Annotated in this window: 31 protein-coding genes (1 of these 31 running past the window's edge); 16 read left to right on the forward strand and 15 right to left on the reverse strand. The window is 40.3% G+C overall.

What is annotated here, in order from left to right:
* The coding region (locus F9K23_08380) for a hypothetical protein (protein ID KAB2916116.1) at nt 1-3,994 on the reverse strand (3,994 nt) is incomplete at its 3' end.
* 676 nt (nt 3,995-4,670) lie between these two features.
* Between F9K23_08380 and F9K23_08385 the strand changes: the two genes are divergently transcribed.
* From F9K23_08385 to F9K23_08405, 5 genes are all read left to right on the forward strand, one after another.
* Complete coding sequence (locus tag F9K23_08385; GenBank protein ID KAB2916117.1) at nt 4,671-11,876, forward strand: PKD domain-containing protein; 7,206 nt, start codon at nt 4,671-4,673, stop codon at nt 11,874-11,876.
* 250 nt (nt 11,877-12,126) lie between these two features.
* A complete protein-coding gene (locus F9K23_08390; protein KAB2916118.1) occupies nt 12,127-12,549 on the forward strand; it encodes a hypothetical protein in 423 nt (140 codons plus the stop codon).
* 172 nt (nt 12,550-12,721) lie between these two features.
* Nucleotides 12,722-13,804, forward strand: a complete 1,083-nt coding sequence (locus tag F9K23_08395) for an efflux RND transporter periplasmic adaptor subunit (protein ID KAB2916119.1) — start codon at nt 12,722-12,724, stop codon at nt 13,802-13,804.
* A 23-nt stretch (nt 13,805-13,827) separates the two neighbouring features.
* Entirely contained in the window at nt 13,828-17,037 is a 3,210-nt protein-coding gene (locus F9K23_08400; GenBank protein ID KAB2916120.1) for an efflux RND transporter permease subunit, read from the forward strand.
* Complete coding sequence (locus F9K23_08405; GenBank protein ID KAB2916121.1) at nt 17,024-18,457, forward strand: TolC family protein; 1,434 nt, start codon at nt 17,024-17,026, stop codon at nt 18,455-18,457. The genes F9K23_08400 and F9K23_08405 overlap by 14 nt, the downstream gene beginning before the upstream one ends.
* 102 nt (nt 18,458-18,559) lie before the next feature.
* On the opposite strand, the gene F9K23_08410 is transcribed toward F9K23_08405, so the two are convergent.
* From F9K23_08410 to F9K23_08435, 6 genes are all read right to left on the reverse strand, one after another.
* Nucleotides 18,560-19,198, reverse strand: coding sequence for a hypothetical protein (locus F9K23_08410; GenBank protein ID KAB2916122.1), 639 nt, complete (start codon nt 19,196-19,198; stop codon nt 18,560-18,562).
* A gap of 213 nt (nt 19,199-19,411) precedes the next feature.
* Complete coding sequence (locus F9K23_08415) at nt 19,412-19,711, reverse strand: hypothetical protein (protein KAB2916123.1); 300 nt, start codon at nt 19,709-19,711, stop codon at nt 19,412-19,414.
* 5 nt (nt 19,712-19,716) lie between these two features.
* Nucleotides 19,717-19,917, reverse strand: a complete 201-nt coding sequence (locus tag F9K23_08420) for a hypothetical protein (protein KAB2916124.1) — start codon at nt 19,915-19,917, stop codon at nt 19,717-19,719.
* A 110-nt stretch (nt 19,918-20,027) separates the two neighbouring features.
* Nucleotides 20,028-20,309, reverse strand: coding sequence for a hypothetical protein (locus F9K23_08425; GenBank protein KAB2916125.1), 282 nt, complete (start codon nt 20,307-20,309; stop codon nt 20,028-20,030).
* A 1,685-nt stretch (nt 20,310-21,994) separates the two neighbouring features.
* Nucleotides 21,995-22,558, reverse strand: a complete 564-nt coding sequence (locus tag F9K23_08430; GenBank protein ID KAB2916126.1) for a GNAT family N-acetyltransferase — start codon at nt 22,556-22,558, stop codon at nt 21,995-21,997.
* A 151-nt stretch (nt 22,559-22,709) separates the two neighbouring features.
* The gene (locus F9K23_08435; protein KAB2916127.1) at nt 22,710-22,904 is read right to left on the reverse strand and encodes a hypothetical protein; all 195 of its coding nucleotides are present in this window, start codon (nt 22,902-22,904) and stop codon (nt 22,710-22,712) included.
* Nucleotides 22,905-23,879: 975 nt separating this feature from the next.
* On the opposite strand from F9K23_08435, the gene F9K23_08440 reads away from it, so the two are divergent.
* Genes F9K23_08440 through F9K23_08465 form a run of 6 tightly spaced genes read left to right on the forward strand, consistent with a single transcriptional unit; the run spans nt 23,880 to nt 46,288 of the window.
* Nucleotides 23,880-26,924 carry a hypothetical protein gene (locus F9K23_08440; protein KAB2916128.1) on the forward strand — a complete coding sequence of 1,015 codons (3,045 nt, stop codon included), beginning with the start codon at nt 23,880-23,882 and terminating at the stop codon, nt 26,922-26,924.
* A 4-nt stretch (nt 26,925-26,928) separates the two neighbouring features.
* On the forward strand, nt 26,929-27,759 hold the full coding sequence (locus F9K23_08445; GenBank protein KAB2916129.1) for a hypothetical protein: 831 nt from the start codon (nt 26,929-26,931) through the stop codon (nt 27,757-27,759).
* A 23-nt stretch (nt 27,760-27,782) separates the two neighbouring features.
* Nucleotides 27,783-31,913, forward strand: a complete 4,131-nt coding sequence (locus tag F9K23_08450; protein KAB2916130.1) for a hypothetical protein — start codon at nt 27,783-27,785, stop codon at nt 31,911-31,913.
* 14 nt (nt 31,914-31,927) lie between these two features.
* Entirely contained in the window at nt 31,928-35,737 is a 3,810-nt protein-coding gene (locus tag F9K23_08455; GenBank protein KAB2916131.1) for a hypothetical protein, read from the forward strand.
* A gap of 30 nt (nt 35,738-35,767) precedes the next feature.
* On the forward strand, nt 35,768-43,855 hold the full coding sequence (locus F9K23_08460; GenBank protein ID KAB2916132.1) for a hypothetical protein: 8,088 nt from the start codon (nt 35,768-35,770) through the stop codon (nt 43,853-43,855).
* Between the two features lie 6 nt (nt 43,856-43,861).
* On the forward strand, nt 43,862-46,288 hold the full coding sequence (locus F9K23_08465) for a hypothetical protein (GenBank protein ID KAB2916133.1): 2,427 nt from the start codon (nt 43,862-43,864) through the stop codon (nt 46,286-46,288).
* A gap of 817 nt (nt 46,289-47,105) precedes the next feature.
* On the opposite strand, the gene F9K23_08470 is transcribed toward F9K23_08465, so the two are convergent.
* The 3 genes from F9K23_08470 to F9K23_08480 all read right to left on the reverse strand — a co-directional run bounded on the left by F9K23_08470 (nt 47,106) and on the right by F9K23_08480 (nt 49,665).
* A complete protein-coding gene (locus F9K23_08470; GenBank protein ID KAB2916134.1) occupies nt 47,106-47,471 on the reverse strand; it encodes a hypothetical protein in 366 nt (121 codons plus the stop codon).
* A gap of 472 nt (nt 47,472-47,943) precedes the next feature.
* Nucleotides 47,944-48,474 (reverse strand): hypothetical protein, encoded by a 531-nt coding sequence (locus F9K23_08475; GenBank protein KAB2916135.1) that lies wholly within the window; start codon nt 48,472-48,474, stop codon nt 47,944-47,946.
* Nucleotides 48,475-48,480: 6 nt separating this feature from the next.
* Nucleotides 48,481-49,665: a hypothetical protein gene (locus F9K23_08480; protein KAB2916136.1), complete on the reverse strand. Its 1,185-nt coding sequence runs from the start codon at nt 49,663-49,665 to the stop codon at nt 48,481-48,483.
* Between F9K23_08480 and F9K23_08485 the strand changes: the two genes are divergently transcribed.
* The 3 genes from F9K23_08485 to F9K23_08495 all read left to right on the forward strand — a co-directional run bounded on the left by F9K23_08485 (nt 49,658) and on the right by F9K23_08495 (nt 51,190).
* The gene (locus F9K23_08485) at nt 49,658-50,554 is read left to right on the forward strand and encodes a hypothetical protein (protein KAB2916137.1); all 897 of its coding nucleotides are present in this window, start codon (nt 49,658-49,660) and stop codon (nt 50,552-50,554) included. The two genes, F9K23_08480 and F9K23_08485, sit on opposite strands and share 8 nt — an antisense overlap.
* 74 nt (nt 50,555-50,628) lie before the next feature.
* Entirely contained in the window at nt 50,629-50,874 is a 246-nt protein-coding gene (locus F9K23_08490) for a hypothetical protein (GenBank protein ID KAB2916138.1), read from the forward strand.
* Nucleotide 50,875: 1 nt separating this feature from the next.
* On the forward strand, nt 50,876-51,190 hold the full coding sequence (locus tag F9K23_08495; GenBank protein KAB2916139.1) for a type II toxin-antitoxin system RelE/ParE family toxin: 315 nt from the start codon (nt 50,876-50,878) through the stop codon (nt 51,188-51,190).
* On the opposite strand, the gene F9K23_08500 is transcribed toward F9K23_08495, so the two are convergent.
* Entirely contained in the window at nt 51,187-51,684 is a 498-nt protein-coding gene (locus tag F9K23_08500; protein KAB2916140.1) for a hypothetical protein, read from the reverse strand. The genes F9K23_08495 and F9K23_08500 overlap by 4 nt on opposite strands.
* Before the next feature lie 89 nt (nt 51,685-51,773).
* On the opposite strand from F9K23_08500, the gene F9K23_08505 reads away from it, so the two are divergent.
* Nucleotides 51,774-52,196 carry a hypothetical protein gene (locus tag F9K23_08505; GenBank protein KAB2916141.1) on the forward strand — a complete coding sequence of 141 codons (423 nt, stop codon included), beginning with the start codon at nt 51,774-51,776 and terminating at the stop codon, nt 52,194-52,196.
* 17 nt (nt 52,197-52,213) lie between these two features.
* On the opposite strand, the gene F9K23_08510 is transcribed toward F9K23_08505, so the two are convergent.
* The 4 genes from F9K23_08510 to F9K23_08525 all read right to left on the reverse strand — a co-directional run bounded on the left by F9K23_08510 (nt 52,214) and on the right by F9K23_08525 (nt 56,836).
* Nucleotides 52,214-53,128 (reverse strand): tyrosine-type recombinase/integrase, encoded by a 915-nt coding sequence (locus F9K23_08510; GenBank protein KAB2916142.1) that lies wholly within the window; start codon nt 53,126-53,128, stop codon nt 52,214-52,216.
* 5 nt (nt 53,129-53,133) lie between these two features.
* Complete coding sequence (locus F9K23_08515) at nt 53,134-54,060, reverse strand: tyrosine-type recombinase/integrase (protein KAB2916143.1); 927 nt, start codon at nt 54,058-54,060, stop codon at nt 53,134-53,136.
* 53 nt (nt 54,061-54,113) lie between these two features.
* A complete protein-coding gene (locus F9K23_08520; GenBank protein KAB2916144.1) occupies nt 54,114-56,351 on the reverse strand; it encodes a hypothetical protein in 2,238 nt (745 codons plus the stop codon).
* 71 nt (nt 56,352-56,422) lie between these two features.
* Nucleotides 56,423-56,836 (reverse strand): hypothetical protein, encoded by a 414-nt coding sequence (locus F9K23_08525; GenBank protein KAB2916145.1) that lies wholly within the window; start codon nt 56,834-56,836, stop codon nt 56,423-56,425.
* Between the two features lie 443 nt (nt 56,837-57,279).
* Between F9K23_08525 and F9K23_08530 the strand changes: the two genes are divergently transcribed.
* A protein-coding gene (locus tag F9K23_08530) for a hypothetical protein (protein KAB2916146.1) crosses the window boundary here: on the forward strand, nt 57,280-57,671 show its start. It continues 796 nt past the right edge of the window; the window shows 392 of its 1,188 coding nt (coding positions 1-392); it begins with the start codon at nt 57,280-57,282; the stop codon falls past the right edge of the window.

Raw genomic sequence — 57,671 nt, forward strand, 5'->3', positions numbered from 1 at the left:
TCACATCGATGCTGTTAGTGCCCTGACCCGCTATGATCGTTCCGTTCGTTACGGACCAGTTGTAAGTATCCCCGCCGATGTTGGCAGTCGTATAGGTGTATATCTTATTGTGACAAGCCGTGTCGGTGCCTGTTATCACAGGTGCAGGGGTGTATAATATCGTAATGGTGCTATTTACAGTGCTGTCACAGCCCAGTGATGAGGTCTGGGTAAGGGTGATTGTTCCCGTTCCTGCTGTACCCCACAACACATCTACACTGTTAGTTCCCTGTCCTGAGATGATGGTTCCGTTGGCGGTGTTCCAACTATAGGTGTCGCCGATGATGTTGGCTGTCGTATACGTGTAAATGTTGTTATGACAAGTCGTGTCGTCGCCCAAGATAATCGGAACCGGAGTATAGATAACGGTTATTGTATCTCTTACTGTGCTGTCACAACCCAAGGGGCTCGTCTGGGTAACCGTTACTACACTATTGCCAACGGTGTCTAACATCACATCGATGCTGTTAGTGCCCTGACCCGCTATGATCGTTCCGTTCGTTACGGACCAGTTGTAAGTATCCCCTCCGATGTTGGCTGTCGTGTAGGTATATATCTTATTGTGACAAGCTGTGTCGGTGCCTGTTATCACAGGTGCAGGGGTGTATAAAATAGTAATGGTGCTATTTACAGTACTATCGCAACCGGCGGGGGATGTTTGAGTTAAAGTTACTGTTCCGGTACCCACCGTATCGAATGCTACGGTAATGCTATTAGTGCCTTGTCCGCTAATAATACTGCCATTACTTGCTGACCATGTATAAGTGTCACCAACTACACTGGGTACACTAAAAGTATAGATATTATTGTGACAAGCGGTATCAGGTCCTGTGATTACAGGTGCAGGGGTGTAAAGTACTACTGTGGTTGCACTTATAGTACTATCACAACCGGCAGGGGATGTTTGAGTTAAAGTAACCGTTCCGGTACCCACCGTATCGAATGCAATGGTAATGCTATTAGTGCCTTGTCCGGTAATAATACTGCCATTACTTGCTGACCATGAATAAGTATCGCCAACTACATTAGGTACATTGAACGTATAAATCTTATTATGACACGCCGTATCGGGACCACTGATAATAGGCGCAGGAGTATAAAGTACTACTGCGGTTGTACTTATAGTACTATCACAGCCGGCCGGTGACATTTGGAGGATAGTAACCGTTCCGGTACCCACCGTATCAAAGGCAACGGTAATGCTATTAGTGCCTTGTCCGCTAATAATACTGCCATTACTTGCTGACCATGTATAAGTATCTCCAACTACACTGGGTACACTAAAAGTATAGATATTATTATGACACGCGGTATCGGTACCACTGATAATAGGTGCAGGGGTATAAAGTACTACTGCGGTTGTACTTATAGTACTATCACAGCCGGCGGGGGATGTTTGAGTTAAAGTTACAGTTCCGGTACCCACCGTATCGAATGCAACGGTAATGCTATTAGTGCCTTGTCCGCTAATAATACTGCCATTACTTGCTGACCATGAATAAGTATCGCCAACTACACTAGGTACACTAAAAGTATAAATCTTATTATGACACGCGGTATCGGGACCACTGATAATAGGTGCAGGAGTATAAAGCACTACTGCGGTTGCACTTATTGTACTATCACAACCAGTCGGTGACATTTGGAGGATAGTAACCGTTCCGGTACCCACCGTATCAAAGGCAACGGTAATGCTATTAGTGCCTTGTCCGCTAATAATGCTTCCATTACTTGCTGACCATGTATAAGTATCACCTACTACACTGGGTACACTAAAAGTATAGATATTATTATGGCAAGCCGTATCAGGTCCTGTAATTACAGGTGCAGGGGTATAAATAATAACTATACTATCGCTCACCGTGCTGTCGCAACCTAAAAGGGATGTTTGGGTGAGCGTTACAACGCCCGTTCCTACAGTACCCCAAAGAACATCTATACGACGGGTGCCTTGCCCTGCAACGATTGTTCCATTACTAACAGACCATAAATAAGTATCGTTATCAACAGCAGGTACGCTGTACCTCATAATACTATTATGGCACGCTGTATCAGGCCCCGTGATTACAGGTGCGGGGGTATATAATATAACTACCGTATCGGCTACTGTGCTATCGCAGCCAAAAGCTGAAGTCTGGGTTAATGTTATTACTCCCGTTCCAACAGTATCCCAAAATACGGTTACTGAATTAGTACCTTGTCCGGTAATTAAAGTTCCGTTTGAGATTGACCAGTTGTAACTATTTCCGGCAATGTTGGTTACAGCATAAGTATATATTTTATTACTACATGATGAATCAAAACCGCTGATAGAAGGTGTTGGTTTTTGAACAATAAGAATACTATCACTCACGGTACTATCGCAACCATTTGGATTGGTAACTGAAACAGTAATAATACCCGTGCCGTAACTGTTCCAAAAAACATTTACCGAGTTAGTTGATTGGCCGCTTGTAATAGCGCCGCCTGAAACCGACCATGAATATGTTTGTCCGGCGCTAAATGGTAAAGAATATACTACTGATTCAAACTCACAGGCTGAATCAGGTCCTGCTATGGATGGTTTTGGAGTCTCGAACACCCAAACCGTGTCTATTACAGTCGTATCACAATACGTTTGGTTTGAACGACGATAAAGGGTAATAGTTCCTATGCCTATTGTATCCCATTTAACAAAAACAGCATTCTGCGAATTCGACCCAACGATACTACCTCCGGTAACACTCCAAGTGAATGAATCGGTTAATGACGCACCAGTTAAATAAGAGTGAGTTTCAAACTGACAAACAGTATCAGGGCCGGTAAAATTACCTAACGGATTTTCTTCAACAGTTATCACTACAATATCTGTATCCGCAGGGCAAGTACCATTACCCGTAGTAATCAAACTTAACGTGGCTTGGCCTAATAATAAATCTGCTGCGCTAAGCGTATAGTTTGCATTTAAGGTGGTGGCGGCGGGAGAAAATGTTCCCGTTCCCGACCAAATACCTCCGGTAGCTTGTTGTACTGAACCATTCAGTTGCAGCACCCCGTCACTTCGGCAAACAAAAGTATCAATACCGGCATGGGCCAAAATACTACTCGAATAGCCTGTAACAACTACGGTATCTCTTGCGAAGGAGCATCCTAACGAGTCGAGCAAAGAAACGATATAGGTTCCCGTGTCTACATATTGAACACTATCGCCTAAGCCACTACCTCCTATATGGCTCCAGTAAAATTTATAGGGTCTTAGCCCCCCCGTACCGTGGGCAGTGATGGTAGTTGCGGTATCCCCAAAACAAATAGTTGGGTTTTGAGGTAATATCTGTACAGCTAAATCGGTAACAAAATATACAGTAACCGTGTCACAAAACGAAGTGCCGGCACAACCTCCTAATATGGGACCACACGCCCTATAATTAATTGAAGACGGGAAAGTTCCTGACGGTGTAACAGTTACACTATCGCAACCGCTTGTGCAATTTAAAAAACTATTATAGGTAGCATTGTAAGGAACCGACTCCCAGGTAATACTATCCTCCACCAATCCACTAACACTAATTCTACCTACACAGGCCATTGAAACGGTGATACCTGGTGAAATTTGCGGTGCCGGTATTGCTGTTATACTATACTCGTTTTGATTATTACCCGGCTTACAAAAAGTAAGAACGTGAGGTCCTACCCCATTCAAACATATATCAGCTCCAACGGCGTATGAAGGACCGCACCCTATTTGATAAAACAACGAACCTGAAGGAACCGCGCCCGAATGAAAATCGAAACGGATACCTTGAGATAAAGAATCTAAATAGACGGTGAACTTGATACAACGGTCAGGGTTGCTCGTACCACAACAGTTATCCTTTCTTGAAACGCTAGGACTTATCCACACGCTATCAGGGTTGCCCCTTAAATCAGCCACAAAAGCAGGAACGGTAGTATCACATTGCCCATAAACACTTGTCATGGAGGCTATTAGCATAACCACCACAATTAAGTACAGTTTTTTTAGGCTCGTTTCCTCTTTCCGTGTCTGGAAGGTTTGTTTTATCACCGCGTGTTCTAAAGGCTTAATTATTAACTACAAGCGCAAACGAAGGTACAAACTAAATACAATGCTTTAAATAAATAGTAAAAAATTTTACGAAAAATAACAGTCGAGTAACACGAAATTACATTTAGATTTTTTGCTCTTGGAGTGAACTAAAGTGCTAAAAAGTAATGCTGGATTACATTTATCCACATTTTCAGCTACCACACTACAGTACCGAAACCAGTGATTTATCTGCACCATTAATCACTAAAAGAACACCAACAATCTGCAAAAAACATACACACCTCCCCTATTGTAATTTTTTTGTCCAAATTTAAAAAAAAACAAACACTATAGTTCATTCGTTCTAATTACCCTTAATCACAAATTGAGAATTCCCGTTGCTATAGCGCGTATTTATTGAAGTTAAAGAAAAAAGTTTCGCTTTTATCAGGCATTATTCATTTCCAAATGCAATCCTCTAACTACGACTTTAGTATTACAAAAACCCGCACTTTCTTTTAAAAAATCATACAATATGCGTATTTCTAGCCGATAGACTCAGGATAAATTTGTTGAGATATATAATGTCTAACCTATAATTCTTGACATGAAACACAAATTTTCTATTTTTAGCTGGCTTATGCTCTTCCTGCTGTTTACCCTGCAACCGCTGCGGGGAAACTCAGGATACTCCGAGAGGCTCGGGGTTGAATCTTACACTTTAATGGAATCGCCGCCCGCGGTGGGTTTCACTTACACTACCAACGGTGGTTGCGCACCGGTAATTGTGCAGTTTTACAGTCAACTCTCAGGCCCTTCCTACTCGTGGACTTTCGGCGATGGAGGGACAAGTCCGGATTGTAATCCCATACACACTTACACCACTCCGGGTACGTATACGGTAACCCTGACAGCAACAGGGGGAACCTATACCACCACTATTACGGTGGGAGCTGTTCCGGTGGTTACATTTGGAGGCGACTCAGTTAGCTGCCAAGGCGATGTAAAATCTTACACCGCTACCAGTACAATTCCGGCAGCGTCATACAGCTGGAACCCTATCGGGGGAATACTGGGGCCTAACACTGCCTCATCGGCAACTATTACATGGACTTCTTACGGTATTAATTACATCGATTACACAATAACCACAGCTCAAGGCTGTACCAAAGTTTTTAGGTATAAGGTAAAAGTAATCCCTCCTCCGATGGTGAATTTGCCTTGTTGCGAAGAACCCAAACGAGATACTATTAAAAACCCTAATTCGGTGGTTGTAAACCCTCCGCATAACGAGTTTGAGCCAGGCGGTAAAGAGCCTTGTTCGGTTTGTGCGGGTAGTTATTCATGCTATCAAGGCAGTGTTGACCCTTTGTTTGGTATTGCCGGCGACTTTACTTGGAACTGGAGTATTACCAATGGAACTATTGTTTCTATCAGTCCTGATTCTACCAAATGTTGTGTGGTTTGGGGATCTAGCGGTATTGGTAAAATAAAGCTAACCATTACCCACAAAATATACGGTTGCCAAACAGTAAGAGATTGTGAGGTGACTATAAACCCCGGTATTGTGCCTATGCTAGCAATAACAGGCGCTTGTATGTATACCCCTGTTGATTTTGATGCTTCAGGCACTACTCCTTTAAGTGATGTTGACCACTTCTTTTGGGAATTTGGCGACGGCTATACCCAAACCACCACTGATGCCTTTACTACCCATGAATATGATTTTGCAGGTACTTACACTGCTACTGTAACTATTACTACCAAAGAAGGTTGCGAGTATAAGGTTAGTAAAACGTTTAAAATTAACTCAGGTTCAAGACCTGTTATTGAATGCCCCGGTACTGTTTGCGAAGGCAGCAGGCAATGCTATACTACAACGCATATTACAGGTGCTACATACATTTGGACGGTTACGGGCGACGTTTCACATACTGCTGTTGGTAATGAAGTATGCGTAACGTGGGGAACCGGCCCGGTAGGTAAAGTTGAGGTAAAAGTTTTAGGCGGCGGATACACTTGTACAAATACTGTGAGTGTTGAAGTTCCTATTGTTAGTTCAACAATACCTGTTTTTGGTCCCGACTATATTTGTTTCAGTTCAAGCTCGTTAGATGTTTCTACAACTAACTATTCAGGTGCTTGCTATATCTGGAAAGTAAACGGCATTATACAACCTGCCGCTACCAACGTACTTACATTTAACCCAATGTTTTATGGCACAGTATTAAACATTGAAGTTGAAGTTGATTTTGGATTAGGTTGCTGCCACGGAAAAGGCACAAAAACGGTAACCCGACTTCCTGAATATACAATGATACCACCCGGAGATGCCTGTATCGGGCAGATGGTAACCTATAACCTTTTCTTCCCCGCAGGTATACCTACCCCGCCTGTTGCATGGAGTGTTAAAGGCGGACATATTGTAGCTTCTTCACCTACCTCAGTTACTATAGTATGGGATGAAGTTGGTACAGGCAAGATAACCGCCGGTAACAACACCCCTACCCAATATTGCAACGATAAAAACAACAACACTTGGGATGTGAAAGTATGGGCAAAAGCTGTAGGTGAGGCCATTTCAGGGCCTAAGCTTGTGTGCGCCGGTACTACCGAAACGTATTACCACGGATTTGAATCGCCAACGGTTTCAGCTGTAATGACTGTTGGGGGCGGACCTATTGTAACACCCGGTTTATACTCTTCGGATGTTTCATTCCCTGCATCAATCACAGTGCCTACTACCTACGTGCTTGCAGTTACTTATAACTTAGGTGCACTGCCAGGATGCGATAGTACTGTATATGATACCGTTGTGGCAATACCTATTGCCATTCCTACTTTTAGTACCATTGCTCACCAATGTGAGGGCGATATTGTTACTTATAATGCAAGTAATATTGACAGTAACTATTATGAATGGGAAGTAATAGGCGGTAGCGTGCTTTCGCACACTTATACGGGTACCAACCTATCAATAACTGTACAGTGGAATAGTACTGTAACCAGCAGTATTACGGTTAAAAACAAAGTGTGCGGCACCAGCAATTCACAGGCTGTAACAGTTAATGGCAAGCCCGTAGTTATTATTACCGCGAGCGATGTTGATTGTTCGGTTCCCTTTAGAACACTGCGTGTAGCTCCTGTTTGGGCTAGTTATTCGTGGAGTACAGGTTCAGTAACAAATACTACAAACATAGGGTTGCCCGGAACCTACTCTGTTACTATCAGCAATGGCGTTTGCTCTAATACAGGCAGTATTTCAATACCTGTAGTAGTGCCTACCCCTCCTGATATTACCTCATTCACAGTTACTTCATCACCGTATATGTTCTGCCCCAAATACAATACTATTTGCGGTAACGTAACACCCGGTACAGGAAGCATCGCTTCTTACTCATGGAGTTTCAGCGGATTCACCACTTCATCATCAAGTTTGCCTTGCCCGGCCGTAGCCTTGTCAGCAATGCCCGGTCCCAGCACAGGAACTTGGTTTTTAACAGTTACGGATATTTACGGTTGTCATGACACTATGAGCGGCAGCTTAATGGATAGCTGCGTAATTGACACCAGTGGTTACGACCCTTGGGATCCGGATACCCCATGTACATCAGTAGCTACTTTTGGAATTTCTTACGACCCTTGTACAGGGCAGTTTACCAGCACCGGAACAAACTACTCTGCCGTGCTTTGGAATTTTGGGGACAATACTTGGGGCAGTGGTTTTAATCCGACCCATTTTTATACCTCTCCTTGTTCAAAAACTGTTCTATGCTACGTTACTGATATATTCAATTGTACAAAAGTATTTACGTTTACAATATCCGTCCCCTATGTCTTCCACAACTTAGGTGTTACAGCCGCTAACTCACCTTGCACGGGGGCAACCTCCGTCTCCGCAACTGGACTTAGCATTTGTCCGGGTAGTGGTTTAACACCTACCTACACTTGGTCGGTAATGCCAACGGGTACAACTTCAGTAATTTATAGTGTTACAACTACTTCGTCAACCCTTGCCGTTGGTTCAATTACTTCCATACCCAATGGTAATTACGATGTAACGGTTGTAATGAATGTTTCAGGATGCACACGCACAGTGAACGGCCATTTCGACAAAGGCGGGCTGAAAGCTGACTTTGTAAGCTGTGGCGGATGTGATGGTTCACCACTTACATTTATTGACCAATCAATACCTTATACTGCACCGCTTATTAAATGGGAATGGACATTCACAGGGCCAACAACTGTAACATCATTCTTACGTAATCCAACAGTAATACTCTCTGCAGGATGGTATACCGTATCATTAAAGGTTACTGATAATGTGCCCTGTACCAATACTCACACCACCTCTGTTTACATTGAACCTCCGTTTGTTCCGGGTGATATATTAGTTAATGGTATATCAACCCCATCAGGTACCAAGTTTACTATTTGCCCCGGTTCAAGTTATACACTTACCGCACCTCCGGGCCTAACTTACACATGGTCAAACGGCAGCATCATAAACACGACCTCTGTAACAGAACAGGGCGACTACTACGTAACCGTCACCGATTCAAACAATTGCGTTGCCAAAGTAGGACCTATTAAATTCCGTTACAAACCCGCACCTGAAGCCATTATACAATACTCGGGCAACCAGTGTGCGCCCCGTTTGTTGCGTGCATTTACAGGTATCGGTTACACTTACAACTGGAGTTATCCCCCCGGACCATCTACATCAACACAGCCATACATTACCCTGAATACCAGCGGACTTGTTACGCTTTCGGTAAGTAATTTACACGGATGTAGTGCCACAACCACTCAAAACTATACGGTGTACCCAACTCCTACTGCGGTTATAAATTATCCGACCCCGTATTGCGGTACTCCGGTTACACTGAACGGAAACCCGTCAGGAGGTACAACTCCTTATACCCATGTATGGAACAACGGCAGCACGGCTTCTACTACAGTTGCCAACCAACCCGGCTTGTACAAATACAAAGTAAAAGATGTAAACGGTTGCGTGGCCGAGGCTTCACTAGACCTTCAGCCTGCATTACCTCCCGGCATGGATTTGTTACCCCACGGTTGCTACGATGTTTGCGGCCCTGTTAATTTCTGTACAGGTACAATGCCTTGGGGCTGGACCGGCCAATGGTTCTTGGGTGCAATGCCTTACGGACCTATGATACCTCAGGGGGGCACTATAGCTACAACGTTTGCATCATCAGGCACTTATGTCTTGCATTACACTCCTGTAAACCCAATGATATCATGTCCTGCTGTATCTAAACCAATTACTATTAATATCACAGCACTTCCTACTTTCTCAATTATTGCTCCTTCTGCACCTGCCTACATTTGCGTTGGCGGTAGCGATAGTGTATTGTTGAAAGTAGACTCGTGCAACTACTTGCAGTTTACTTATACATGGTATAAAGGCACTACAATAGTGGGCACAGGTTGTAATTTTTATGCTACCGACTCTGGCACATACACTGTTAGGATTGCCAAAAACCCTTGTTGCTATGTTGATTTAAGTATCACCATTTATGGTCGCAATTGCTGTATCGAAACACCCAATGTTCCTTTCCACAAAATACTTGCTCCTGTAACTTATACGGGCAACATGTATTGGGAAGGCACTTACTACATCGATTCTGTAGTAACTGTTTTAGGACCCAATGCGATACTTGATATCACCAACGTTGATTGCATATTCGGGCCAAACGGTACCATTGTGGTAACACAAGGAGCTTTCTTACGTACCAATAACTCGGTATTGCGTCCTTGCAAAATTGATGATATATGGAAAGGTATTTCTTTCGTAGGCAGCTCTGCCGGATGGATAAACCAAACTACCATCAAAAATGCAATTATCGGGGTTGATGTAATTGGTAACCCACAAGGTGTTAGGCTAACGGATAACTCGTTTATCAAATGCCAAATCGGGGCTCAACTTACCAACTCGTTCTTGCAGCAATCAATCAGCGGTAACACATTTGAAATTGATGAAACGCAATTGCCCTACCCTGCTACACCAAATGATTATTGGGGTATCAAAATGTATGGCACCGATATGACCGGATTAATTGCCCAAAACGATTTCAGGCATGTGGAACCTCAAAACACATTGAACAGGTATTTTGGTGTCTATGGAGATGCGTCAAGCTTCACCGTTTCTGAAAATCATTTCAATGATATGTTCAGGTCTATTGATATTACCAATAACAGCAATGTGGTAACCATAGAGGATAATACTATCAAGCTTAATAAATTAAAAACCAGCTATGATATTTATCAAATACGCAACACCAACTGCTTAAAACCTGTGCTTATTTATGAAAATGAAATGGATAACGGCCTAGCTGATAATTCATTTGCAGGTGCTATTTATTGTGCAAACACTATACGTACCCACATTAAAGACAATAAAATCAACGGGCACTCGGTGGGTATTATGGCCTCAAATACTGATGATATTCATATTGCTACTAATGAAATAACCAATAGTATGAATTTGGGTATCGGGTTAATGAGCACCCGCGGTTCAATTGTAGGTTGCAATACCATTAACTCAATGGTTACCACCAGCAATGCGCCAATAGGTATCAGAGAGTATTATGGCGACGGAACTTCAAGTATTTATGCTAACTGTATATTTAATATGCACACAGCCATTGACTTGAAGGGTATAGGCGCTGCTCCACAATTACCAGCATTGTACAATAACTATATGTATAATTATTCGACATTTGGTATACACAACAACAACTACGGTGGTGCCATTGGCGGCCCCGGTGGTGCTGTTAATGCCGGTAGAAATACATTTATGAGTAACGATGGTGCTTTAGGTGGTGCTATTGATATCTTCTCTGCACCGGGCATTACTGAGGGTGGAAACTTTGGGGTACTGTTTACTGTGGGCGTTGCAACAACCACAAACCCTGACCAATTCTACTCTACAGCAGCCTGCGGACATCAAATCCAAAACACTTATGCTAATAACCAGCTGGATAAATACAACGTTTGCGATAACTACAACTTGCAACAATGGATATCTCCGTTGGTTGCCGGTGGATATACAGTAGGTACTCCGGCACAACCGTTTACTACAGCCACACTAAATGAAGCCTTGAAAAACGGTGAAAACCAAGTGATAGGCGGTATTACTGCCTTTATGCTAAAAGGCGGTGAGGTTGCCAAACAAACGGCCGATGCGGTATTAGCTTCTGAAATGGAGAAAAACTTAGCCGCTTCGCTAATTGTGTACAATTTCATCACAATTTCGCAACCGGCACTGGCTGCAACTTATCTAAACTCAGCAGAATTAAGCTCAATTGATGCTGACCTAAGGTTTGTGTTGAACACCGAAATAATGTTGGCTACAGATGCCAAACTTGACGGTGGCCAAGTGGGAAGGCTTAAACAAATTGATGATAGTGAAGTACGCTACAGTTCTCTTGCCAGAGAGGTAGTACAAGCCATTAACGGCGATCACGATTATAAGTTTGCAAAAATGCCCGACCCTGAGTTTGCAACCGTTGATAATAAGTTGGACCGTAAAGCAAACAGCATGGTTGTTTATCCTGTTCCGGCTTCGCAACAAATTACGTTGAAACATAATGTAAGAAATGCTAACGTACAGGGCATTAAGATAGTTTCGGCTATCGGCACTGAAGTTACATCGTTTACATACACTACAAATGCAGGCGAAATAAGCATTGATATTTCAACGCTTTCTCCCGGTATTTATACCGTAATACTTGCTACTGATGATACTAATACTCCGTTTATGAACAGCCGCTTCATTAAGCAGTAATACACTCATCATCCTGCTTTGACAGTAAAAGCTGCCCTCAAAAGGGGCAGCTTTTTTTATACCCTATACTATCTTTTAGTATCAGCCGTTTGTTAAATTTGAATGACAATGATTTGAGTGATTAACAAACAGATATTATCAAAATGCTAGCCAATATTTTCAATACCCAACACGCTGTATTACAAACCATTAACAAGTTGGTATCTTTTTTGTATTTCAATGTAAATTGATGTAATCTTGCATACCTAAAATGATAAGGGTACTGGCAAAATATCTCATATCTTTTTTTATCCTATTGTTGTGCGGCAATAGTAATCCTGCTATTCCGTCACACCAAGACAGTGCGCAGTATTCTTCGGTAAATGATTACAGAACAGGCGAGTTTGTAAACCTTAACGAAGCCTTTCACAGCGCAACATTTTCAAAAAAACCTTATACACCAGGTACCAAAAGACTTCATCACGATTTAATCGCTCCGATTTTTGAAAATGAAGAAGAAGACAAACTAACCCACGCAAAAAAGTATTTAAACAGTAATAACTACTTTATTCCTCTTTTCTCTATCAACACTTCTCCCTATCACATCAACTTCACAAGTCAAGTCTCTTATCCCAATAATAATCTATCTGAACACACACACCGTCATATTGCATTCGGTGTATTCAGGATATGATGATGTTAATCCATAAGGCTCAAACTTCAAGCCTTTAACTCCACTATCTACGTTCATTTATAAGAGTACCTATTCGTCGTCGGTGTATCGCACCGAGTGATGACGCGTGTGTTTATGCTTCACACCTCTTAAAAAGCATTCCAACGAAATAACATCTTAAAAAATAAAATTTATGAGAAAAACTCTCATGTTTATGGGCTTGTGCGCATTGTTGTGCTATACAAGCTGCAAAACAAAAGACGAAGTAAAAGAAGAGGAAACTAAGTTTATTGTAACCAGTGTATTGAAAAAAGATACGCTTACTACCAGAGAGTACGTGTGCCAAATCCATGCTATTCAACACATTGAATTAAGAGCCCTTGAAAGAGGTTACCTGCAAAAAATTTATGTTGACGAAGGACAGTTTGTAAAAGAAGGGCAAATGATGTTTCAGATTATGCCCGCTCTTTACCAAGCTGAACAGCAAAAGGCGCAAGCCGAAGCCAACTTTGCTGAAATTGAATACCTGAATACCAAGGCATTGGCCGATAGTAATGTGGTATCTAAAAACGAATTGGCAATGGCAAAAGCCAAGTACGATGAGGCAAAAGCTAAACTATTGCTGGCAAGTGTGCATTTAGGATTTACTGAAATACGTGCTCCCTTTAGCGGTATTATGGACCGATTTCATGTGAGGCAGGGTAGCCTTTTAGAGGAGGGGGATTTGCTTACTATTCTTTCTGATAACAGTAAAATGTGGGTGTATTTTAATGTGCCCGAGGCCGAATATTTGGACTACAAAAGCCATTTGACAAAAGATAGTTTGTTTAAAGTGAACCTGTTGATGGCTAACCAACAAAAGTTTGAATTTACAGGGGTGGTTGAAACGATTGAAGCTGATTTTAATAACGAAACCGGAAATATTGCATTTAGGGCCACATTCCCCAACCCCAAAGCCCTGCTTAGGCATGGACAAACGGGCAATATATTAATGACTGCCCCCATGAGAAATGCCTTATTAATTCCTCAAAAAGCTACGTTCGAAATTCTTGAAAAACGCTACGTGTTTGTAGTAGATAAAGACAATGTGGTGAGGCAACGCGAAATAACCGTTAGTGCTGAAATGCCCGACATTTATGTGGTGAAAAGCGGTTTAAAAGAAAACGAAAGAATACTGCTGGAAGGCATACGGAAGGTAAAGGATAAAGATAAAATTACCTGCGAGTATGAAGAGCCAAACAAGGTGTTCCAACACTTGAAAGTATATGTTGAGTAGTGTAATGATAAAAGAAGAAGCAAATGTTTAATAAATTTATTCATAGGCCCGTACTAGCTATAGTAATATCACTTGTTATTATATTCCTAGGTACGCTGGCCATTGAAACGCTGCCTACATCACAATTTCCCGAAGTTGCACCCCCCGTAGTAATGGTGAGTGCATCCTACCCCGGTGCCAGTGCAAAATCGCTTACTGAATCAGTTATTATTCCCCTTGAGCAAGCCATCAACGGTGCTTGGGGTATGCGCTACATGGCCTCCGATGCCACCAGCGCGGGTGAAGCCAACATACAGGTGATTTTCAATCCCGGTACTGATATCAACCAAGCACTCGTGCAGGTATCCAACCGTGTGGAGCAGGTGAGAAACCGCCTCCCCGATTTAGTGCAGCGCGAAGGCGTGGTGATTACTCCTGTAATTCCCAGTATGCTTATGTATGTAAACCTTTACAGCAAGGATACCAGTGCCAACATGAAATTCCTGTTCAACTATGCAGGGGTAAACATGGTACCTGAACTGCAAAGGATAAACGGTATAGGCCAAGTAAGAATATTGGGTAGCCGCCAGTACGCAATGCGTGTATGGCTGAATCCCGACCGTATGCGTGCTTACAACATCTCTCCCGATGAGGTAATGGAAGCACTGGCCGACCAAAGTATTATCGGTAAGCCCGGTAGGATTGGCCGTGGCGACGGTAGCAGAGCCGAAGCCCTTGAGTATGTATTGGCTTACTCTGACCGTTTTAACGACCCTAAACAATATGAAAACGTTATTGTAAAAGCCAACCCCGAAGGTGAGATTTTAAGGCTAAAAGATATTGCCACGGTTAACTTAGGTAGTGAGTACTACGATATTTACTCCAACATGAACGGCCACCCCTCGGCTGCGATTGTATTAAAGCAAACATACGGTAGTAACGCCAGCGAGGTAATTAAAGAAGTAAAAGCCAAGTTAGAAGAGTTAAAAGGCTCATTTCCTCCGGGTATGGAATACGAGGTGAGTTACGACGTTTCTAACTTCTTGGATGCCTCTATTGAAAACGTAATCCATACCCTGCGCGATGCTTTTATCCTTGTGGCGTTGGTAGTATTTATTTTCTTGGGTGATTGGCGTTCTACCCTTATCCCAACCTTAGCCGTTCCTATATCACTGGTAGGAGCTTTCTTCTTTGTGCAGTTGTTTGGGCTAACCATTAACATGATTACCCTGTTTGCGCTTGTACTGGCCATTGGTATAGTGGTGGATGATGCTATTGTGGTGGTAGAGGCCGTCCATGCCAAAATGGAAGAAGAACCTCACCTCTCCCCTTACAATGCAGTAAAAAAAGTGCTCGGTGAAATTAGCGGTGCTGTTATCGCCATTACACTGCTAATGGTATCTGTGTTTGTTCCTGTATCCTTTATGACAGGCCCCGTGGGAACCTTTTACCGGCAATTTTCAATCACCATGGCCTCTTCTATCGTGCTCTCTGGTATTGTGGCCCTTACGGTAACCCCCGTGCTGTGTGCAATGATTTTGAGGAATACCCACGGAAAACCTAAAAAGAAAACTTGGCTTAACCGCGCACTTGACGGGTTTAACCGCGGCTTTGAAAAACTTACAGGCAAATACGTTTGGTTGCTGCGTTTAATTGCACACCGACGCATAGTTACCTTCGCGTTTTTTGCGCTGTTTGCATTAGGTATCTTCTTTATATCAAACAGCTTACCTACAGGGTTTATCCCAAGCGAAGACCAAGGGATGCTGTATGCCATTATACAAACCCCTCCGGGCTCAACCCTTGAACGAACCAACGACTTATCGAACAAGTTAGAAGAACACATCTTATCGGTTGAGGGAGTAAAATCGGTTTCGTCCATTGCAGGGTATGAAGTACTTACCGAAGGACGGGGCTCAAACGCGGGTACTTGTCTTATCAACCTAAAACCTTGGTCGGAGCGAAAACACACAGTGGTTGAAATTATTGAAGAACTGGAGGAAAAAGCCAAAGACATTCCCGGTGCGACCATTGAATTTTTTGACCCTCCGGCTGTACCCGGCTTTGGTGCTGCGGGCGGATTTGCTTTACAGTTGTTGGACAAAACCAACTCAGGCGACTACAAAGAGTTGGAAAAGGTTACCACTGATTTTATGAGCGAGTTGAAAAAACGTAAAGAGCTTACAGGCTTATTTACCTTTTTTATCGCCAATTATCCGCAATACGAAATTGAAATTGATAACCAACTGGCCATGCAAAAGGGTGTAACCATTGGCAATGCCATGAATACGCTCTCTATTTACGTGGGAAGTACCTACGAGTTGGGTTTCATCAAATACCAACGTTTCTTTAAAGTGTTTGTGCAGGCCGCTCCCGAATACCGTAGGCTGCCAACGGATGTAATGAACCTGTTTGTGAAGAACGATAAAGAAGAGATGGTGCCCTTTTCAGCCTTTATGAAAATAAAGAAAACACAAGGGCCTAACGAGATTAACCGATACAACATGTACAATACCGCCGGTATTAGAGGGGGGCCTGCCAATGGATTTAGTAGCGGTGAAGCCATAAAAGCCGTACAAGAAGTTGCCGCCCAAACCCTACCCCACGGATATGATATTGACTGGGCAGCATTGTCGTACGATGAAACAAGACGCGGAAACGAAGCCATTTACATTTTCATTATCGTGTTGGTGTTTGTGTACTTTGTACTGGCCGCACAATACGAGAGCTTTATTATCCCATTGGCCGTTGTTTTCTCATTACCTGCGGGTGTTTTCGGTTCATTCTTACTGATTAAAGGTTTAGGACTGGCCAATGACATTTACGCTCAAGTAGGGCTGGTAATGCTGGTTGGTTTGTTGGGTAAAAACGCGGTGCTTATTGTTGAGTTTGCCGTACAAAAACACCGGCAAGGAGCCTCCGTGCTCGAAGCTGCCATTGAAGGTGCTAAAGTACGTTTCCGTCCTATCCTTATGACCTCGTTTGCGTTTATCGCCGGCCTTATTCCGCTGGTGATTGCTCACGGTGCAGGTGCTATTGGTAACCGTACCATAGGGTCGTCAGCACTGGGTGGTATGCTTTTCGGTACCATCTTCGGGGTAATTATCGTGCCCGGTTTGTATTTCATTTTCGGCTCTCTTGCCTCAGGACGCAAACTGATAAAAGACGAGGAAGACGATTCGCTCACCGAAAACCTAACCCATTCATTAGACCATTTTCCGCAACCCGATAGTGAAGGCAATGACAATAAATAACATATATAAACCCTTGGGGATTATCTGTATTGCGCTGATATACGCAAGTTGTAATATCCCCACTATAGTTCAGAAAAAAGAGAATAAAACAGTGCCTGCCTCATACAACAGTGAGCAGGACACTGTTAACTCAGCAACGGTGAAATGGAAGGACTTTTTTACCGACCCTTACCTCATCGCCCTCATTGATACTGCAATAAAGAACAACCAAGAACTGAATATCACTTTGCAGGAAATTCAGGTATTGCAAAATGAAATACGGGCTAAACGAGGAGAATACCTACCCTTTGTTGGACTTGGCGGTGGTGCAGGTGCAGAGAAAACAGGCCGATACACCAGATTGGGAGCCATGGAAGCAACCACCGAAATTGAACCCGGAAAGGAAATGCCCGACCCTGTGCCCGATTTCATGGTAACTGCAATGGCCTCGTGGGAACTGGATATTTGGAACAAGCTGCACAATGCAAAAAAATCAGCGGTAACCAAATACCTATCGTCGGTAGAAGGAAGAAACTTCATGGTAACCTCGTTGGTGGCTGAAATTGCAAACTCATACTATGAGCTAATGGCATTGGATAACCAATTATCAATATTGCAAAGCAATATTCAGATACAGCAAGACGCTTTGGAAATTGTGAAACTGCAAAAAGATGCGGCCAAGGTTACCGAATTGGCAGTACGCAAATTTGAAGCCGAGGTATTTAAAAACCAAAGCCATCAGTTTTATATCCTACAAGCCATAAGGGAAACCGAAAACCGTATTAATTTTTTGGTAGGCCGATTCCCCCAGCCGGTGTTAAGGAACTCTCAATCGTTTAACGAATTAACTCCAACAATTGTTAAAGCCGGAATTCCATCACAGTTGTTGCAAAACCGACCTGATATTAAACAAGCTGAACTTGAACTGGTGGCTGCAAAGCTGGATATTAAAGTAGCAAAAGCCAACTTCTACCCTTCAGTAAGGCTTACTGCGGGTGTGGGGTTAAATGCCTTTAATCCGCAATATTTAGTAACCACACCGCAATCCCTTGCCTACTCGTTGGCCGGAGATTTGGTTGCCCCGCTAATTAACCGAAATGCCATCAAAGCCAGCTACAGCTCTGCCAACGCAAGGCAGGTTCAAGCTGCTTACAATTACGAGCAAACCATTTTAAAGGCTTACATCGAGGTAGTGAACCAACTTTCTAACATCAACAACCTTGATACCAGCTATTCTCTAAAAGCATTGCAGGTGCAAGCCCTTACCCAATCCATCAACATCTCTACCAGCCTTTTTAAATCGGCCAGAGCAGATTACATGGAAGTACTGATGACCCAACGCGATGCCTTAGACTCAAGATTTGACCTTGTAGAAACCAAAATGCAACAAATGAAGGCAATGGTAAATATTTACCGCGCCTTAGGCGGCGGCTGGCGATAAAGATTTATTGAATACACCTATAAGGGGCATTTTACGATTTTGTAAAGTGCCTCTTTTATTTATACGCAGGTGATAATTTTGAATACGACCCCACCCGATTATCTATTTTTTTCCTTTACTCCATTTATCAACCATAGCAAGATAATCAATCTTTTTCCCTAGAAGATTATCTTTCCACTTGTTGTAATATTTTATTAATATATCTTCATCTGCTTCATTCCTATATATTTGACCCGTCAACGTCATTAAATTCCAATAGGGAGAAAATCCTTCATTTTTGGTTTGTGTATTTTTAATTATTTTAGGAACTCCATAATTTACTAAGTCAAAATCTCTTTCTATATCCCAGCTTAGATTGGGAACCTCGGACAAGAGCAGTTCACCAATATAAATGCTCAAATCAAAAACCAATGAAAAAGTAGGCTCAACAAATTTGAACTCTTTATCCACATTAGTATTTAAATTCCTTACATGTAAAGGCAAGTTTTCTTTTTTTTGTTTTATTTCAACTTCACTTAATGGTTTCGTAGAAATATTATCCTTTAGAAAATAGTATATTGCTTTAAGCTTATCAATTGAGAAGTCAATTTTTTCTGTATTGAAAACTAATCCGTAAAACAATTGTAGTCGCCCATGCTTAATCGATAAAAACCAATTAAGGTATTCATCTAAATCCAAGCTCATTTCAACATTGCCTTCAACTAAATAAGAAGGTATCTTAATTTCCGAATAATTATTCATATATTATAATTACGCCTATTTTGTTACTACCTATTTTTGCCCCCCGCTCTCGTAAGTCTGTCGCGCAGGCTGTGCGGCAGCGACTTGTGAGAATATGTAAAATAAGTTTGCAACTTATTCATTCTCTTAAAGTAAAACAATATGCTCCCAATTTTTCGGGACTTCCATAACTTTTTTATACAAAGGTGATAATTTGGGACACGACCCTGCCTACTACAGCCTAATTAAATGTTGATTTTGCTTTGCTAATACTAATAACTCAGCTCCAAAAGTACTTATAACATCTTCTAAACTTGTTCCACACCATGGACAGTGTTTTATTACAATTTCACCGATTGTTATTTTTGAATCTGGCTCAATATTATCTTTAATACTTACAGTCCTAAACTGCAAAGTAAAATAAATATCCTTCTGATTATCTTTCAAACAAGGTATTATTGCAAATCCCCTTGTTCCTGCCATCAAGACCGTATAGTATAGTCTCTCACAACAATATTTATTTTCTTTTTCCATAACAACTATGGTTTTTTATATATACTCTTATAGTTATTCAATTCTTGTGTAATTGGTGGAACAAATCTTATTTCTTCATTCATTACTTTTGTATCAAAATCAAGATCAGTTAAACTTTCAACGCCCCCCGCTCTCGCAAGTCTGTCGCGCAGGCTGTGCGGCAGCGACTTGTGAGAATATGTAAAATAAGTTTGCAACTTATTCATTCTTTTAAAGTAAAACAATATGCTCCCGATTTCTCGGAACCTCCATAACTTTTTATACACAGGTGATAATTTGGGACACGACCAATTTAGACAGTTAAAAAAACCACCAACTATTTTTGACCACTGCCTTTTTCATCTTCGCCATCTTTATGTTCTAGTTCCGGTGTCCTTAGTAATCTCCCCATATAAGTTGAACACCCATATTTCTTTCTGACTTTTTCAGCATAAAGTATACCCAAACAAACTCCAATTGAGATGAGTAATAAGCAAAACCAAATTAAGTCCTTATTTTCAGCATATATGAAAATTGAAATTAATGTGAAGATTAAAACAGGGGAGAAAAATATCATTAACCAAAATATGCTTTCTATTATCCACTTAAAAAATTTCATAGTTTAATTTTTGTAATATAAAATTTATTTTTCGTCTTCTACATTTTCGGTTTGGTTACTGGATTTTCTAAATCTGCATTAGTTTTTTCCATTTCAGCAACTTTATCCTCTAGTACTTGAATTTGTCGAGTTTCCCCCCGCTCTCGCAAGTCTGTCGCGCAGGCTGTGTGGCAGCGACTTGTGAGAATATGTAAAATAAGTTTGCAACTTATTCATTCTCTTAAAGTAAAAAAATATGCTCCCGACTTCTCGGGACTTCCATAACTTTTTTATACGCAGGTGATAATTTGGAACACGACCAAACTACCCCTAATACGCAGCCTCAGCACCCCAAACCCAGTTTACAACATAAGGATAACTATTCAATTTGTAAGTATAAGTTGATACATGTTTCAGAATAGATATTTGTAGGTGTTCTCTTATTTTATCAACATCATGCTTGTGTATACTTCTAATTATCTGTCGTTTTTTAATGGGTGTAAAAAAAATTTTCTTATGCTCGTTGCTCATGTATTCCCAGCCTATATTTCTTGTTGCAAGAATCTCAGAACACATGAATCCATTAATTTTAAGCAACCTATTCTTCGTTTTATAAACCACATACGTGAAACTGCTGTCAAGAATATCCATATAATACTCGTTAGGCATCAAAAAAATTGTAAATTTGACTTTAATTACAAAAAAGTTCCTGTAAACCGTATCGACCTCAATAATATCAACATACTTACTATAATTTATGCTATCACTTACGGTTGAATGAGGTGCTTGAAAAAACACCTTATTATATGTATTGTTTAACAACACAAGATCATTGTATATGATTTTTTTAAACAACGAATCTTGAGCTGATAAGACTTGAAATGTTAGCAGTATGAATAATGTTATCGTGCCTCTCATGTTTTATATTAATTAATTATTATGGATTATATAGCTTAAATTATCTACATCCTCTATGGGATAATTCTTTTTTATTTTATTGAAATCGGCTTCAAATTTATATTGATATTTATAATGACTGTTGACCAGCCCCCACTCACACAACTCTGTCGCGTAGGCTGTGTGGCAGCGACTTGTGAGAATAAATCTGTCCAGTCCACAGTAGCAAAGGTTACAAAATACAGATCATCTGTGTTGTAAAATTTGTAGGTACGACTCATACTGCAAATTACTATTTCGAAGTGACAAACTACGCTTATTTGCCTTCAAAAGTCCCTACCGCTGCTAACCAAGCCATAGACTTGCGATAGCGGGGCATTTTTCAATTTTGTATTATACCCCTTGGAGATTGCTAAAATTTAGTTGGGAAATTAGCCGGACTCCAAATCATCATCAGTTGAAATATGGTTACCATCACAGTCATTATTAATGCAGTAAGATAAAACATAGAATTACCCCGCTCCCTTAGCTTTGAGTCAAGTTTTAGCATAGACGGATTTAGATTTATCGCTCGCAAAACTCGAATTCCAATAATTCCACACGAAAACATTATCAAAAAACTATTCTCGCTTTTCAAAAAAAGTTCATTTTCAAACCTTATCGAAAACGAAATCAACATAAATAACAAAGAAAGTATTAACAACACTTTACTTTTAAAACCAAACTGTGTAAAAGCTATCAAGTACAAAGAGAGGTTTACTAAAATAACTGTTACCGAATATAATACTTGTTCAATCATAGCTTAACTGTTATCTGATTGCAGGATTGTGGATATGATAAAGTACACATTCTTGCAAACGTTCGTTACCCAGCATTCTGGAATGCATAAAGTTTTTTACCCTGTGCATACCGGCTTTCTTCATCACATTTTCTGACTTTTCATTAATTACGGGGCAGGTAGCATAAACGCTTAGCAAGTTTAAATCATTAAACGCATACTCAAGGCACCTTAACGCCCCTTCTGTAGCATATCCCCTATTCCAAAATTGCGGCGACAACCGCCATCCAATATCAACACAGGGGGTAAAATCAGCCTTATAGGTTTGTTCACTAAGACCTATAAAACCAATAAAAGCTCCGGTTTCAAGTTCATCAACCGCAAAGTAGCAATGCCTTTTTTGTTCCAACTGATATCGCATCCGTGCAATAAAGTCCGCTGTTTCACTTGCGCCAACCAGCGAAGGGAAAAACTCCATTGCTATTGGGTCGGCATTTATAGCAACCATTTTCGGAATATCCTCCTCCCTCCAATCCCTAAAGCCCAATCGGGTTGAACGAAACAGGTACTTTTGTTCCTTGTTATCTCTTTCCATTGCCCACAAAATATCTATTTTTTGGCAGTGTATGAAAACCGTCGTTATTTTATCGCTTAATATTTAAAGAAATTAGCGAAGGGATAAAAGGTCACATCGCCTTACTAGTCAATGTAAATCTTTAATTAAGCACCTAATAATCTTTACAAAATCAATTCTTAAATCGGTAATCATGCGGTCGATAGGAAGCACTAAGAAATTTTTCAACCATGGTATTGAACAAGTCAGGGTTTTGCCTTGCTAAGTGGTGAGTCTCTACCGGCAACATTGCCAAATGTGCCTTGGGAATATGCTGATAAATAAACAACGAGTGCTCTTCTCTAATCACATCCCTGTCAGTGGTCATTACAAGCACCGTTGCCCTAATTTTAGCTAACTGTTCAGCAGTAATATGCGGCTGAAACTCTATCCACTCTCACAACTCTGTCGCGTAGGCTGTGTGGCAGCGACTTGTGAGAATTATCTGTCCAGCCCACAGTAGCAAAGGTTCCAAAACACAATCTCTTTGTATGTAAAGTCTGTTGTCGCGGCTCATCGAGTGTTACCATTGCAAAGGTACAAACTTAGCGTATTTGCCCTCACAAGTCCCTGCCAACCAAGCTACAGACTTGCGAGAGCAAAGTGGAGTTGTCAATATACGGCAGTTTCAGGAGGTCAAAGAACTTGTAAGATAAGTAGTAACTGGAAACGGCTATAAATAAAGACGTCTCGATTTCTCAGGATTATAATTTGTAGAACTGACATACAAATTGCAAAAACCTGTTTCCAAGTAGCAGTTAGTATGCATGGCTTAGCAGGCGTTTCATAACATCATGTAATTAATTCGTCACGTCAATCTCGTAACCGTTATTGTTGCGAAATAAAAGTCTAATCTCTCAGAATTCCGCAAAAGGGCTTACACTATACGGGGAGAAACCAAAAAAACACATGTAAAATTAAACGATAGTGCTTAGGTAAGTTCTCAATCACTACTCTAGGCAAATGTGTGGTCACAAAAATAAGACCTCCACTTAGTAAGAAAACAGGTTTCAAGTTAAAATCATAAACAGCTAAAAATCAGCAAAATAAAAAACGACTGGAGTTTTTTCGTCGAAAAGTGGTAACCTTTACAATAACTTCAAATTACAATTCGTATGATTGATGTATAATTTTCAATCCACGCTTAAATTTTAAAACTATGACTACTTATGTTTTTCCTAAAAAAAATTAAACCAAAAAGGTAAAACTTCGTGTAAAACGCTTCGATAAGTGTCATACATGCAGTTAGCTTCTATATTGCTCAATAACATATTCTACCAATTACAAATAAACTATCACAATTATGCATTTTTTTATTGATCATACAAACTTACCCAATCAAACTACAAGCGATATGAAGTTTGGTCCTGACCCATCAAACCCAACAAATAAGTTTAATATTTCAACACAATTTAAATTAACCAAAGAAACTAAGGCATTTGCCTGCCAGTCAGGAACAATGGTTGTCCAGCAAAATGCCCTATACCCAAACCTGGTTAACTTAATAATTAAACCATCAAAACCAACAACGGTAAATGGTGTAAATGTAAGGTACTATATATACCGGGGAATAAAGTTCGATAACTTTTTTACAAAGTCAGGAACAACGGTGAGTATAACTGCTGAAAATGCAAATACTAATTCAGAGTTCATGACTTATTATTGGAAAATCAAAAAAGCCGTTATGGCTAAAATCCCAGCTATAAAATCATCGCCTCTTGACATTGGTTACGGCAATAAAAATTTACCTACAAATGATCCCAATTATCTTAGTGATCAAACTTATATTAGAGATATTTTTAACGGCAAGATAAAAGCAAAATCTTTTACAGTTAAAGAAGGGATGTGGATAGGAAACTTTAACAGCAGCTCACAAATTTCTTTTGAAATTGAAGTTGAATCAGAAATAAGTTACCCCGGTCAATTATTCACATATCAGAGTTGGGCAGTGCTTTGGAACGCAACTGGTCTAACAAATTTCGCATTGAAACGCAAGAAAGAAGAGGTTTATATAAATATTGATCCCGCTGCATTTTTTGGAATGCATACAGATGTAGGAGTAAAAGCTCACGGTGTTACTAATCCACTCAAAGGTGCTACTTTGTATACTACCTTAATTTCCAAGTTTTCCAATAAAAATAGGGTATACCTTGATATTAAAAGCGAAAGAGGGATGTCGTATAATTTTTATAACAATTATAAAATCGGCACCAATGATCCCGAAAACATAGTGTTAAATCAGGCTAACGGGCTCACGGCCGTGCAACTTAATAACCTTGCTGTGCATTATGGGAGTAATGGATGGCCGATTTATTATTTTGACACAGCAACTCATCAGGCAAATACTTCAAAAAATAAAATCAGTTTCAGATTACGGATAGGTGGTAATACAATACCTGTTGTATTTATTCAAAACAATAAATACAGTAGCAGTAATGCAAATAACAGAAAGTGTTTTTTCAAAAATATTACCGAAACTTCTCAAACCGAGTGGACTCAAAATATAACACTATATTACCCAGACGATGGTAGCACAAACCATCTCAATATGGCTACGCATTTAACCGTATATTATTATGTTGGGCAGGCCGTAACTTCAGGAACTTCTCGCCTGTTAAACAAAAAATACTATGATTCTGCATTTTGTTCAATTGATATGGAAGGGCTTGGTGATACCACTATTAAAAATGGACATGTTGAAAATGTAAGTCCGGTATACATTAAAGAACCTTTGCAAACAGACGGAACAGGCAACTTTTCATTTGCTTCGCAATCAGGAGCTTATTGGGATCCAAATAAAGTTCTCTTTTATTCCAAAGTTTTAGAAAAACGTACTGAAGATAGTTCAGGTAAAACGTATTTAAACACTCATTTAAGACGAATGAACATTGGTAATAGCCAGTTTTATTCAGATCTTTGGAATGATTTTTACATAGTATGCAAGCAATACCCAACTGCTACCGGAACACTTAAAATACCAGGTCTTAATAGTTATCATAAAGCACTTGTAAAAAAGGAAAAAGAAGATTTAATTCTATTAGGTTTAACAACCTCTGAACTTCAGCAAATAAAAAATACGACTACTGGTCTATCTTCATTTCATCCAAGGCATATTTTTCTTGAGAGAGACCACACTTATCCCCTTGTTGATACATCTGCTGATCACAGGCGATATTACAAATACACCGTAAAAGTTCAAGGAGTAAACGATAGCGGAGTACCGACAATGGTAACACCTACTGCAAACATAAAAGTTTACAGCCGTGACAATCAGTTTTTCACATCTTCAGCCTTTGCTGCAGACCAATCAGTGAGTGCCGGGGCTAACAGGATTGAGTTTCGTATCTTCCGTGATGGAAATATTTTCATAAACGATAATATAGATTTAAGCTTAGTAAGAAAGAAAACCATAACCGATTTGCAAGAAGTCGGTGATGAACCTGTATATACATTAGCAAATGACAGCTCCATCCCAGGAGACACTAGTGCTGCCCAAACAATTACTTATATTTACTACAATAGGGATACACCATTTTTATTACCTGTACTTCAGCCACAGGCAAACCAATGTTCTTTAGATATAGTTATGGAAGATCGTAAAGAGTTTGTCAGTCCTTCGTCCGGGATGACACAAGCAGAAAAAAATGCCGCTACTGCAACTGATTTTAGTAATTTGGGATATACAAATCACCTTAGGGATTATTCTGATTTCAACGATAATAATGTGTGGATTAAAAACGCATATAAAGATAATACTACTGGCAATGTTATGACACGTGGAAAAATACCAGGAAGCTCCGCTGGGAATAGAAAATATAAAAAAATAAACAAGAAGATATTTATGGTTCATGTAGATAGTGATATTGTAAATGCTTCAGTACATATAAACAATAGGTTTGTTTATGAGGCAACAGTAAGGTTTTTTGCGAGTCCTGATTTATTTGCAGTTTTCCTTGGGGCTTTAATAAAAGTGTCTATTGATGTAATAACACCAAATACAGCGTTAAATAATCACAATGTTATATGTGAAGGTTTTGCTTTTCCTGATGCCACATCTCACCCAAGTCAATACCATGTGAATGGTGATGCATTTGATATACATTATTTCCAACAGGAGGATGGAAATGAAACTGATGATATTAATTTTATTAAGGCGCTATACAAATTTGGAGGTGGACTGTTTAGAATCGGCCCAAGTTTACTAACAACAAATCTGAAAACACAATTAAACGCGGCCGGAATGAGATATGGAGCCAAGGCGGGACCCAATTATGACTATATAAATGGTGGTGAACTTCACGATGATCATCTTCATACTGAAAGAATAAAAATAAAAGTAACTGTTTAAAAATATGAAATATTATTTAATGTTTTTTTGTATAGGTTTATTTGTATACTCCTGCAAACAACCCCAGGATAAAAAAGGTGTTAATCCAGATACACTTTATAAAAAATCTGTGGGAGTCGATAGCAAACAGTTTCAAGAATCACCACTAGAAAACACAGATACCTTAATCTCTGATGGAGAACCGGAAATAAGCCCCTTGCCTTTTCAAGCTAATTTTGAGTTCAAACAGCTGTCTAAATTAATTTCAAAAAGTAAAAAAATATACCGATTACCTGAAATTAAAAAATTAAACTACATAACTATTGACGTATCACCATGGCATTTTAAAAAATGCAAGAACGAGATTCCAATTGAAACAGTTTTTAATTTTACAAAGTATAGATATAAATTACCAAATGTTTCTATCTACAATGTATACTTAGTATGTGACACAACGCATTCAAATTATACAAATAATAATAATATTCTTAAAAATTGTTTGGCAGTTACACATCCTATTCACGGTTATCTCATTTTTTATAATAAGAAGGATAAAATGGCGCACATTCTTGCTGCATATTATTCTGATAACTCTGGAGAGGGCATAGGTTACAGAAATTTTAGTATTGATAAAAAATATACGATTCATTTTCAAGACCATGAATTGTCGCGCAAAGATGATAATTCGCCGTCTATTGATATTCTTAAATATAAATATTCTATTAATATATTACCTGAAGGAGAAATAAAAATTAATTACCCTAAAATTGAAGAACGAGATGAGTCTACAGGAAAAATATTAGAGAAAGCGCCGCCAAAAACTAAAATAATTTCTTCAACCGGAGAACAAAAATAAATATTTACTAATTATCAATTGTAATGGCAGAAAACTTAATTCCATTAAACGAAATAATATCAACAGATGAAATTCCAGACAGTTTAGGGTTCATCAAAGATGCCCTAAATGATGTCTTCTCTGAATTATTTGTTGCAGATATACAAGCAAACATAAGCTTGTATAAAGAAAACGTAAATTATGAATTCAGTCTCATCAGCTCAGTACGACTGGAACTTGAAATACCTGGCTCAAATGGTCTAAAGCTAGTTCTTAATCCTGGTATAATTGAAAATGATACTTCGGAGTTCCCAATGTCCTTAGGATATTCCTGGCCTATTATAAAATACATTGAGGAGTTCAATTTAGCCAACTTTGATTTTCAGCCCCGTTCATTCTATGATATCTTAATTAATATTTGCAGGGCTACAGAGGCTGATTTACTCGCTGCTTTAGTTAATTCCTTTTATGAGTGGACAATATCTGATCGTGAACCCACTAACCCTGATGATGAAAGAAGCCCGGCTGAGAAATTTGTTGACGCATTCAATCTGAATTATAGCCCAACGACTCCCCTAGTCCTGCTTGATGATCCTGACGACTTAATAGTTTACGAAGATTTATTTAATCAACTAATAAGCAACGGGAATGAATTTGAAATAATTGAAATTCTCTTCTCAGATTTTATTTTAGATTCAAATGTTGATGAAACTGTTCGAAAAATAGAAAAAGTTTTTAGTTCGTTTCTCGGGAATTTTACTCTTGACTATATTGAAAAACTAATCACGCCACATTTTTCGGCCTCATTACAGGATATTAATATCGCACTTGAGTTTCCGCGAACTATGTTACAACCTTTAGATGAGAATGGAGAGGTGATTGAAGATGAAAATACTAAGGCTAGCCTCGTTTTTAATGTTGGCTCATTATTCTACAGCACCAAATCAGGTTTTGATTTTGATAATGTTTCCAGCATATCAACTTCAACGCCGGTAATGATAGGCAAAACAGGATTAATTGCTAATATTAAAAATTTAAAATTTGACATCAATGATGACAAAAATATTCCCGAAATAGACCAAGATGGCCGTGCACCCAGTTTTAAAGGGATTTATGTCGAATCATGCGATATCACGCTTCCAAAAAACTGGATAAAAAATGGGGGCACAAACAAAATAATTGTTGAAGATCTAATTCTTGGTTCAGAAGATGGAATCTCAGGCAAATTTAGCATTGCCAATTATCCTTTTGAATACCTTGTTAATTTTGAAGTTAGTAATAGCAGTAACATTAATGTTAACCAAGCTGAAGAAAAAATAACCATATCAGGCCCCAACTCAACTGAAGTCATTATCCCGTTCAACGGCACAAAAGATGTATACATCAGGGATACTCCCATCTATCCTAATCTTTCTCATTACCATAAAGTAGATAAAACCACCGGGGCTATAACAACTCCCATGGCCCCGGCTGGACTTTTAAATTACAAGTTTAATGATAACCTTTCAATTTCATTAGACTCATTTAATATAGAGTTTTCAAAAAATGAAGTAATATCAAGCAATATTACAGGTACTCTGATAGTAAAAGATACACCAGTTAGAGTAACTGTAATTATTGATGACGGATTTATTATTAAAGCCGATATTCCTAATGGACTGTCCCTTGTTGATAATAAAAATGTTACCATTATACTAAATGGCCTTACTCTTGGCAGGTCGAATGACATATCATTATTTGGCTTTGCAGGAAAAGCGCTGGTAAAATCAGATAATCCCTTTGTTGAAAAATTCATACCCAATTCAATAGTCGTTAATCGGTTATTATACCAATCGGATAACACATTAGAATTTGATATTGGTATAGGCTGGAAAAGCGGTTTTAGCGTGACAGGAACCGACGAAAATGGTTTGCAAATAGTAATTCCCATTTCTAGGAAATCTGATAAAGACCCTGCGATCAAAATCGATAGTATAAAAATTGTTGCCAAAAAACAAAACGGTGAACTTGATATCAATACCAGTCTTATTGGTGCCACCTTTAATATTGGCGTTGTTACTGCAACAGTAAACGGGCTTGGATTTAAAACCGAAATTACATTTCCTGAGGGTGGCGGAAATCTTGGCGATGCGAATGCAAAACTTGCACTATTACCCCCCACGGGCATAGGTATCAGAGTAGAAGGAGGAGCAGTTACCGGTGGAGGCTTTTTAGATTTCGATTCAGAAAATGGCCGTTATTCAGGTGCACTTGATTTAGCATTCACTGAGTTATCACTGGCAGCAATTGGTATTTTGGTTACAAAACTGCCAAGTGGAAAAAAAGGCTTTAGCTTTTTGGCAATTATTAGTGTGAAGTTTACCCCCGCCGTACAATTAGGTTATGGCTTTACACTTAATAAAGTAGGTGGCATATTAGGCCTTCATAGGGTAATGGATGCTGATAATATACGAACCGGTGTAAGGGATGGCAGCATGTCCAAAGTAATGTTCCCAACAGAACCAAGTAAAAATGCCCCTGCCATTATCAGCCAGCTTGAAAGTTATTTCCCTACCGCTGAGGGTAGTTTTGTTTTCGGCCCTATGGCTGAAATAGGTTGGGGAACTCCTACCCTTATTTCTCTTGAACTGGCGCTAATTATCCAAATAAACCCATTCAATATTGGGATTGCTGGTATTCTCAAATCATTGCTCCCATCTGCTGAAGAAGCATTACTAAAATTGCAGGTCGCATTTTTTGGGGAAATTAATATTCCTAAAAAATTCATAAAATTCGATGCCAGCATCTTTGATTCCACACTACTCACGTTCTCGCTCTCTGGCGATATGGTGGTTCGTGTTTTCTGGGGCGATAAAGGCGGATTTTTAATTTCCGTGGGAGGTTTCCATCCCAGTTTCACCGTGCCGGCTGAAATGGAAGTGAAGCATCCTGTACGAAGATTATCAATTACACTGATTGATACCCGCAATTTCAGGATTAAGTCAGAAACTTATTTTGCCGTTACATCAAATACTGTACAATTCGGCACCAAGGTTGATTTGTTTGCAGGTTTTTCAGAGTTTTCAATTAGCGGACTGGTGCAGTTTGATGCATTAGTATACTTCAAGCCAAAATTCAGCTTTGAAGTGGATTTACATGCTTCAGTAGCGGCTAAAGCATTTGGCAAAAAACTAATGGGTGTTGATGTGAGTCTTCACCTTAGTGGCCCCAATAACTGGAATGCAAGAGGCACTGGTAAGTTTGAGATACTGTTTATTGATTTTGAAATTGACTTTAACGAAACCTGGGGTGAAAGAAAAGCCGATGAAGAACCCCCAGCAATAAATGTCTATAACCTTTTTGAGAATTCAATAAAAGAAAAGAACAATTGGGAACTGGTGTATGAACAGCATGATAGCACATTAGTAAGTTTCCGTAAAGTTGATAGTTCAGATTTGATATATCTGCCCGGTTCAATATTAACGTTTAATCAACGGGCTGTTCCTTTGGGCGTACCTATTGATAAATATGGCAACCATAAGGTTGAACGTCAAAACCCAGTTGATGGAAAAGATAAATTTGAAATTACAAGAGTAGAATTATGGCTTGCCGATGTAGCCCAAATTACCCCTTCAACTACTAACTTTCCATTAGTGCTTGAGGACCTAAAAGAACAGTTTGCTCCCGGCGAATTCTTCACACTAAGCAATGCAAACGACAGTAGTGCAAAAGCACAGGGCTTTCTCAAAGCTCCTTCGTTCCAATTATACAAATCAGGAGCAACAACACAATTGCCTGATGCATTTGTGAACCCTTACGAATTCAGTTACATCCGACGAAAAAGCCTGAAACTACAAGAAATTTACGTTGATTCAACAGAAAATGATGCGAATAATATTGCTGTTGTAGTTCCGGAAAAGCAAGAAAGCTTTAATAATAGTCTGTGGAATAATTCAGCCAGTTTATCCCCTCTTTCACAATTTACAGATGCTGCAGTAGCATTTTCACCATTCGATTCTTACTCTGTAACAGGCGAGAAATTCATCATTGTAAGTACAGAAACATTTGAGCTATATAACCAACTAGAATATGGAACAGAGAATGAAGCAGCACAGGCATTAAAATATTTAATAAACGATAATATAATACAAGCAGGCGATTACATGGTAGTACCTGATTATGAGTTGGCTATTTAATTGCAAAAACAACTATGAGTTCAGCATATTATAATTTCATTTCGTATATAAGAGAAGGATTCTCTAATACAATAACCGAACAGGACATATTGGGTATACCTGATACCGGCTCCCCCCTTGTTCAGTATACCGCTCGAATATACCTGAATGGTGACGAAAATACGCCTAAACACAACCTGCCTATAATGTTAGCAGGCCCTGGCGAAATTACCGGGATAGACGAAAAGGTAATTGTTAAAAAAGCGCCTCTAGCGGGCGATACAAATTTTAGTCCAACATTTGTCCCATTTATTGAATTTTATTCACCCGATTTCCCATGGCGTTACACTGCTGCTGCTCCTGCACCAGCTGAAGAAAACGGAACACATGCCAAACGCTTAAGACCATGGCTTACCCTTGTTACCCTTGAAGAAGAAGAGTTTACCCTGCTCGAACCTGCCGCCGAAGGTTTACCCTCGAGATTTAAATTAAACAACGCTGGAAACCTTTCAAAGTTAATTCCATCAGAACAGGAAATTTGGGCATGGGCGCACATACAGGTAAACAGTGATATTACCGATGATGGTCTATCCGAAACTACTAATATAATTAATGATTATGCGGATTTAATACAAGACTCTCCTGATAAAGTAATATCAAGGATTATATCGCCACGTAAACTGAAGCTGAATAAAAACTATCGGGCCTTTTTAATACCTACTTTTAAAAGAGGGATACAAGCTGCATTAGGCCAAGAAGTACTGGCAGGTAAGCAAGAACCTGGCTGGTATCACAACCCTGTTAGTCCAAATACCAATCCTGATTACTTCCCATACTATTATAGCTGGGGATTTAGCACAGGCGAATATGGCGATTTTGAAAGTCTTGCGAGAAAAATCACCCCATCGGTGCCTTCTCCGGATATGGGTAAGATGAAAATGGACATGACCCGACCCAATCATGGATGGCTCGATAATATCGTTATTGAATCTCAGGAAGACTGGGATGGCCACCTGGATATGGAAGGGGTACTAAAACAACCTCTCCCGCTAACACCTGAATTGCCTATTGAAATCGAAACAGTTTATACCGACTTGGTGAACTTGGGTGATGACTTCCAAAACACTGCCAGCGGAACTATTACTGACCCAACTCTTACTATCCCCTTTTATGGACAGTGGTATGCAGGTGTTAGTAGGCTTGATGAATTAAATAACAGGCCATGGTTAAACCTGATGAATAAAGACCCGCGTTTTAGGTTGATGGTTGGTGCAGGTCAGGAAGTGATACGTAACAACAGCCAGTCTTATCTCGATAAAGCTTGGGGACAGGCAGGCGGAAAAGCAGGTGGCGGAGCAAGCACAAGTTTAGGTGGAGGTATTGGCAGTGGAACAGCTTTCAGAAGTGGCGGTGGCTTGCAACAATCCAACAAAACATTGCGAAAGCTGCAAACAGCCTATTTAGTTGCTGATAGGTTTTTCAAAAAACATACCCAGCAACTGCCTGACGATGAATTCTTATCAGTATTTGGCCGTGTGCTCAACCGTATTAAACATAACTGTGGATGCACTGGAACATACGACCCCCCATTTGAATATATACCCAACCCACTCCCGCCAATGGTGCCTACCGTTCAATTTGTTACTACATCTTTTACACCTATTGTAACAGGAGGTTCCGCAAATATTGATTGGCAGTTTAACCAAGGTGCTCCTACAAATCCTTACATGTTAAAGGTACAGCAAACACACCTGGGTGCAACAATCGTGCATGATATTTATATGCCGGGTACACCAACTCATATCGTCACATTAACCTATGCCGTGCTATCAAGTACCGAAATGGTTACCATGCAAATACTACCTTCAGCCCCTTATCTTATAGGTGAAAATGTAATTGCAACGGCTGAAATACCGGGAAGTGATGAAGGTGGCGGCGGTGAAACCCCTACCGTTGAGTTTTCATTTCTAACTTTCAACCCTGTAAGTTCAGGACCGTCAGCTAATGTGGATTGGATTTTTACACAAGATACTCCCTCCCTCCCTTACACATTGAATGTGGAGCAAACATACATGGGTCAAGTTACCGGGTTTACTATCGATATGCCGGGCAGTACACCATACACACACCCAATTATCTACGATGCCGGCTCCATGCCTGAAATTGTTACATTGATGATATTACCAGGCTCTGGTTATAATATCGGCAATATAAGTGCTGCTGAAGCAGTTATACCACCTTACAATGTTGTAGGTGAAGGCGGAGGAGGTATAGGCGGAGGTGAGGGTGAGAGTTTCAACGTGCAGATGACTACTGAAAGAAGTATTAAAGCCTGTGTAAAATGTAGTAGTGCATCCGTTAAAATCATAGATCCGGCATTCAGATCTCTAACGCGTAGAGGTAGCACCATAATGCGTGTAATGGGATTTCACAAAAACAACCCCCACAATACAATTACCCAGGTGGGTAACGGAACAGTGAAAACAGTTCCGCCGTATACTTATCCCGGTAGTCAGCTTTCAGTTTCGTATGGTATTATGATGACTTATCCCATAAGTGATACTGATTTTGTACTCACCCATATGGAATACTCGTCTGGCAATTATGATTGGAACGCTTACCCATATGACCCCAACTCAAACTTTAGGATTACCGCCAAAGTGATGAACGACATGCTAAATGCGGTTAACGAAACTATTAGCTTGTATGACACTGAGTATACCCCCGACCCATTAGACGTAATCGATCTTGCCATCACTGCAAAAGAGGCTTTGCAGCCTTATAAAAACCTTAAAGCACTGGCCGATGCAAGAATCAAGGTGAATGGCGATCAACCTATAAGCCAAGCTGTTGAAGATTTTGAGTTCAACCCTGTAAAAACTGCACCGGTATTTGATATGCCGATGATTAAACCACTGATTGAGTTTTATGATGAATTCTTCTGCCCCAACATATCTGAAATAGCAGATAATAGTATGACGTTGATGGAAGTGAATCGGCCATTTATTGAAGCCTATATGGTGGGTATTAACCACGAGTTGAACCGCAGGCTGTTATGGGACGAATATCCAACCGACCAACGTACGACCTTTTTCCGCTCTTTCTTTGAATCAAGCATGTATCCGCCACGCCCTGGTGAATATTTGACAGGGGCTGAAAGTAATAAACGTAGAGACATTACGGATATACATACGTGGGAGGATAAAGAATTAGGTGAAAATAACCCCCGCTTACCTGCTGATGACGCCAGCATAGTACTGGTACTAAGGGCCGAATTACTACGTAAATTTCCCAACCTTGATTTGTATGCGCAGGAAGCCGAATGGAAAACCGTGGGAGATAAAAAATATAGGGTTTTAAAAGAAGATACTGTGGAAAACCCTGTGAAACCCAAACGGCCGATATTTTTTGCCGATGCAAAACCCGATGTAAAAATGTTTGGCTTTGCGCTTACTCGCCAACAAGTAGAAGGTAGTGCAGACCCTGAAGATAATGAGCCTGGATACTTTTTTGTATTTCAGGAGCGTGGTGGAGAAGTTAGATTTGGCTTCAGTATTCCAACAGATGAAAGCGAGTTCAGTAATGAGCCGGAAAACTGGGAAGACCTTAACTGGGGTCATATAGCCGGAAGCCTTGAAGCTATCGATGAAATGACCTACATACCGATTGAACAAGCAAACTGGCTACCGGGGAATAATATACCCGTTGGCCTTCCTATAGAAGACGGTCCAAGCAGCAACCCAGACTTGTTTTGGGGTAATAACTCAGCTGATATGGCTTACATACTGTATGATAAGCCGGTAAAACTATCATTCCACGCATCTACAATGCTGGCTAATGTTTAATTCTATTAATTCATAAACGTATTTAAAAAAATGTCAATAATTGCAGGACCCGATAAAACACAAGCACTTGATGTAGTTTGTTATGAGCTTCCACAAGTGCCGGGATGGAATTTCAACTGGATGGTGCCGCCTAATGGAGTCATCCTCTCCCCAAACGATAAAAATTCAATTGTTGTTCAATGGCTATCACCCGGAACAGGCTCTATTATGGCCACCGAACCGGGAGGCACCGTCAATCTGAATATTGATGTACTACCTCCTTCACTCATTAGCGGACCTTGTCAGGCAAAACTGACAGAATATTCCACTTACTCTATACCCTTTAGTCCCGGCTCCAATTATAACTGGCAAATAATTGGCTCAGGCACAGTCATATCGTCGATTAATGAAAATGGAATAATAGTGCAGTGGGGAGGAACCGGCTCTCAAAAGGTGATGGTATCCGTAAACGGAGGGCCTTTTAATGAACTTGAGGTATATGTTGACCTATACAACGATATTGATACACGCGGTATAGTAAACTACAACGATATAAGCATCGCAAAACTCAACACAGGTTCAGGCTCACCCCTCAACTGGTTTACTTTCAACGGGGGCTCAAATATAATAACCACCGGAACCGATAATAGTGCAATTGCATGGACAAATAATGGCCCAGCGGCAATATACATTGAAGATACAGGAACTGGTGTATCCTATTGCCATCCCGTATATGTATCTGCACCAAACGTATTTATGGGGCCTTCTGAAGTTCAGGTGAGCCATACCAACAGGTATTGTGTTCAACACTCAGGCTCCCCTAATACACCATATCCTTGGAATATTACCGGCAATGGCACCGTACACCCAATTACCAGTAATACGGCATGTATTCAATGGGACAACCCCGGCAAAGTGGTTGTAATGATTACAGATATTACAATGGGTGTACTTTTCAAACACATACAAATAACCGACTCTTCCTTTATAAGTGGCATTTCGCAAGGTGTGCAACTAGAAAGTTATCCATTTCGTATAATAACTTCAGGAGCAGATTATACTTGGAATACATACGGAGCAGTATCACAAATATTCTCTGTTACAGACGATTTGTTTATTGCCGGACTAAGCTCAATAGGCGTTGGGCTTGTATGGACGGAAGACACCGCAGGAGTAAAAAATTTTAAGCCCATTTGGGCTGAAGCCGATCAGGTTGTAGGCCCCCCGGTTTGTAATAACGGCGAAATCGCCACCTATTGGTTACCATATATTCCGGACGAAACATACAGCTGGTATGTTATTGGCGGTGAAATTGAGGAAACATATAAAAATAAAGTAAAAATACATTGGACAACAGTTGGAACCAAAGCAGTTATAGCCGTTCGCGAATCTATAGGCGAAACACTTGCAGTGCCTGTGTATGTAGTTGAACGCCAGATTGACGGAGTCAAACAAGTTCCGATAAACTCAGCTTATGACTATAACGTAACAGATACAGATTCAAGCGAACTTTTTGACTGGTATATTAGTGCCTCAAACGCAAGCTTCACAGGAGATTCCCAAGGTATAAGCCTCACCAACATTGATTATAGTGTTGCAGGGGTATGCTGGGTAATAGCTAAAGACTCAAGCAATAATAGTTTCACTAGTATTGTGAGAGTTTATGAAATTCCTGCACCTGTCATAAGCGGAAACTTGCAGGCCTGTGCAAATGGCCCTGCAACACAATATACTTCGGCGTATGTTGACTCTGACTTTATGTACTGGTCGGTTGATGGAGGCGATATTATTAATGAAACTCCCGGAGAAATTATAGTACAATGGAATACCGAAGGCACTGGCAAAGTAATGCTACGCCAAACCAATGACGCCTTTCTTACAGAAGCTGAACTAAACATCTCCCTACTGTTAAAACCCGAGCCTGAAATTTTAGGCCCGGCCAATGTGATTGGTGGCAAAATTGAAACCTATAAAGCCGCCAGTACCGATAATGAATACATTTGGAGTGTTAGCAGCAGTGGCCAATTAATATCAGGACAGGGTACGCCCGAAATTATGATATTATGGCAAGTAGTTACTATTGAACACAATGGCACTATCACGCTGGAAGAAAGCAATAATTATTGCAGTGCCGTGACTACTGATTTTGATGTAGTTATCTCACCCATTCCTGTACCTGAAATACAAGGTGAAGATGAGGTGTGCGAGATGACAACCCATACTTACTCGGTTTTTGATAGTGCGAGTACTTTTTTGTGGGAAGTAGAAGGTGGAACCATCACTGCAGGACAAGGCTCACATTCAGTTTCAATCTTGTGGAACAATATGCTTTCCAACTCAACAGGCAAAGTAAAAGTAACTGAAACAAATGCCCTGTCAATTTCACAAATAGCCGAGCTTGAAGTAAATGTATTTGTAATACCTGAGCCTGCAGTTGTAGGACCTTTAAATGTTGGTGCTACCAGTATTGCAACATATGAAGTATATGACACAGGAAACTCTTTTATCTGGAGTGTGGTAGGAGGCAGCATTCTCTCAGGACAACACACACACCGTATTGAAGTGCAGTGGAATAATGTTACTACACAAACATTAGGCGAAGTAGAGCTTGCAGAGGAATGCCTTGTTTGCAACAGCAACCCTGTGATTGATTCAAAAACAATTACTATAAAAGCTATACCCAACCCTGTTATTACAGGTGATGACGAAGTGTGTAGTGGAAGTATTAGTAATTATGCTGCCGTTGACCATGGAAATGATTTTGTATGGGAAGTAACAGGTGGTTCTATTGTAAATACTCTAACCAACCCGCCTTCCGTAAATGTAAAATGGGATACAACAGCTGAGAAAACATATGGCGCTGTAAAACTAATCGAAAGCAGCCCTTATACAAATCCGGGTACTGTGGCATTAACCCACGAAGTAAAAATAGTACCTGTCGCTGCCCCCAATGTTACCGGCCCCCTGCAAATGGTATCCAATGCCTATTGTGCTTACAAAACTCCTGCAAGTGGCAATAATTTTGTCTGGGGATTGCCGACCGGAGGCGGAACAATAGTAGCAGGGCAAGGCACTAACTGCATATGCGTCCAATGGAATAATTTCTTAAGCGGCTCAAATACTTACACTGTTCGTGTAACCGAATCTAATGGAATTTGCAGTACAGATAATATCCCTTCTCAAATCAATGTAACCGTATATGGAAGTGCTGCATCAAACTTTATTGAGTTACAGAAAAATATTACACTAGCCCGGATTGGCCGAGATAGTCTGTTGGAGAACATTATTCTTAAAAATGAACGGGGAAAAATTATCAACGAAGATTTGTTTGCTCTTGACCGAAAAAAGCTCCCTGCTCTCGACCCGCGTAGGCTGGAACTTGATAATGAAAAACAACAGATCACTAACGACATTACTGATTTCACTTCATCGGTAGAGTCTAATAACAGTCTGCTGGAAACTTATTTAGCTGACTTAAATAATAGTAACCCTTCAGAGTTGGTTGCCAACCATGATAATGGTATTCCTCACGCACTTTTCCCTGTAAGGCTTGAAACCAAATTCAAAAAGTTTGACGATGGCGGAACAGATAAGTATAAAATACGTGTACGCTTGTACCCTGATGATTTGATGGTGCATACCCACGAAGAAAGCCTTACTCCTTGGGAAATAAGCACAGCTAAGGATTACTGGTTGAAGGTATGGGCAAGCAATACCACACAAACACAGAAAGATGCGTGGGCATTTGTAGCCAAACGTTTTAGTTCACAAAGAGCTGCTTGGATTATAAAAAAATTAACTCCTACAAATATTACCCAAATTGGTTTAGCACCTATCCCACTATTTCCTTTGGTCGATATAAAAACATCAGGGTGGACTCAACAGCCCGAAGTACGCATTATGCCTGATAAATTTCAGGTAAATGTGTATTACAAAGCCACGCCCGAAGCCGATTACACCCACCTTGCAGGAGAATTCTTTAACCAGATTGAAGACAGGCTGAAATGCGGTATTGATCCATTTAACGACGAAAGTCTGAAACTAAACGACACAAACCCTGATGATGAAAAACTTGAGTTTGGTGGTGGTATTGAATGGATGAGCGAGTTTAATGATGCCTTGGATAAAGGGATGGCCGGAGAAATTGTGTTAACTGGCATTAACAGTCTAACCAATACTGATATTGAAGATGGAATATTTAAAGTTGTAGCTATAGGCGTACGATACACAACCGATGCCACCAACTCTGCCACTAAAATAGGAGAGTTTATAGATGCCAAGCACTACACCTCAACAGGAATTGAAGTTCTGGGTAAAAACTATCAGGTAGGCAATAGCGGAGGCAAAGACGCTAGCTATGTACGTGATGAAAATATTGAAAAAACATTTGAGACTGAACTAAATCCCCCCCTTTTCTCCCAACAAACCGCTTATGCCGATAAGGCCGATGGCCAACGTATAGCTGAGTTACTTGGCATCAGTCCTGAAAAATTCTATCACGTTAAAAACAGTAATCTTATCTCCCACCTTGGCTCAATTCGCACCAACAACGCTTTGTGGGCATCTACAATGGGTTATTACCTGGGAGACCTATGGCATGAAACAGTTTCCAGACAGGAACTTGACCTTACCCGTCAGTTTTTTGTGAATCACGTTAACGGTGCAGGAACCATACCTTCGCTTCGCATTCACAATAACATTTATGGCATATTACCTATAAGCGATTATGATACATGGCAATGGGAAAATACAGACCCTGATAGCGTTTACCTTACCAAACTTACCCAAACATCAAACACTTTTAAAACTGCCTGGCGAAATAACATTAACGGTGTTGAATATGCCAGCAAGCCAGAGCCTTCAGGATTAAATAAAAACCAGCGACTGTTTGATATTATCAGCCTACAACCCGTATCCATGAGTTATTATCACAGGTTTGCTATTGGGCTTGACTTTTTGTGGAACCACAAATCATTTTCAAATGCAATGAGTGATGCATCGCTATGGTACGACGAAAGGTATACAGAAATACAGAATTTGTGGAATGAAATGCACTTTAGCAATTCAGGCAAAAACATTCCTTACGATTACCCCAAAATGATGCGTTTGAGGTTTTTTAACGAAGCCAAAGGAAAAATGCGTCAAGGACTGGTGCAAAATCAAAAACTATCGTGGATTGATCCTATTCTCCCTATTAATGATAACTACCTTCACTGGATTGCCAATGCTGATTTTGATACACTAACCGACGAAATTTTTGCTACACCTAATACACCACCTAATAACCTGCTATATCTGCTGGGTCGCCACGCGCTACTATTAGAATACTGGCGAGCAGCAATGGATGTATATACTCTAAACGGGCTGCCTCCCTTGCAAAATGGCTGGACAGATGCTGAGTTTCTTGATTTTGGTAACTTAAGCACAACGCACCCAATGCCCACAACGCTGGATATTATGAAAACCGGCGTTAGTAAATGGAAAGTGCTTAGCGACACCTCCATTATGCCGCCGCTTAGCATGGCAAAAAACCTTGATAACAGTCCAACTGCCGATATATCAAAAGTGAGGGCTGATTTAGAATATCTGGCTAATTTACCATCAGCTGAAGTAGATTTGCTTTTGCGTCAGCATCTTGATTTATGCTCATACCGTCTTGATGCATGGCAAACAGGTATGGCCAACCGCCGCATCTATACTTACAAAGACCCACAATCATCTTCATATAAACCAGGTGTTTATCTTGGTGCCTACGGCTGGGTTGAAGACCTAACCGTAAAAGAAAGGACCTACCTGCCTGCTAACACTGTTGACGGCATTACCGGCGATGTCGAAGATACCGAAGGCAGACTGGGCTACATATTCGCCCCAAGCATGAACCAAGCTTCGGCTGCAGCACTGCTAAAAAGCGGCTACGACTCGGTAAAAGATAACGAATGGGGTAGCGATTATGGCTATCCACGTCGCATAGGGTTGAGTTCAGAACGCGTTCGTAAAGCGATGCACATTTTCGAAGCCTTAAAAAACGGACAGGAACTGGGTGTAATACTAGGCAATGAATTTGAACGAAATGTACGCGAACGCATTAGTTCACAAGGGGTTGATGTTGTAGAAGGTCTGCTGGATATTTTCAGGTCAAACTTCCTGTTTGATCCGGTAACATCTGCTGAATCAGGACAACCGCTTGAAAAATCACAAGCAAAAGTAAATATTAACGGTTTCAGGCTATACAAACGTACTCGCATGGATGCCGATTCTGAATACCCATATCAAATTATCGGAAGCTTACCAGCGCCAAGCACTTCTGACCCTGTCGAAATAGCTCAAATTGAAGCTATTGAAACCTCGCTTGACCTGATGACCGAATCTATTGATGCACTGGGTGATTTGTGCATGGCCGAAGCTTCATACCAACTCTTACTTGAGAATTTTGATGCAAGCAGTGCAATTGCCAACTTGGTACAAAAGGGTGAAGATTTTCCAAAACGTATGGATATTGTCGAAGGTGAAGACACAGGAGCAGCATTACAACAACGCTACGCCCTTACTTTTGATAATAATGATGTAAACAACATTACAGGATGGCCATCTTCGCTCACCTTGCGTGCCAAAGCCGAACCGTACCTAAACAAATGGATAGCCTCAAAACTCCCTGAAGGAGAAAATATTTTCTGTACCGTTCAATTCCTGCAATTAAACACAAATACTCCGGTTGATTTAAATGCTTCGGGAGCTCCGTCAAATATATACGCAACAGATATAGTAACCTCTAAAGATTTGGGATTACATCCTATTGACCTCTTATACCTCACCGAAAACGACTACAACAATGATGGCACAGCATTGTGCCAGCTCATTAGGTACTATGTCCGCAAACAATTTAGCTTGCCAGAAACAACGGATATATTTGTTGATTTCCAGAACAAACAAGGCTTGCCCGGAGGAGCCTACACATTTTATGATGTCCTCCCCACACTAAGGCACATAACAAAACTGGTTACCGAAAGCCGTCCGCTTACGGCTCTTGACTTCATGTTCGGACACGAGCTAAAAGACGGTATTGACAATGGCTGTGATGTAAATGAACTATATGGCCGCCTCAATAATGCACTAGCTTCATTAAATAGTATTTACTCAACGCTTGAGCTTATTAAAGCCAGAATTACTGAAGATAAAGCCCTTGCTGAAGACTACACGGTACTGCAAAACACAATGCTGCAGGCAGCTAAAGCTGGAATACCTGCAGCAACTCCCAATTATGCCATTGAGACAAACAACACCGTTAAAAATAACTGGCTGGCACAAGTGAATGCTGTACTGGAAGATTTAAGCAAGCGTATTGCACCAGCAACTGACAAATTCAACGCATTAACCCCCGTATTAAGCAGTATGCCTGTAGCCGATGCAACAACCATTTTGAAAGAAGTTGTGCAGCTATTGTTTGGCAAACAGTTTATGATTATTCCAAGATTTAAACTGTTCAACCCTGCTGAAATTTCAGCCGCTTACACAGCAGCCCCCCTTATTCTGCCAGCAAATATCCCGCTACCGATGGAAGAATGGATGCAGGGCATCTCAAAAGTGCGTACAAAGCTCACAACAGTTGATAACCTAAACACCTTTACTGAAATATTACTGGGTGAAGAGCCTGAATTTAAGCCCTTACAATTACCATACATGGCAAACGATAAGTGGTATGGAATGGCACACAACGCTATTAATCACGAAGCTAGCAAACTTTCTGTTGTTGTGCAGCCATTTAGTTCAGAAGTAGATGGTTCTGATTTTGCCGGATGGTGCACAGGTATTATGGCTGATGAATGGGACGAGATTATCCCGTATCCCAAACAAACAGCCGGACTTGCTTTCAACTATGATAAGCCGGTGGCCAAAGCTCCTAACTGCATCCTATTGGCGGTATCGCCGGTTGTAGACAGTAACGGCTGGAATTTCGACCACCTATTGGGCACTGTAAATTCGGCACTTGAATTATCAAAAATACGTGCAGTTGACCCCAAATTACTTGGAGAATCTGAATACGGACATATCCTGCGCGCTGTTGTGACTCCTTATCAGCCAGATAAAAAAACAATTACTTCAGACATTGAAAGGGCTTTTACTATCAACCCCCAAAATTAAAAACACATGGCAAACGACTATAGATCATCAGTAATTTGGGCCGCAATAGAGGCACAATTGCGTTCAAAAGACCTTGAACATACCTTACCCGCCATTGTGCACGATCCGTTATGGACACTAAGCACACAATGGAGGATGGGAGAGTTTAAAGGCGAAGACACTGGTTTCCCCCTGATGGCACAGGCTCATGTGCAAAATACCCGTGCCACACGATATGGCCCAAAGTATGGCGACGTTCAACCCATTAGCCAGGATGCTCCTATGGAGTGCATTATAGAACGTGAACAGATTGAAATAGACCTTTCTACACGCCTTCAAATGGGCAGGTATTGGTTTAAGTTGTTGGCATTGCACGGTATGAAGGGCAAATACGAAACGTTGTTTATTACTTATTTTCCTGTTGACGAAGCAACAACACCTGAGCAAATTTGTAATACAGAAGCCCTACAAGTACGGCTACTGGCAGGAACAAGAGCAATTGACGGTTATAAATTGTATGATTATTTAACCAGTTCAACCCCTAATAAAACTGCCGCCGACCTTGAAGCCTATTTACAAAGTGAAACAACCAATTTTCTATCTGGCGACATAACTGGTATCAATACCGCTATTGGGGAGTTCATTACGTTTTATAATCGCCTATACTCGCAACCCGAAACCGATGAATCAGCATGGGATGCCAGCAGGATGGAATACGAGGCGAAACTATCAATGCCTGTCCCCGTTGGTAGCGGTACTGAACAAAAAGTGGTAAAAACGCACCGCTTTTCTGGCGGTAGGCTTAACTGGTATGAATTTGATGCCGATCCTGATACCAACGAATTGATTGAACCTGTGGGTGTAACCATTGATGATAATGTGATTACTGAATTTAAAGCTCAAAGGGTACAAGCCAGTGTTAATTTTTCGGGCATTGCTCCTGAACGCTGGTATAAGGTGCAACAAGGCAATTACAACTATGCGGCAGTACAGCCTGATAAAACAGATGTTTTCAGCATGATAGTGAACGATTTTATTTTTGGCTATAGCAACGATTGGAGTATACTGCCTTTTGAAGTAGATAAAGGCAGTTATAGCAAGGTAAAAAGCATTGTGGTTAAAGATGTGTTTGGCGATTACGTATATGCTGGTGGCGAATATGAACAAAGTCAACCGGGCTATAACGAACTCTGGACTATTTTTACTCTGAACGAAAGCGGCACGCCCAATAATTTTGAGCATAACCTGTTTATCCCGCCCGTATCAGCCAAACTGCTCACCAGTGAACCAATTGAACAAGTGAATCTGTTGCGCGATGACGCTGCGGCAATGGCTTGGGCAGTAGAGAAAAGAATATCAAACGAAATTGGTGGCTCAATGGATGGTAGTGTTGCTGCACTTAAATTATCAGACTACTTGCATCTGCAAGCAATGCTCGACCCCATTACAAGTACTGAAGATCCAGGTCCTGAAGAAGGCATGTTTGATTTTGAAGCCTATGATAAAGCCAAAATACACTACAAGCTCATGAACCAAGCTCCCGAGCATTGGATACCCTTAATCCCAAAACATGTGCCCGGTAGCGATACCAAAACTGAATACTGGCGTTCAAAAGTGCCTCGAATACTGCACAGTAAGCTGGTTGATGAGGAAGAACTAGAATACATTGAACCCCGCACCCGTATTATGCGCTACGGACTTGACACCCCTTTACCACAAAGGCTTTCATTCAAAAGTAACGACGTGCCAAGCGAGGGAGTGCTTGTTAGCCGCTCATATCGTCGTACCCGCTGGTATGATGGCAGTATATGGGTTTGGATGGGCCGCAATCGCAATGCAGGCAGCGGTACCGGACTAAGCGGACTTGAATTTGACATTTTCTTAAAAACAAACGATCGTACACCATTAAAAGAAATAGACATGGCAAACTTATCAGATGCCCAAAGAAGACAGCTATTGCAATCGCTATCACCTTCTTTTATTTACCAAAACCTTACCGAGGCGCAACGTACGGTATTATTACAAGCACTGCCCTCTGCTGAATACTATGAAGCTCAATCGGCAGCTAACCTTGTAGCCGGTTACGACAGCATTGCTGATAACAGCAAAAAACTGGATGTGTATTTTGGCACTGCCAATCATCCCGTGTTTGAATTTACCTACACTACTACGGGTAATGACAACGAAACAATGGCAGGCATCTCTGATGAGGTAGCAAACACCATTGATTTTGTGAGAATTGATACCGATTACTCACACAATTATGCAACTCCAACATTTAAAATCATTAATCCTGCAAATGCTGAGTTTGATGTTACACTTCCTTTTACAGCCCCTGCCGGATTTAAAGTACAAGTTACTTTTACACGACCCGATGGTGATAACGATGCTTTGGTTAAACTGCTGGGTAAATATCAGGATGATCCTATTGAAGTCCAAGCGTCATTACTCTAATACAATTGTTGATTTAACCCTACAAATGAGTTGACTCTATTTTGAGTCAACTCATTTTCTGTAAATAATATGTTTTGCAGTTGGTATTAGTTTCAACTTGCTCATTTTTGTCTGGTGAACATCACTTTATTGACATGCTCAAGTATCCTTCTTTTTTAAAAAAATCAGCGAAGCTGGCCGACAAATTATTTAACACTTTTCTGTAGGTGTGTATGAAGGTTTTGTCAATCCATATTCAGCTGTAAAAAGGAAAAGCAGATAACATAGATTGTATGGGGCAAGACTTAGCGATACAGACTTTAATACCCCATTGTGCCGCACCAGCCTTAATGGGCCAGTTAAAACTGCCGTTAAGTCATCAAATAGTGTTACTTTTGTAGCGAGTCTGGTTACTATTTGAAAAAATTAACACTATTTTCATCACGGCTCAACCGCCCTTCAAAATCAGGTTTTTTTTACCCTTGAGGGATTTTTAAAAGTAATTTTAAAGACGTTTGAAGATTGCGAAATATGCGGAGGCTAAATCCTTAATTTATTATGGATTTTATCAAATACCGGACTCTTTTTACCTTATTATATCTATACGTAAACAGGTCAGAAGTCTGCACTTTGGGAGTGTAGCGTGTTACCATTGCAAAGATACAAACTTAGCTTATTTGCACCCCTCTTCCGCTACAAGCCAAGCTACAGACTTGCGAGAGAGGGATATTTGAACGTTAAAGAAGCTGTAACTGTTGGCTAAACAAAAAGCCCCGATTTCTCGGGACTTCTATAACTTTTTTATACAAAGGTGATAATTTGGAACACGACCGTTCGCTCAATGCTGGAGGTCTCTTTTTTCCATCAAACTTAATTTGGGAGACTTAAAAAACAGTGTAATATATTTACTGTCTACTGTATTTACAAGCATTTCCAACTCCTTATTATCGTTATATTTCATATACAAAATTAAACTGAAAATACTTATATACTTATTTAAGTCATGTCGCTTTTGCTCATCTCCAAGCATACATTTTGCGTACTCCCAATCTTCAATAATCCAAATACAAGGAGCATCTATGTATTCATCCTTAACCTGATCATAGTGCCCCCCAAAATGAACTTCAATTTTTTTATTATCTAAATCATAGCAAAATTTGCATACTCGCTCGTCGTCAAACGAATATCCTATTTTTTTTTTCATATTATACTCATTTATTTTCTAAAAATATGAGCCGCAGGGCTTTTATAATTAACTTTATTCAAGAAAATATCATAACTATTTCTCTCATATTCCAAGTGCATATGATTGAAAGGTGTTCCCCCCACTCTCACAACTCTGTAGCGCAGGCCGTGCGACAGCGACTTGTGAGTGTATCTAAAATAAGTTTGCAACTTATTCATTCTTTTAAAGTAAAACAATATGCTCCCGATTTCTCGGGACTTCCATAACTTTTTTGTACGCAGGTGATGATTTGGGTCATAACCCTTCTTTAGAGCCGTTTTAAGAAACTTTCTCGTGCACAGACATGAAAAACCATCCTTAAATTTCATGAAACTTAAGGATGGTTGAAGTATAGTCTTTTGAAATTTAGACAGTTAAAAAGCCACCAACTATTTTTGACCACTGCCCGGGACTTCCATAACTTTTTTATGCTCAGGTGATAATTGGAACACTACCCGATAGCGGTATATTCTACTTTGCCTATCTTTTTAAATACTTCAATATTACCATTTTGGTTAAATTGAGATGTTTCCACAGTATTACCATCTGAAATTGGTGTGGAAATAATATAATCATTTTTAAAATGGATTTTTACACCAAACGGAGCATCATTACCTTCTATCCCAATTAACTCTATTCCTATAATTTCAGATTCTACAATTTCTTTGAATAGTTCACAATCTGTTACATCAAAATACTCATTTACTATTATACAACTGTCATCTTCAGAATTCATCCACATTTTAATTTTAGGATAAAAATCTTTCCAAGAATATTTATTCTCAGGTAACGACTGATGAAATATATGCGGTAACCAAAGTTCATCTTTATCTACGCTTATTACAAATAATTTACTTGGTTCATCATTGAATACAAAACCAAATGAAATATCAATATCGGCTTCCTTTTCTTCTCCCCACGGTGTCCAAACAACAAGAAATAACCTGCTAACTGTTTTTCTAAGAAGTTCTCTAAATTCCATATAAAACTATTTTATTGGTTTCGCAAGATTATACCAGTTATTTGATGTTTTATTAAGCAATGTAATAAAAGTACCATTGGCTTCTGTAACCAACATCTTACCATTACTAATATACATCATTGCTTTCTGATGTCCATGCCATTGACCAACACGTGTCAGGGCTGGGTTAGCACTATTTAAAAGCTTATTTGCAGCACCCCTTAATTGAGGTAACATCATTTGAAGCTGTTGTGGCGTATAGCCACCAAATCCTAAAGCATCAGCATGTTTTATTAGATGTCCTTTTGCATTATTTCCCCAACTTAATATTTTACTACTCGGCATAGCAATATTTCGTCCTAATGCCTTTGCCATAACATTCCCTAGTAGCTGTGCTCCTTTAGTTACAGGAGGTATAGGCACAAACCACAACTCAGGGTATACTGGTTCCATACGCCCGCTTGCAGGCCCTTTATTTACATACTTACCTGAAAAGACGTTATAATCTCCATTAGCTAACCCACTTTCGTAAATACTTTCAAAATCTTTATCAGGGTCATAATCATCATCACGACGATCTTGTTCAAAAATAAACCCTAGATATTCTTCAATTACATCAAGTGTTTCAAAATTATTTTGAAAGTCACTTGGGTTATAATCTGGGTTTGGCGCGCTGTATGAATACTTTACCGAAAATGTTATCTTTTCTCCTTCATAATTAACATTTGACACCTTACCACCTGCAGAACTTACTTTTTCTTTAAAATCTGCAAAACGGTTATACCTACTCCTTCCTGTAACACTGTTCCAAAATCGTTGAAACCCATTCTTTGGTTCTTCATAGTCTCCATTTGGATCAACAAAATAGATTGGATTATCAAAAAATGCCCGATAGGGACTCCAGCCCGGGGCGATGGAAGATTTAGGGTCAACATTCCACCTTCTACCCAGCCTTGTATCATACTGCCAATACTCTGCTGTATTACTATTACCCGCACCGGAAACCTCATTATCCTTCTCTTGGCCATTAAAGCCGAACCGATACGACTTCGTGCGTTTTTTAGCCTCAAATAAGCCGCCCTTCACAAATAATAGTTGCGGCTGTACAGAATTATATTTGATAGCTGGGCATCCCATTTTGAAGCAATGTAATAAAAACTTATGAAATACATATCTTGCTACATCAGTTAATATCCAACAAAAAATGAGCATTGAATTTATACAAGACAGTCATTCAAAAGGGTTTCTTAAAGAGATAGATGTAAAAGGCAAGAAGTTATTAGTGTTAAATACTCCCTGTTCTTTCAAAATCAGGGACAAGATTATACAGCAATTAAAAGATAGTTACTTACCAAATGAAGAATTAGGGGGTATTCTTTGGGCAAAGCCTACAATAGAGGATGGAACCACAGTATTTGTTGTAGATAAAGTGTCATTCATTAGAAACGCCATTGAGGATAAAGAAAGAACAGATAACCGAAAAAAAACCAATGCGTATCTGCCTGATAATTTAGAATATCTAAGCACCTTTAAAAGCGTAATTGACTCCTATTACTTTCCTATTAAATTTCATACGCATCCAACAAAGAACGATAACCATTTGTCAGAAGTTTTATCGCATATTTACCAGACCGATACCTCTGAACAAGACAGAAGGGAATCAGAAAATCATCATTTAATAGCAAATACAAATTTATTGTTACCAAGAGCCTTAGTGGTCGGAAGCACATTAAGTGCTGAGATTTTTATCGGATTGTATGATGGTTTTATAACCCCCAAAGGGTTTGAGGACAGTAAAGTCATCCTTCAACGACAAAACTTTGATAAGCTATCAAAGCATGTAGCAAATATTACCTTTACGGATAATCAAAAAATAGTTTTGGCTCTTATTTTGGGAGGCTTACTGTTCTTAACCATCAAATACCCCCGATTCAGTATTCCAGTAATTATCAGCATTTTTATTGCCGCCCAGCTTCTCTCACAAAATACTGATTCTGTTGAAACCCCTTATTATTTTAATCGATTAAGACACGGAGAGGGAAAAATATTTATTCCTGATGAAGCCACCGTCAAAGAGATGTTTTCAACTTGGGGAGCATAGGCATTGATGAATTGGTGGGGTTGTGGTATATTTGAGGTACAGTAAACGGTAAAGTTTTTGCTCCTTATAAAAGTATGACTACCATAGAACTAAAACAATCGCTACAAAACTCAATAGATACCATTCAGGATGAGAACTTTCTAAAAGCTGTCTATGCTATGGTGAAAGAGTATCTGAACGGTGAAATTGTCGGTCATATTGGCCGCACTCCGTTAACCCGTGCAGATATACTAAAAAGGGAAAAACAGGCAGATGAAGATATTAAGGCCGGACGTGTTCACACACTTGATGAAGTAAAACAGCGCTTGCTTAAAAAATAGTATGCAGGTATTTTTCTCTGACCAAGCTTTTCTTGACATGGAAGGGGTACGTGAATACTTTGATGAAGTAGCCCCACATAAAACGGATGAAATAGTCCTCTCAATAGTTGACCGGGTTTTTCTACTCGAAGAATACCCATTATCCGGCCCCGAAGAACCATTTTTAAAAAGCATAGGCTTAGACCGCAGATTTTTGGTAGAAGGGAACTATAAAATAATTTACAGGATTGAGGATAACATCTACATTACCCAAGTATTCGATGCGCGACAAGACCCCTTAAAAATGGTTGATAATGAGAATGCTCAACCTATTTAGTGGGATGTAACTTTATGCATTACTTTAGTGTCTTTCACAGAAAGATAATTTGATTTATAAATCACATCCATAGTATCTCTAATAAGAAATCTAAACTCGTTTTCATCTGTTGTATGCGGGAATACATCTTCAATTAGTGATATAACATCAACGCTATAAGAAAACGTATCACCTCGCTTTAGTTCTTTCGGGTAAGTCCCTATCATATCTATTGGGGTAAACTGCATAAAGCGCCCCTTATTTCCAATGGATTGTTTGAACTCAATATAAGGCTCCGTAACCGTTCTGCTATTTTCACTTTTATTGGTTAACTTTATTCCAATAACTGTTCGTTGTCCTGTTATCTTACCAGTTCCTCCATAAGCATCAAAAGCATAATTTAAATTGACAGAAATCTTAACCCGTCCTTGTCTGTTTCTTATTACTGTTACAATATTCCACGCTAATGCTGCTGTGGCGACTATTGCTGCATAAATTGATATATAAACGGTCATTATATTTTTTATGCAAAGTACTCAGTAGTTATTATTCATAAACAATTACTTTTCCACTATTTTCGCATTAGATTAATTCAATACACTCTATGAATATTACTGATATTGCATCAACCCAATACGATGATTTCAAAGGTTTTGTGGCTATGGATTTCCATGATGCCACTAATTACCATGAACTTTGCAAGGATAATGGTATAGAAACGGACGATATTTTTATCCTCGGTATAAAATTCAGTGAACATACTATATCCGGTATAGGTGATAGAGGGAAGTTACACTTTACTATGTATGGCCTGTATAAATCAGAAGCGGGTGATAACTTTGAAGCAATAGAGAGGTATTTAGACGCAAACCGTTCAGTAAAACTAATAGAGCGTGGCGGCTATGTTTCCTATGCCTCATTAGGAAAATATATTAAACGATTTGAAGTTGCCGCTTTCAATAAAGGATTATTAGATAAGTTATCCAATACCAATATAAAGCTCGAAGAAAATAGCGATGAAGAATAATAATTTTTTAAAATTATTCAATCACCCAACGGATGAAACCTATCTATAATCTCCTTTGCTTGGTCATCATCCGTTCTCTTATATTTCACTGTAGTGCTGGGGTATTTATGGCCAGCCATTAGCTGCACCTCATCCAACGGGTGCTTATATACATTCAGCCAGTTGGCAATAACACTTTTGCGTATTTCCTGCGGGGATAATACCTTATCAGGAAACAATACCTTTAAGGGTTCTATCATACCATGCACACCGTCCGGCGTTTCAACCTGCCCGCGAATAGTAATAAACAACGTGTCGCTTTGTAAAAGCTGTAACAGGTGCGGGCGTTCTTCGTGGATATACCGATACAATAAAGTAGCCTGCATAGGGGTAAGCGGTAATCTGCGCGATGCGGTTTTACGGCCTGCCGGAAAATATACCGTGCCGTTATCAAAGTTAATATGTGCTACCTTCATCCGGCATAATTCATCACTGGCAGGGGCTTGATATATCAACAGGGAAAGTATGGCCTTGTTGCGTAGTTCCAAATGGGTGTACCTATTCTCCCGTGCATCAAGCAACGAGTGTAATTCTTCGGGAGTAAACAATACATTGAAGTTTACACCTTTTGCCCGTGTGCCCTTTATTACTATCCCTTTACACGGGTGGTCGGTGCGTACCCCTGTCTCATAGAGATAATCGTAATACCGTTTGAGCGAAGCGAGTTTACGGTTCACAGAATTACTCACCCTGCCGTCTTCACGCGTGTAATTGCGCTTTATAGAAGACAAGTAACGTACAATATCCTGGTACTTGTATTGTTCTGCATTGGGATTGGTACGCAAAAAGTGGTTGAGGTCAAACAAATAACCGTCTGCGGTTTTTGGGGTATGAAAGGCCAGTAAATACTGCCGTAACGTATGCAAAAGTTGTTCGAGTTGTATGTCGGTCATAGGGTTTATTTTTGGGATTGTATGAGTAGCTTTTGTTTCCTACGTTGGATGTATATATGAGAACTATCAATATTGGAATGTCCTAAGAAACTTTGCACAAAATCTATATCTGCCCCTCTATCTACCAAGTGCGTGCTGATGCTTGCCCGCAAGCTGTGCAGGGACAACTCTTTTTTAATCAGTTCCTCGCTACCTGTTTTTTCTATCAGTTCTTTTAAGCGTTCGTTCATGTGGTCGCCTGTCATTCGTTTACCTCTGTCGTTTACTAAAAACGCATGGGTAGGTATTTTGCCGTTCTCCACATAGCGGGTGCGTTCTGTATTGAGGTAGGTTTTAAAGTCCTGTATAACGGCTTCGCACAATACCACACTCCGTGTTTTTCTGCCTTTACCTTCCCGCACGGAAAGCCGTGCTTTGGATAACTGCACATCGTACATATCCAGCCAATGTATTTCTGTGCGGCGTAAACCTGCACCATAAGCACAGGATAGAAGGGAACGGTCGCGATACGTTTCGCAGACTGCGTATATCTTTTTTATTTCTTCTTCGGTTGCTATTTGGCGGGGCTGGTATTTCGCCCGCAGTTTTTTAGGAAGCAGGACAATGGCATCAAGCGCACCTGTTTCCAATAAAAATTCAAAGAAGCTGCGGATGGCTAAAAAGTGTGTGCCTACAATACTGCTTTGGCTCAGTCCTCCCTCCCGTCGCCTATTGGGGCGGGTTTCTAAATACCCTGCATACAGGTTTACATGGCGGGGCAATATATCCTGTACCTGTTCTACTTGGTTTGTTTCCAACCATGAGAGGAATTCAAGCAGGGCGGATTTATACGCACGGGCTTGCCCACCGCTTAAATTCTTCGCATCAATCATCACCAAAAAATCAGCAAGGTGTTTTTTATACTGGGGATTTTCTATTGTAAAGTGTGCCATGTGGTGTACCGGGTTTGAGTAATTGGCGTATATATTTTTAAAAACACGGGACGCTACGCCTCCGACTCTTTGGGGTCAAAAGAGTTAGCGTCTCGCGGCGGTGTTCTGAGGACCTCAATCTGTGCATACAGGTTAGATTTGATGCTTTCCCGTAATTGTTGATAGTCGTCTGTATTAGTGAGGTAATAGAAGTATTGTTTGTTCTTATAACCGCCTGTAACGGTGATGTATTCAAGGCTACGCAACTCAAACAAGAAGCGCGAAACGTGGGCTTTGGATAATCCAAAAGCCAAGCGGATTTCCCGCTGGGTAAAAGCTGCCTGCTGTCCACCTTGTTTTTCTTTCAGGTAGGTTTTTAAACGTTCATAAAACTGGCGCAGGGAATTATCAAAATCATCGGCCTTTAATACAATGGCATCAAAAAATATCCTGACGGCAAGCTGTATGTCGTCTATTTCAGCAATGATGCGGTTTTTATCATCGCTTTTTCGTTGGTACTGGTTCACGTTCGCCACTAACCCGATGAAGGAGTTAAACATCGGCGCCAGCCTGCGCTGGTCTTTCAACTCTTTGGGTAGGGTAATATATTCGGCGTATGGGTTAATGACTTCACGGGCCTGCAACATCCGAACGATGTCACGGATTTGTTGCCGGGCAAGGTATTGTTCTTCTTTGTCTATTTTTCCTGCTGATAGTTTGGCTAAATAGGCATTGATGCGTTCGGTCTGCTCCGGGCTTTCATCCACACTGAAAAGCAAGGAACGGGAAGCGTTATCGAAGTAAATGGTTGGGTTGGTAGTGGCTGCCAAACTGGAAAAGTGCCCCTGTACCAGTTTTACTTCTGCCCTGACGTTGCCGAATTTGTCTTTTTTCGATAGGGAAGAATACAGCTTTTTAAAGCTGATAAGTTCCCGTAAGGCATACAATGCTTCGCGCGGCATCCCGTCCATGTCCTGTATCACCATTATTTTGTTTACCAGTTGTTGCTCGTCAAAATGAAAGAAGGATTTAGCGCTGGCTCGGGTGATTTGTAAAATATCATCTGTGGGCATACAGGCAGCAATACCGTTAATTAAATGGCTTTTGCCACTCCCACTTACCGATACAATAACAGCATGCAACGGCTCAGGCATTTTGTAGGACAGGGCGATTAAAAACAATGCAAGGCGTGTGTTTTCTTCGCCTACAATACCGCTTTTCTCTAACAAGGTGTTGATGGTTTCAAGCAGGTTGTTTTTTTGCAAGACTTCAACAGCATGGGATTGCCGTTCTGGGGTAATTTCTTCTTTAGCCCTGTTGCCTTCGGGTCTATAATCTTCAAACTGCTTTTCGCGGTGGGCTTCAAGCAGTGCAGTAAGGTCTACAAGGTCAAGGGCGATTAATTCTTCTGGTATAAACTCTTGACTGCTTAACCCCTCACTATATTTTTGCACCTGCGCCGTATCAAACAGGTCGAGTTTGCCTCTGAATTTTTTAAGGTGGGCGTTTTGGTAAAACAGGGTTACTTTCAGGGTAGCCAGGTCTTTGTCGAGATTACCGACCACCTGCCACTCTCCGCCAAAGCTCGCCTCCAGTGTGAGTTTATGGGGGTGTACTATATAAAGGGTTCTTTGCTCTGTTTCTTCTTCTGCAAGTGCGGGGGCTTCTTGCTTTTCATCAACAGTCCCTAACGCATTAATAATGATTTCTTTCTGCACCATTGAAATGCTTTCATCAAATACCAGGCTGCCGTTTTGATAAAACGGTTTTGCTATACCGATTTGCAGGGGATTGAGCTTTGCGCCGATGGCAAACATACAAGCGGTATCAAGGTTTATCTTTCCGTCTGCGATGAAAGCAAGGCAAGCGGTAAGCTCACCGAATAGGTGCAAGGTTTTGGCGTGTGGGTTAACTGCGGGATAGGTTCCCTGTACCTTATTTAACAAGGTATCAATGGCAAGCCCTGTTTCGGTTACTTTAAGAGCCATCAGGTTTACAGGGTTGTGGTCTGTATCGTACAGTGGTAGCACCAACTGCTTTTTACCAAACCAGCGGTAGCCGCTGTTCATCACCCGAAGTAGTCTGGCGGCTTTAAGTTCTAAAGCGTACTCATCGTCTTTGCTGTGATGGGCTTTTCCGTTGTTGTAGCCTATGTCTTTAATAGCCAAAACGTGGATGCGACAGGTATGCAATACTTCCTCCCGCACTTTATGAAAACCACTGAGTGCCTTCCTAAAGTGAGGCAATAGCTCCTTCAAAAGTTTACTAGTGTGATAAGGATTTTCTTCTGAATCGGGTAAAAGTGTTTCCATAAAAAGGTAAAAGCAAAAATAGTAAATATTCTCTATAGAGAATATTTGCTATTTAAAATATTCAAATAAAATTACAGGTAGTTTTCCATGCCATCAATGCATTCAAAGCGTTCAAGGCATTTAGTGTACCGGGCGTGCAGTTCTTGCAGGTGGGTTGCCCCGGGTTCCTCGCCGTTGTGATAAGCGATGTGCAATTCTAATTCACTGATGAATTCTTTTACAGCATTTGCAGGCCCTGCCACACGGTAGGGTTCGTTGTGGCGTTCTGATAGGTCTTCAAAGGTTTTCACCATTTCAGTGGCTTTTGCAATAAGAGCGTTGGTGCTGGTGAACTTAGAGTTTGGCACTTGCCTTACATTTTTAGAGACGGTAAAGAGACCAGTAGGACGTTCAAGGTTCAAATGCCTTTCACTGGCAACCCGGTAAAAGTTTACAGGGTCAGGTTCAGGTTTTTCATCTGGATGGGGAGTAGATGTAGTATTCATAATAGTATTGATTGAGAAATCATAGGATTTGACGGCGGCAGCTTTTGTGCCTTTATATAAGATAGTATGCTTATACGCGTCACTCAGATTTCCACATTTGATTGTGGTCTGCAATTTGTTATATTGTACTCAGAACTTAAAGAGGTTTGGGGCACTTATCTTTAGCAAGCCCGATAAGATTTCACCTGACACTGTGCCCGTCTGCAATCAACATCCAGGGGTTAACGCCCTTTAAACAGGTGCGTTGCAATTGCTTCAGTGCCCCCTCCTCACAAGTTTCTTTATACTTTACGCCGCTTACCAAGCGGCTTTTTTGTTTCAAAGAGCAATACAAAGATAAGAGGTAAACTTTAACAATCAATAGAATAGTACAAAAATCAACTAAATAGTTTTTTATTGTATGTATCATAAATTTTTATCAAATTTGTACTAAATTATAAGAAATGGCAAATTTTAAAAATCCCATGACTGTATCCTTTGGGCTTGCTCTGAAAAAAACCAGAGACCTTTTGGCAATTTCAAATGCAGATGAATTTGCTAGGGTACTTAATCTTGGTACAACCTACTATCGGTCTGTTGAAGCGGGGATAAATAATTTATCGCCTTTCCACAGTTTAAAAATCATTGAAGCTTTTCAAAGAAGTACCAGCAACCGTAAAATCAGCTATGAAGCATTATCAATATTTTTGACTACCCTTTCTTATATTGAATCTTTGGTAAAAGCGGATGAAAATAACATTACGACTGAGGAAAAATATATCTTTTATATAAAAACCATTAAAGAGCAGGCAGATTTAAAACTCAGCGCATTACTTAGTCTTTTTCAATTAATTAT

Source organism: Bacteroidota bacterium, assembly GCA_008933805.1.
Taxonomy (GTDB): Bacteria; Bacteroidota; Bacteroidia; order UBA8524; family UBA8524; genus SB11.

Excerpts from the sequence above, each read along its gene's own strand:
- F9K23_08385 (KAB2916117.1), top strand. The coding sequence starts at position 4,671 with ATGAAACACAAATTTTCTATTTTTAGCTGGCTTATGCTCTTCCTGCTG.
- F9K23_08390 (KAB2916118.1), top strand. The coding sequence starts at position 12,127 with ATGATAAGGGTACTGGCAAAATATCTCATATCTTTTTTTATCCTATTG.
- F9K23_08395 (KAB2916119.1), top strand. The coding sequence starts at position 12,722 with ATGAGAAAAACTCTCATGTTTATGGGCTTGTGCGCATTGTTGTGCTAT.
- F9K23_08400 (KAB2916120.1), top strand. The coding sequence starts at position 13,828 with ATGTTTAATAAATTTATTCATAGGCCCGTACTAGCTATAGTAATATCA.
- F9K23_08405 (KAB2916121.1), top strand. The coding sequence starts at position 17,024 with ATGACAATAAATAACATATATAAACCCTTGGGGATTATCTGTATTGCG.
- F9K23_08410 (KAB2916122.1), bottom strand. The coding sequence starts at position 19,198 with ATGAATAATTATTCGGAAATTAAGATACCTTCTTATTTAGTTGAAGGC.
- F9K23_08415 (KAB2916123.1), bottom strand. The coding sequence starts at position 19,711 with ATGGAAAAAGAAAATAAATATTGTTGTGAGAGACTATACTATACGGTC.
- F9K23_08420 (KAB2916124.1), bottom strand. The coding sequence starts at position 19,917 with ATGAATAAGTTGCAAACTTATTTTACATATTCTCACAAGTCGCTGCCG.
- F9K23_08425 (KAB2916125.1), bottom strand. The coding sequence starts at position 20,309 with ATGAAATTTTTTAAGTGGATAATAGAAAGCATATTTTGGTTAATGATA.
- F9K23_08430 (KAB2916126.1), bottom strand. The coding sequence starts at position 22,558 with ATGGAAAGAGATAACAAGGAACAAAAGTACCTGTTTCGTTCAACCCGA.
- F9K23_08435 (KAB2916127.1), bottom strand. The coding sequence starts at position 22,904 with ATGACCACTGACAGGGATGTGATTAGAGAAGAGCACTCGTTGTTTATT.
- F9K23_08440 (KAB2916128.1), top strand. The coding sequence starts at position 23,880 with ATGCATTTTTTTATTGATCATACAAACTTACCCAATCAAACTACAAGC.
- F9K23_08445 (KAB2916129.1), top strand. The coding sequence starts at position 26,929 with ATGAAATATTATTTAATGTTTTTTTGTATAGGTTTATTTGTATACTCC.
- F9K23_08450 (KAB2916130.1), top strand. The coding sequence starts at position 27,783 with ATGGCAGAAAACTTAATTCCATTAAACGAAATAATATCAACAGATGAA.
- F9K23_08455 (KAB2916131.1), top strand. The coding sequence starts at position 31,928 with ATGAGTTCAGCATATTATAATTTCATTTCGTATATAAGAGAAGGATTC.
- F9K23_08460 (KAB2916132.1), top strand. The coding sequence starts at position 35,768 with ATGTCAATAATTGCAGGACCCGATAAAACACAAGCACTTGATGTAGTT.
- F9K23_08465 (KAB2916133.1), top strand. The coding sequence starts at position 43,862 with ATGGCAAACGACTATAGATCATCAGTAATTTGGGCCGCAATAGAGGCA.
- F9K23_08470 (KAB2916134.1), bottom strand. The coding sequence starts at position 47,471 with ATGAAAAAAAAAATAGGATATTCGTTTGACGACGAGCGAGTATGCAAA.
- F9K23_08475 (KAB2916135.1), bottom strand. The coding sequence starts at position 48,474 with ATGGAATTTAGAGAACTTCTTAGAAAAACAGTTAGCAGGTTATTTCTT.
- F9K23_08485 (KAB2916137.1), top strand. The coding sequence starts at position 49,658 with ATGAGCATTGAATTTATACAAGACAGTCATTCAAAAGGGTTTCTTAAA.
- F9K23_08480 (KAB2916136.1), bottom strand. The coding sequence starts at position 49,665 with ATGCTCATTTTTTGTTGGATATTAACTGATGTAGCAAGATATGTATTT.
- F9K23_08490 (KAB2916138.1), top strand. The coding sequence starts at position 50,629 with ATGACTACCATAGAACTAAAACAATCGCTACAAAACTCAATAGATACC.
- F9K23_08495 (KAB2916139.1), top strand. The coding sequence starts at position 50,876 with ATGCAGGTATTTTTCTCTGACCAAGCTTTTCTTGACATGGAAGGGGTA.
- F9K23_08500 (KAB2916140.1), bottom strand. The coding sequence starts at position 51,684 with ATGACCGTTTATATATCAATTTATGCAGCAATAGTCGCCACAGCAGCA.
- F9K23_08505 (KAB2916141.1), top strand. The coding sequence starts at position 51,774 with ATGAATATTACTGATATTGCATCAACCCAATACGATGATTTCAAAGGT.
- F9K23_08510 (KAB2916142.1), bottom strand. The coding sequence starts at position 53,128 with ATGACCGACATACAACTCGAACAACTTTTGCATACGTTACGGCAGTAT.
- F9K23_08515 (KAB2916143.1), bottom strand. The coding sequence starts at position 54,060 with ATGGCACACTTTACAATAGAAAATCCCCAGTATAAAAAACACCTTGCT.
- F9K23_08520 (KAB2916144.1), bottom strand. The coding sequence starts at position 56,351 with ATGGAAACACTTTTACCCGATTCAGAAGAAAATCCTTATCACACTAGT.
- F9K23_08525 (KAB2916145.1), bottom strand. The coding sequence starts at position 56,836 with ATGAATACTACATCTACTCCCCATCCAGATGAAAAACCTGAACCTGAC.